Source organism: Sphingomonas epibiotica, from assembly GCF_039615155.1.
Taxonomy (GTDB): domain Bacteria; phylum Pseudomonadota; class Alphaproteobacteria; order Sphingomonadales; family Sphingomonadaceae; genus Sphingomonas.
In genome coordinates this window covers 111,457-167,073 of record NZ_JBDGHY010000003.1, presented here as the reverse complement: position 1 = coordinate 167,073, position 55,617 = coordinate 111,457, and the positions used below count along the sequence as shown (strand labels likewise).

Genomic DNA, 55,617 nt, shown 5'->3' with positions numbered 1-55,617 from the left:
GTTTATGCGACGCGGATGGAGCGGATGAACGCGCTGGTGATCGCGGTGTCGCAATCGGGCCGCAGCCCCGATCTGTTGCGCACCGTCGAAAGCTACAAGGCGGCCGGCGCGCGCGTGGTTGCGCTGGTCAATGTCGAGGATTCGCCGCTGGCGGGTCTGGCCGACACCGTGCTGCCGCTGTCGGCAGGGCCGGAAACCTCGGTCGCGGCGACCAAGTCGTTCATCGCCTCGCTGACCGGCCTTGCCGCGATCGCCGCGCATTGGAGCGAGGATGCGGCGTTGCTGGCGGCGCTCGACACGCTGCCGCAGCAGCTGGAGAAGGCGTTCGCGCTCGACTGGACGGCGGTGGCTGACACGCTGGTGCAGGCGCGCAACCTGTTCGTGATCGGGCGCGGCTACAGCTTCGGCGTGGCGCAGGAAGCGGCGCTCAAGATGAAGGAAACCTCGGCGCTGCATGCCGAGGCGTTCAGCAGCGCCGAGGTCCGCCACGGGCCGATGGCGATCATCAACGACGGCTTTCCGCTGCTGGGGTTCGCGACGTCGGACGATGCCGGCGACGACGTTCGCGCAGCGGCAGCCGAGTTCGCGTCGCGCGGCGCGGCGGTGCATCTGGCCGATGCGTCCGACGACGACAGCCACCCGCCGACGATCCGCAGCCATGCCGCGATCGAACCGATCCTGATGATCCAGAGCTTCTACCGCATGGTCAACACGGTGTCGCTGCGCCGGGGGCTGAACCCCGATCAGCCGCCGCATCTGCGCAAGGTCACCGAAACGCGATGAGCAGCTTCGTCTTCCGCGGCGGGCGCGTGCTCGCCGATCAGTGCCAGCACGACAGCTGCGCGTTCGAGGTCGAGGGCGGCGTCATCACCGGCTTCCATGCCGAGGGCGATGCCGAGACGATCGACCTCGACGGCGGCTGGCTGGTCCCCGGCTTCGTCGATACGCAGGTCAATGGCGGCGGCGGGGTGTTGTTCAACGACCATCCGACCGTCGAGGGCATCCGCGCGATCGGCGCGGCGCACGCGACCTATGGCACCACCGCCTTTCTGCCGACGCTCATCAGCGATCGGCTGGACGTGGTCGCCGCCGGGCTCGACGCGGTCGATGCCGCGATCGAAGCGGGCGTGCCGGGCGTGGTCGGCATCCATGTCGAGGGGCCGTTCCTGAATCCGGCGCGCAAGGGCATTCACGACGCGAACCATTTCCGCGCGCTGGACGATGCGGCGATCGAGCTGCTGACCCGCCCGCGCAAGGGCGTGGTGATGGTGACGCTGGCCCCCGAACGCAACGATACCGACGCGATCGCGCGGCTGGTGGCGGCGGGCGTGATCGTCAGCATCGGCCATAGCGACGCGACCTATGAACAGGCGCGCGCGGCGATCGACGCGGGCGCGCGGGGCGTGACCCATCTGTACAACGCCATGTCGCCGCTCAAGCATCGCGATCCCGGCGTGGTCGGCGCGGTGCTGGAGGACCAGTCGGTCTATGCCGGGCTGATCGTCGACGGCGCGCACCTGCATCCGGCGGCGATCCGCGTGGCACTGGCGGCGCGGCCGCTCGACCGGTTCATGCTGGTGACCGACGCGATGCCGACCGTGGGCGCCGAGAGCAAGACCTTCGTGCTCAACGGCCAGCCGATCCATGTCGAGAACGGCGTGTGCGTCGATGCCAATGGTACGCTCGCCGGCTGTGATCTCGACATGGCGACGGCGGTGGCCAACACGGTCGAACTGGGGGTCGCGTTCGAGGATGCGGTGGCGATGGCATCGACCCATCCGGCCGCGTTCCTGCGCCTGTCGCACCGGATCGGCACGCTCGATATCGGCCATAGCGCCGATTTCGTCTGGCTGGGCCGCGACCTGACGGTGCGCGGCACGTGGATCGCGGGCAACCGCATCGTCTGACCCCGGTTCGCCGGGACGAACAACAGCATCCGCGCGGGTCGCCGGGGGGCGGACGTGCGCACGAAGGGGCCGATCATGACCGCCATCCTGCTCACCGCACCGTTGCAAGGCTGGGCTAGCGCGCTCGACGACGTGCCCGACGCGGTGTTCGCCGGGCGGATGCTGGGAGACGGGGTGGCGATCGACCCGACCGGCGGTACGCTGCACGCCCCCTGTGACGGCGAGGTGCTGACGCTGCATGCCGGCGGCCATGCCATCACCCTGCGCGGCGAGGGCGGGGTCGAGCTGTTGATGCATATCGGCATCGACACGGTGCAATTGGGCGGCAAGGATTTCTCCGCGCGGGTTGCGGTCGGCGACCGGGTCGAGCGCGGCCAGCCGCTGATCGATTTCGACCTCGACGCACTGGTGCAAGGCGCGCCGTCGCTGATGACGCCGCTGATCGTCACCAATGCCGATGCGTATCGCATCGTCCGGCGCGAGACCGACCGGGTGGTCGGTATCGGGCAGCTGCTGCTGACGGTCGAGCCGGTCGCCGCAAACACGCCAGCGACGACGATGGAGGAGGGCGAGCGCATCGTGCGGCAGGTGCAGGTGCCCATGGCGCACGGCTTGCACGCACGCCCGGCGGCGAAGATCGGCGAGGTTGCACGCGGCTTTCTTGCCACCAGCTGGCTGGCCAAGGACGGCAGCGAGGCCCGTGCCACCGGCGCGGTCGGTCTGCTCGGGCTGGGCGTGCGGTTCGGCGACACGATCGACGTGATCGCCAGCGGCCCCGACGCCGCCGAAGCGGTCGCCGCGCTGGCGACGCTGATCGAGGGCGGGATGGGCGAGCGCGCCGAACGCGCGGCGGCCGAACCGGTGGTCGCGCCGCCGCCGCAGCCCGCCGTCGCACTGCCCGAGGGGCAGCTGGCCGGCACGCTGGCGGCGCCGGGCTATACGATCGGCATCGCCCGCTGGCTGCGCGTTGCCGAGATCGAGGTGCCGGTCGACGGGCAGGGCGCCGCGATCGAGACCGCCCGGCTCGATTCGGCACTGTCGGCGGTGCGCGAGAAGCTGGCGGCGACGACCGGTGAAGGGGCGGCGATCCGTGCCGCGCATATCGCGTTCCTCGACGACCCCGATCTGCGCGACGCCGCGAATATCGCCATCGCCGATGGCCGCGATGCCGGCCATGCGTGGCGCGCGGCGACGCGGGCGCAGGCGGCGACGCTGCGGGGCCTTGGCGACGCGCGGCTGGCCGAGCGCGCCGACGATCTGCTCGACCTCGAACGGCAGGTGCTGGGCGAACTGACCGGCACGGTGGCGGAGGCGGTGACCTTCCCTGCCGGGACCATCCTGCTCGCCGACGATCTGCTGCCGTCGCAGGTGATGGCGATCGATCCGGCCAGTGTCATCGGCCTTGCCGTCGAGCGTGGCGGACCGACCTCGCACGTCGCGATCCTTGCGGCGACGATGGGCCTGCCGGCACTGGTCGCGATCGGCGCGCCGCTGAACGACGTGACGGATGGCGCGACGCTAATCCTCGACGCCGATGGCGGCGTGCTGCACGTCGATCCCGATGCGGCGACGCTCGCCGAAGCCCGCGCCCATGCCGATCGCCGCATTGCCGACCGCGATGCCGCACTCGCCCGTGCCGGCGAAGCCTGCGTCACGCTCGACGGCGTGCGGATCGAGGCGTTCGCCAATCTCGGCTCGATCGAGGATGCGAAGGCGGCGATGGCCAATGGCGCCGAGGGGTCGGGGCTGCTGCGCACCGAATTTCTGTTCCTCGACCGCGACAGCGCACCCGATGCCGCCGAACAGGCCGCGCTGTACGGTGCGATCGCGGCCGAACTCGACGGGCGGCCGCTGATCGTGCGGCTGCTCGATATCGGCGGCGACAAGCCCGCCCCCTATCTGCCGATCGCGCCCGAGGAAAATCCGGCGCTGGGGCTGCGCGGCATTCGCGTCGCGCTGGCCATGCCCGACATTCTCGAAACGCAGTTGCGCGGTATCCTGTCGGTACGGCCGGTCGGGCAATGCCGGATCATGATCCCGATGGTGGCGAGCGTCGCCGAGATTGCCGCCGTCCGCGCGGTCGTCGACCGGTTGCGCGCCGACCTCGGCATTACCGACCGCGTCGAGATCGGCATCATGGTCGAAACCCCCGCCGCCGCGGTCACGGCCGCGACGCTGGCGGCGCATGCCGATTTCCTGTCGATCGGCACCAACGACCTGACCCAATATGCGCTGGCGATGGATCGCGGCAATCCGGCGGTGGCACCCGGTATCGACGGGCTGCACCCGGCAGTGCTGCAACTGATCGCGCATACGACCGAGGGGGCCGGACGGCATCGTCGCTGGGTCGGGGTGTGCGGTGGCCTCGCGTCGGACCGGTTGGCGATCCCGCTGCTGGTCGGGCTGGGCATCACCGAATTGTCGGCGTCGCCGCGCTTCGTGCCCGAATTGAAGGCGCTGGTCCGGCGACTCGATACCCATCGCTGCCGGCTGCTGGCGGTGCGCGCACTTGCGGCGGCATCGCCCGCCGAGGTGCGCACCATGGTTCGCGACTTTCTTCAGGAGTTGGGTGCATGAAGTCGATCGTCGAAACGCTGCAGCCGATCGGCCGTGCGCTCATGCTGCCGATTGCGGTCCTGCCGGTGGCGGGGTTGTTGCTGCGGCTGGGCCAGCCCGACCTGCTCGACATCGGCCTGCTGGCGGCAGCGGGCGATGCGCTGTTCAACAATCTCGGCCTGCTCTTCGCGATCGGCGTCGCCTGCGGCATCGCCCGCGACGGCAATGGCGCGGCGTGTCTTGCGGGCGTCGTCTGCTATCTGGTCGTCAAGAATGGCGGGCCGGTGTTCCTGACCGTCCCGGGCGAGGTGACGCAAGGCTTTGCTCCGGACGTTGCGGCGACCCTGTCGGCGGCGTGGAAGGCGAAGGCGTTCGCGAAGCTCGACGTGCCGATCGGCATCGTCGCCGGGCTGATCGGCGGCCATGCCTATAACCGCTATGCGACGATCAAGGTGCCGGAATATCTTGCCTTCTTCGGCGGACGGCGCTTCGTGCCGATCGTCAGCGGCGTGGCCGGCATCGCCCTTGCGGTCGTGGTGGGCCTGAGCTTTGGCGGCATCACCACCGCACTCGACCTGCTCAGCCGCGGACTGGTGGCATCGGGCAGCTTCGGCCTGTTCGGCTTCGGCCTGCTCAACCGGCTGCTGCTGGTGACCGGGTTGCACCACATCCTAAACAACGTCGCCTGGTTCGTGCTCGGCGATTTCGGGGGGACTACCGGCGACCTGCGCCGCTTCTTCGCCGGTGATCCGACGGCGGGGGCGTTCATGGCGGGTTATTTCCCGGTCATGATGTTCGGCCTGCCCGCCGCATGCCTTGCCATGTACAGGTCGGCATTGCCCGACCGACGCAAGGCGGTGGGCGGCATGTTGCTCAGCCTCGCGCTCACCAGCTTCCTGACCGGCGTGACCGAGCCGATCGAATTCTCGTTCATGTTCCTCGCCCCCGTGCTTTACGCGATTCATGCGGTGCTGACCGGGCTGTCGATGGCGCTGATGGACTGGCTGGGGGTGAAGCTCGGCTTCGGCTTCTCGGCGGGGCTGTTCGACTATGTGCTGAACTATGGAAAGGCGACGAAGCCGCTGCTGCTGGTGCCGGTCGGTGCCCTGTATTTCGCGCTTTATTACGGGGTGTTCCGCTTCTTCATCTTGCGCTTTGACCTCAAGACGCCGGGCCGCGACGCCAGCGCGCCGTCACTGACCGGCGCCCCGGCGACGGGTGGCGGCGAGCGGGGACGGGCATTCCTCGCGGCGCTCGGCGGCAGCGGCAATCTCGCCAGCATCGGCGCCTGCACCACCCGGCTGCGGCTGGTCGTCGCCGATCAGGCGCTGGTCGACGAAGCGGCGCTGAAGGCGCTGGGCGCGATGGGCGTGCTGCGACCCTCGGCGCGCGCGGTACAGGTCGTGGTCGGCCCGATCGCCGATCAGGTCGCGGAGGAGATACGCGAGGCGGGGAGCGGCGGGCCGGTCGCTGCGCCGGTCGCGGTGCCCGAAACGCAGGAAACGATCGCGGCGCCGACCCTACCCGCTGCCGTGGTCGAGGCGCTGGGCGGAGCTGGAGCGATCCTGCGCGCCGAACCGCTGGCCGGCCGGATGCGGATCGAACTGCGGGAGCCGGCAACGATCGATCCGGCGATGCTGCCTGGAATTCGGACCATGGCGCAACCGAGTCCGACGGTCGTCCATGTGCTGATCTGATTCTGCTCCCGGACATGCCAAAAGCCCTTTCATCCCGTGATGACAGGGCTTTTCGGCTCAGGCGCTGCGCAGGTTGGCCGATCGCAACACCGTGCTGTGGCCATCATCGCCGGTGACGGCATAGGTGAAGCCCGGCAGGATCGCGAAAGCCCCGACCTGTCCGTTCCGGTCCATCGCGAGAAAGCCGACCTGCACCCCGTTGAGCGCCGACCCGCGCAGCTTCGCGATATGTTCGACCGCCTCGCGACACGCCGCCATCGGCGACAGGCCGGCGCGCAGCGACGATACGACGCGGGCGGTGCCGGCGATGCGGGTCACCTCCTCGCCAAGCCCCGTCGCGGTGGCGGCACCGACGCCCGCCTCGACGAACAGCCCGCTGCCGACCTGCGGTGAATCGCCGACCCGGCCGTGCAGCTTGAACGCCATACCCGACGTCGTGCAGGCTCCGGCGAGCGATCCGTCGGGCGCGCGCGCGATCATGCCGATCGTGTCATGGTCGAGCGGCCCGCCCAGCGGCGCCCGCGCATTCTCGCTATTGGCGACCGGCTGATATTTCGACGTCTTCAGCCATTTGCGCCATTCGGCCTCGGCCTCCGGCGTAAGCAGTTTCTCCGCCGAAAAGCCGTTTGCCAAGGCAAACTGCCGTGCCCCATCGCCGACGAGGAAGGTGTGCGGCGTGCGCTCCATCACCGCGCGCGCGACCGAGATCGGATGGGCGATATCCTCCATCGCCGCGACCGCGCCGACATGCCCCTTGTCGTCCATGATGACCGCATCCAGCGTCACCCGCCGGTCGCGATCGGGATAGCCGCCCTTGCCGACCGAATGGTTGGTCAGGTCGGCCTCGGGCACCTTCGCCCCCGCCTCCAGCGCGTCGATTAGGCTGCCGCCACTTCTGAAGCGGGCGACGGCGGCATCGTTGGCGGCGGCGCCGAAGTCCCAGGTCGAGGCGATGCGCAGCACGCCGGTCGATCTCGGCTGGGCCGGCAGGGTGGCCGATCCGGCAACGGCGGCAAGGCCGGTGATGGCGGTGCGGCGGGTGATGGTCGGCATGGGTACCCCGTTTCACTGGTGTAGCGCGGTTGTGCGCAGTCACCGGGGGCGGGGCAAGCCTATAGCGCGATCTCGCGCAGCACCGCGTCGAGCACCGGAAAGCCGGCAGGCGTCAGCGCCAGCCGGTCGCCGTCGCGTGTCACCAGCCCCTGCCGTGCGAGCAGCGCCACCGCATCGGTCCGCACCACCGCATCGATTGGCCGTTCGCCCAGCGCCGCAACGCGGGCGAGGTCGATGCCCTCGCGCATCCGCAAGCCCATGACCAGCGCCTCGGTCACGCGTTCGTCGGGGGTCAGCGCGTCCTCGCGCTCGATACCATGGCCGTTGCGCTCCACCGCCGCGATCCAGTTCTCCGGCTTCTTGCGCCGAACGGTCGCCAGTCCCTCACGCCGGCCATGCGCGCCAGGGCCAATGCCGGCATAGTCGCGATAGCGCCAATAGGTCAGGTTGTGGCGGCTCTCCGCCCCCGGCCGGGCATGGTTCGACACCTCGTACAGCGGCAGGCCGGCGGCGGTGGTCATCGCCTGCGTCACCTCGAACAGGTCGGCGGCGAGATCGGGGTCAGGCAGGGTCAGCGCGCCCTTCGCCGCCAGCGTCGCGAAGCGCGTGCCGGGTTCGATGGTCAGTTGATAGAGCGAGAGATGCTCGGTCCCGAACGACAATGCGCGGGCGAGTTCGGCTTCCCATGCGCTGAGCGACTGGCCGGGCCGGGCATAGATCAGGTCGAAGCTGACCCGCGCGAAATGGCGCTGGGCGACGCCGAGCGCGGCCAATGCCTCGTCCACGCCGTGCGCGCGTTCGAGAAAGGCGAGCGCGTCGTCATGCAACGCCTGTACGCCCAGCGAGACGCGATTAACCCCGGCGGCGGCGATGTCGGCGAAGCGTGCCGCCTCGACCGAGGACGGGTTCGCCTCCAGCGTGATTTCGATATCGTCGCTCGGCGGCCATGCGCGGCACGCGGCATCGATGATCGCTGCGACGGTCGCCGGCGGCATCAGCGACGGGGTGCCCCCGCCGAAGAAGATCGACGCCAGCCGCCGCCCCGGCAGTGCCGCCGCCTCATGCGCCAGATCGGCGAGCAGCGCCTGCAACCACGCCGCCTGATCGACTGCGTCGCGGACATGGCTGTTGAAGTCGCAATAGGGGCATTTGGATACGCAGAACGGCCAGTGGACGTAGAGCGCCAGGGGGGAAGGTTGGTCGGGCACCATCGCCGTCCCATATGGGCGCGATGCGATCGATACAAATATTGGCGCCGCTTTTGCTGCTGACCGCCTGTTCGCCCGGCGTCGAGGCCGGTCCCGAACGCATCGTCGAACCGCGCGCGTTCGAAGGGCCGGCGCCGCGCGGCCCGGCGTTGCTGCGACAGGCGATGGAAGCCGGCCATCGTGCCGCGCGCGGCGAGGCGGGACTGCCGCCGCTCGCCTGGGACCCGGCGCTGGCCCGCGATGCGAAGACCTATGCCGATACGCTGGCGACGACCGGCCGCTTCGAACATTCGGCGCAACCGCGCGGGGTGCCCGAACAGGGCGAGAATCTGTGGACCGGCACGCGCGGGGCCTACCGCTATGACGAGATGGTCGGTCACTGGGTCGCGGAGAAGCGCGACTATGTGCCGGGCCTCCTGCCCGCCGTGTCGCGGACCGGCAAGTTCGGCGACGTCGCCCATTATACCCAGATCATGTGGCGCACGACGCAACGCTTCGGCTGTGCCGAGGCGAGCAATGCGCGCGACGACTATGTCGTGTGTCGGTACGTGCCGACGGGGAATGTCGCGGGGCAGCGGGCGTTTTGAGAGTTGGTACGGGGTAGAGGGGGGCGGCAAAATCGCGTTGCGCTTGAACCTCCGCCGCGTACCCCTGCGCGACCTCTGCGAAAGTTCGCTCTACCATATCCCCGCGAAGGCGGGGATCTAGGGTCACATCCGCAAACGGCTGCTGCACTTGGCTCTGGACCCCCGCCTGCGCGGGGGTACGGCTCCGGCGGACGCGAGCCTGGGGCGAACGCGTCCGGTCGATGGCTAACCCTACCCCCGCGCGCCGGCGATCATCTTGGCGGCGATGTGGCGGACGGCATGGTCGTCCTTCTCGCCGCCCTGGCTCGGATCGCCGAGCTTGTCGAGGCTGGCTTCCAGCGAGTCGAGCAAACCGGGATGCTGTTCCTCGACATAGCGCATCGTCCAGAACAGGAGATGCTCGACCGCGATCTCGCGGTGGCGGGTTTCGGTGATCGCATCGGGCATCGGAATTCCTTTCGGGGCGTCCAATGCGCAGGGTCGGGTGGGCGTTCCGCTTGGTACGCCCGACCCGATGCCAGACCGTTCGTGCTGAGTAGCCATTGAGCCTGTCGAAATGGCGTATCGAAGCACCGTTCGGAAGAATGCTTCGATACGGGTCTTCGACAAGCTCAGCCCCTAATCAGCACGAACGGCTTTGCGTGTGATAAAGCGGTTCAGAACACCGCCTTCACCAGTTGCGCGAACGCATCGGCGCGGTGGCTGATCGCATGCTTGTGGTCGGGATCGATCTCGCCATAGCTCTGGTCCATCCCGTCCTGGACGAACATCGGGTCATAGCCGAAGCCATGGTCCCCACGCGGCGGCCATACCAGTTGCCCGTCGACGCGGCCCTCGAACCACTCCACATGCCCGTCGGGCCATGCCAGCGCCAGCGCGCACACGAAATGCGCCGCGCGGCTATGGTCGGGGCCGGTCGCCTGCATCCGTTCCTCGACCAGCCGCATCGCCGCGTCGAAATCCTTGGACGGCCCCGCCCAGCGCGCCGAGAAGATGCCCGGATCGCCATTCAGCGCCTCGACGCACAGCCCGCTATCATCGGCCAGTGCCGGCAGGCCCGACAGGTCGGCCGCCTGCAACGCCTTCAGTTCGGCATTGGCGACGAAGGTCGTGCCGGTCTCCTCCGGCTCGGGCAGGTCGAGTTCGCCTGCCGAGATTGGGGTGACGCCATAGGGCCCGAGCAGCGCCGCGATCTCTCGGATCTTCCCGGGATTGTGGCTGGCGATGACCAGCTTGCCGGGCGTGAGCTTGCGGATCGCTTGGCGGTCTTGTCCCTCGCCACTCATCGTCCGGTCGCCCGAAGCTGTTCGGCGAAGATGCGACCGCAGCCGATGCGGGCGAGGCGCAGCAGGCGCAGCAGCGCCTCTTCGTCATAGCAGGCACCCTCGGCGGTCGCCTGTACCTCGGCGATATTGTTGTCGCTGGTCAGCACGAAATTGGCGTCGGCATCGGCCGCCGAATCCTCAATATAGTCGAGGTCGAGCACCGGCGTGCCGTTGTGAATGCCGCAGCTGACCGCCGCGACCTGTCGGCTGATCGGATCGACCTCCAGCTTGCCCTCACGCATCAGCCCGTCGACCGCGAGGCGCAGCGCCACCCATGCGCCCGAAATCGACGCGGTGCGGGTACCGCCATCGGCCTGGATCACGTCGCAATCGAGCGTGATCTGCCGCTCGCCCAGCGCCTTCAGGTCGACCACGGCGCGCAGCGACCGGCCGATCAGCCGCTGGATTTCCTGCGTCCGGCCCGACTGCTTGCCCTTCGCCGCCTCACGGCTGCCGCGGGTATGGGTGGCGCGGGGGAGCATGCCGTACTCGGCCGTCACCCAGCCTTCGCCCTTGCCACGCAGCCATGGCGGCAGCCGTTCTTCGAGCGAGGCGGTCACCAGCACCTTGGTATCGCCGAAGCCGATCAGGCACGAACCCTCGGCATGGCGGGTGAAGTTCGTCTCGATCGTGATGGGGCGCATTTCGTCGGGGGTGCGGCCGGATGGGCGCATGAGAATCTCCTGAAATTTCGCGAAGTCCTAGCCGTCCGTTCATCGCCGCGCCAGTCGCCGCGCGGTACCTCGATGATGACGGGTCCGAAGCGACGGATCCGCGACAGGGAGCGACGTCATGAAGATCATCGCCTTGGGTTTGCTGCCGATACTCGGCGGCTGCGTGATGGCGGTCGGCAACACGACCACCGAAACCGCGCCGGTCGCGATCGAGCGCGAGACGATCAGCTATGAAACCTCACCCTGTTTCGGCACCTGTCCGGTGTATCGGGTAACGATCCAGCCCGATGGCACAGGCGTGTTCGAAGGGCGGCGCTTTACCAAGGTCGTCGGCACCCGCGATTTCAAGGCGACGCCGGCGCAGTATCGCGCCTTTGCCGCAAAACTACAGCCCTACCGGCCGCAGGGCGAGCGGCTGGTGCAGCCGGGCCAGCCGGGATGCGACAATGCGCCGACCGACATGCCGTCGGTCGATGTCCGCTGGAACGAATTGTCGGGCGCGGTGCAGCATCTGTCCTTCTATTATGGCTGCCGGATGCGCGATCAGCGGATGAACGAAGCGCTGCGCTCGGCCCCGAACGAGCTGCCGATCCGTCAGTTTATCGAAACGCCCTGAACTCCTCCCCGGTACGGGGAGGGGGACCAGAGAAGCTGGTGGAGGGGGAGCGCGGCATACGGAACGGCAGCGTTGCGTGGCGAACCCCCTCCACCACCGCTGCGCGGGCGGGGAGGATTTGGGTTCCGCAAACCGCTCCGTCACCCTACATTCCCACGCATGACCCCGCCGATCCATGAACTGACCGACCGCGCCCGCGACGTGTTCCGGATCGTGGTCGACAGCTATCTCGCCACCGGCGCGCCGGTCGGTTCGCGCACCATCGCGCAACTCTCGGGCCTCAACCTCTCGCCCGCTTCGATCCGCGGCGTGATGCAGGATCTGGAAGAGGCCGGTCTGCTCGCCGCGCCGCATGTCAGCGCGGGGCGGATGCCGACCGAGACCGGCCTCAGGCTGTTCGTCGACGGCATGATGCACGCGATGGAGCCATCGGCACAGGAGCGCGCGACGATCGAGGCACAGGCGGATACCGCCGGCCCGGTCGAGGAGGCGCTGGCCGGCACCGCCGCCGCGCTGTCGGGTCTGTCGGCCAGTGCGGGCGTCGTGCTGGTGCCCAAGCGCGAACCGGTGCTGAGGCAGGTGTCGTTCGTGCCGCTGTCGGGCACCCGCGCGCTGGCGGTGCTGGTCGGGGCGGACGGATCGGTCGAGAATCGCGTGCTCGATATCGCGGCGGGGACCAGCGTCGCCGCGCTGGTCGAGGCGGGCAATTACCTGACGGCGCGGCTGTCGGGTCTGACCCTGCCCGAAGCGCGCGCCCGCATCCTGCGCGAAATCGGGCGGGAGCGTGCCGAACTCGACGCGACCGCCCGCGCGCTGGTCGAGGCGGGGCTGGCGATGTGGAGCGAGGATGGCGGGCAGCGTCCGGTGCTGATCGTGCGCGGCCAGGCGCGGCTGATCGACCCCGCCGCCGCCCACGACCTCGACCGCGTACGGCAGCTCCTCGACGAACTGGAGGGCAAGGAAGAGATCGCCCGGCTGCTCGAATCGGCGCAGGACGGCGACGCCGCGCGCATCTTTATTGGCTCCGAAAACAAATTGTTCGCATTGACCGGATCGTCGGTCATCGCCAAGCCGGTGCGCGCGCTGGACGGGCGCGTGGTCGGCGTGGTCGGCGTGATCGGGCCGGTCCGGTTGAACTATGCGCGCGTCGTGCCCATGGTGGATTTCACTGCCGCGACACTCACGCGGCTGCTCGGCTGACAGGACAAGAAGAGACCCGAATGAACGACACTCCCGCCAACGACGATACGAACGACCTGCGCGAAGCCACCGCCGAGGCCGCGCCCGAAGTCGCCGAAGCGGATCGCCTTGCCGAACTCGAAGCGAAGCTGGCCGATTCGCAGGCCGAAACCCTCTATGCCCGCGCCGATCTGCAGAATGTGCGCCGCCGCGCCGAAAAGGAGGTGGCCGACGCCCGCGCCTATGCCGCGACCGCCTTCTCGCGCGACATCCTCTCGGTGGCCGACAATCTGTCGCGCGCGCTGTCGGCGATCCCCGAGGATCTGCGCGGCGACGACCGGCTGAAGGGCCTCATCACCGGCCTCGAAGCGACCGGGCGCGAGTTGGAAAGCGTGTTCGGCCGCCATGGCATCACCAAGATGGTATCGGTCGGTGAGACGCTGGACCCCAACAAGCATCAGGCGATGTTCGAAGTACCGTCGAACGACGCCGCGCCCGGCACCGTCGTGCAGGAGATCCAGACCGGCTATATGATCCGCGACCGGCTGTTGCGGCCGGCGCTGGTCGGCGTGGCCAAGGCGCCGGAGGGCGGCGCCTGAACGAGACGGTCCGGCCCGACCTGGCCACGCCGCCCCGGTTCGAACGGATCGTCCATCCCGAGGCGATCGTCGAGCCGGCGGTGCTGGCGGCTTCGCTCGCGGCACTCGCCACCGGTGATCAGGACGGTACGGCGTTGCGCCGCGCCGCGACCGCGGTGCTGCGCGAAGCGATGGCGCGCGGCCGGACCGAGATCGAACGCCGGCTGCGCGCCCGTCCCAGCCATGGACTGGAGACGGCAGCGGCCTATGCCTATCTGACCGACGCGATCCTCGTCGCGCTGACCGGCTTCATCGTCGACCACGTCCACCCGAACCCCAATCCGACCGCGGCCGAGCGGATGACGCTGATCGCGGTCGGCGGCTATGGCCGGGGGGAGATGGCGCCGCATTCGGACGTCGATATCGGCGTGCTGACCCCGTGGAAGCAGACCGCCTGGTCCGAACAGGTCATCGAATCGATCCTCTATGCGCTATGGGATCTTGGGCTGAAGGTCGGCCATTCGTCGCGCTCGCTCGACGAAATGGTGCGGCAGGCGAAGGGCGACGTCACCATCCGCACCGCGCTGGTCGAGGCGCGCTATGTCTGGGGCGATACCGCGCTCTATGGCGAGGCGGCGCAGCGCTTCAAGCACGAGGTGCAGGAAGGGACCGCGCGCACCTTCATCGCCGAAAAGCTCGCCGAGCGCGATGCGCGGCACAAGAAGCTGGGCGACACCCGCTATGTCGTCGAGCCGAACGTAAAGGAAGGGAAGGGGGGGCTGCGCGATCTGCATGCCCTCTTCTGGATCGGCAAATACGCTTATAACGTCCGCCGCGCCGCCGATCTGGTCCGCGTCGGGCTGCTCAGCGCGCCTGAACTGCGCAAGTTCAACCGCGCCGAGGATTTCCTGTGGGCGGTGCGTTGTCACCTCCACCTCATCACCGGCCGCGCCGAGGAACGGCTGACCTTCGACGTGCAGACCGAGATCGCGACGCGGATGCGCTATAGCGACCGGGTCGGTAAATCGCGCGTCGAACGCTTCATGCAATATTATTTCCTGCAGGCGAAGCGGGTCGGCGACCTGACCGGCATGTTCCTCAGCCATCTCGACGAAACCTATGCCGCGCGCGGCAGCCGCTTCGGCTTTCCGCGGCTGCGGCGTCGGCCGGGGCGCTTGAACGGCTTCGTGCTCGACCGCGGCCGGCTGGCGCTGCCCAAGGACGATTTCTTCGCCGAAGACCCGGTGCGGCTGATCGAGATATTCGCGCTCGCCGACCTGCACGGCCTTGAAATCCACCCGCTGGCGATGCGCGCGGCGTCGCGCGATGCGCGGATGGCGGCGCAGGTCCGCTCGCACCCGCGCGCCAACCAGCTGTTTCTCGACGTGCTGACCTCCCCGCGCGATCCCGAACTGGTGCTGCGGTGGATGAACGAATGCGGCGTGTTCGGCCGCTTCATTCCCGACTTCGGCCGCATCGTCGCGCAGATGCAGTTCGACATGTACCATCATTATACGGTCGACGAGCACACCATCCGCATGATCGGCCTGTTGTCGCAGGTCGAGCGCGGCATCTGTCGCGAGGAGCATCCGCTCGCCACTGCGCTGTTCGGCGGCATCGTCCAGCGCCGCGCGCTGTTCGTCGCGGTGCTGTGCCACGACATTGCCAAGGGGCGCGGCGGCGATCATTCGATCCTCGGTGCCGAAGTCGCCGAACGGCTCTGTCCGCGCCTCGGCCTCACCCCGGCGGAGACCGAGACGGTGGCGTGGCTGGTCCGCTACCACCTGTTGATGTCGGCGACCGCGTTCAAGCGCGACCTCAGCGATTTCAAGACGATCCTCGACTTCACCGGCATCGTGCAATCGCCGCAGCGGCTGCGCATGCTGCTGGTGCTGACCGTCGTCGATATCCGCGCGGTCGGTCCCGGCACATGGAACGGGTGGAAACGGCAGTTGCTGACCACGCTCTTCGAAACCGCCGAGGAAGTGCTGCGCCTCGGCCACAAGCAGCGCGGCCGCGACGAACGCATCGCCGAAAAGCAGGATCGGCTGCGGCAGACGCTTGGCTGGGACAAGGATACGCTGGCGGCCTATGTCCGGCACCTGCCGCCTGCCTACTGGATCGCCGAGCCTGACGACGTGATCGCCGCCAATGCGCGGATGGTCGATCAGTCGGGCGATGCGCGGCTGACGATCGAGACCAGCGTCGACGAGGATCGCGGCGCGACGTTGGTGACCGTCCATGCCGCCGACCATCCCGGGCTGTTCTATCGCATCGCCGGCGCGATCCATGCGGCGGGCGGCAACATCATCGATGCGCGCATCCACACCACGCGCACCGGCATGGCGCTCGACAATTTCCTCGTCCAGAATCCGCTGGGTGGTCCGTTCGACGAAGCCGGGCAGTTGCAACGGTTGAAGACGGCGATCGCCGATGCGCTGGCGAATCGCATGAAGCTGACCGACCGGCTCGCCGCCAAGCCGCTGTCGCGCGTCCGCGCGGAAGCCTTCCCGATCGAGCCGAACGTGCTGATCGACAATGCCGCATCGAACCGCTTCACCGTGATCGAGGTCAACGCCCGCGATCGGCCGGCGCTGCTCCATCATCTGGCGCAGGCGCTGTTCCAATCGAAGGTGACGCTGCACTCTGCCCATGTCGCCACCTATGGCGAGCGGGCGGTCGATACCTTCTACGTCACCGACCTGACCGGCGACCGCATCACCGGGCAATTGCGGCTAAAATCGCTCGAACGCCGGATGCTGGATGCGGCGGCGGGCAAGGATTTCGGGGTGTTCGCCTAATCCCTTGCGGTTCAGTATGGATTGAGGCAGGATCGCGCCATGGACCTGATCCTGCTGGCCGTTCTGGCCATCGCCGTTCTGCTGATCGCCCTTGTCGCGGCAGCATCCAACCGTCGCAAAGCCCGCCGAGCCGGGGTGGATGACGGGGGCGGAGACGGTTTCTTCGGATGGTTCGATGGCGGCGGTTCGTCCGGCGACTGCGGTAGCGACGGTGGCGGCTGTGACGGCGGGGGCGGCGGCGGCGACTGAGCCACCCCCGGCGGACCCTATTGTTTGTACGCGACGAAGCGGGTGGTGACCGCCTGCTTCACATTGGTCGCTTCGACATTCATCTTCTTGCCGTCCGGCGCGACGGTTACGATCATCCGGCTGTCCGCCTTGCCGCCGATCGATGCGTCGAGCTGAAGCGCGTTGGGGCTCAGCCGCTTGGCCGCGATCATCCGCCCGGCAAGGTCGCCCTCGACCTTTACCGGCGGGCCACCGAGCGTCGCGGTATAGTGCGACCCCGTGCCATCGGCGAAGGAGAAGCGATCGCCCTCCATCCGCATCGTCACCGTCATCGTGTTGTCGGACCCCTTGTCGTACGAGGTCGTGACCCAGCTTCCGTCCAGGGGATGCGCTCCGGGAGCGCCATCGGCGCTGCGCCGCGCGGTGCTGCGATAGACGGCGAGTTCGCCATTGGGAGTGGCATGATCGGTATCGACCGACGTGAAGGTCTTGCCATCGGCAGAGATGCTGATCCGGTCGGTTTCGACCAGGCGCCCGCCCTTGCGATAGTGGAATTCGATGGTGCGCGGGTCGATCCGTTTCACTGCCGCCTCATCGAAATAGTTCTGGCCGGCTACCTTGTGGAAGCCGCCATCGGCGGGGATGCCCCATGGCGTACCGCAACTTGCACAGCGGAAATTCCTGTCGTTCAGCGTCACCACCCATGGCTTCTTGGGAAGCTCGGTGCTGCCGAGATCGACGCGCCAGCGCCCGTCGAAGACGCTTTGCGCCGATGCGGTTGCGGGAAGAATGATCGCCGCCAACGCGACGCTCATGCCAATATGCCTCATGCAATCCTCCAAGATTGCGGCCATGACCAGTACCGGCGAGTCGCGTTGCCGCCCCCCACGCATCGCTGGGCAAGTATAGGTGCAGCAAGAATTCTCCCCAATACCATAAAGTATATAGGATCGTCGTCCGCTCCGATCGCAGCCGAACGTCAATTCGGTGGAGTCGGCAAGAAAAAGCCGCCATGTCCACATGGCGGGACATGACGGCTTTCTGGACCGGTACGGTCTGGTCAGGTTATTTCGGTGCCAGCACCATCAGCATCTGCCGGCCTTCCATGCGCGGATAGGCTTCGACCTTGGCGATTTCCTGGGTCGCTTCGGCGACGCGCTGCAACACCGCCATGCCGAGCTGACCATGGCTCAGTTCGCGACCGCGGAAGCGCATCGTGACCTTCACCTTGTCGCCCTCGGTGATGAATTCCTCGACCTTCTTCATCTTCGTATCATAATCATGATCGTCGATGTTCGGACGCATTTTGATCTCCTTGATCTCCTGCGTCTTCTGGGTCTTGCGGGCGAGGTTGGCCTTCTTCTGCGCCTCGTACTTGAACTTGCCCACGTCGAGGAACTTCGCGACGGGCGGATCGGCGTTCGGCGACACCTCGACCAGATCGAGCCCGACCTCGGCCGCCTGCGCGATCGCTTCGCGCGTGTACATCACACCCAGATTCTCGCCCTCATGGTCGATCACGCGGACCTTCGGCGACTGGATGAACTCGTTGAATCGGGGGCCGTTCATCGGCGGCGGCGCATTGGGGCGACGCATCATGGGCGGACGGATAGGTGCTGCTCCTTCAGTGTTCGAAAGTCCTATATAGTCAATTCTGCGCGATTACGAAAGGTTCCGCGCAAGATCGGGCGCGAGCGCTTCGTTCGACAGCATCGCGACCAGTTCGTCGAGGGCGATGACCTGCTGCCCCTGGCTGCCCAGCCGGCGTAGCGCGACGGTGCGTTCCTCCGACTCACGCTTGCCGACGACGACCAGCGCCGGGACCTTCGCCAGCGAATGCTCACGCACCTTGTAGTTGATCTTCTCGTTGCGCAGATCGGTTTCGACGCGGATGCCGGCCGCCTTCAACGCCGCCGCGACCTCGTTCGCATAATCGTCGGCGTCGGACACGATCGTCGCGACCACCGCCTGTACCGGCGACAGCCACATTGGCATGCGGCCCGCATGATGTTCGATCAGGATGCCGAGGAAGCGTTCGAACGTGCCGAGGATCGCGCGGTGGAGCATCACCGGGCGGTGGCGGTTGCCGTCCTCGCCGACATAGGTCGCGTCGAGTCGTTCGGGCAGCACCCGGTCCGACTGGATCGTGCCGACCTGCCACGTCCGCCCGATCGCGTCGGTCAGGTGGAATTCGAGCTTGGGCGCATAGAACGCACCTTCGCCCGGCAGTTCCTCGAACTTTGCCTTGATGTCGTCGGACAGGTTCGAAGATAGTACCGCCTCGCGCAGTTCCGCCTCGGCCTTGTCCCACATCTCGTCGCTGCCGAAGCGCTTGTCGGGGCGCAGCGCCAGCTTCACGGCATAATCGGTAAAGCCCAGATCCTGATAGACCGAGTCGAGCAGCTCGCAGAAGTCGCGAACCTCCTGCACCAACTGATCCTCGCGGCAGAAGATATGTGCGTCATCCTGCGTGAACTGGCGGACGCGCATGATGCCGTGCAGCGCGCCATGCGGTTCGTTGCGGTGGCAGCAACCGAACTCGGCCATGCGGATCGGCAGGTCGCGATACGACTTGATCCCCTGGCGGAAGATCAGGACGTGCGCGGGGCAGTTCATCGGCTTCAACGCCATCATGTCGGCATCGGCGCTGACGATCGCGCCCTCGTCCTCGGTATTGGGGATTTCGTCGGGCACCACGAACATATTCTCGCGATACTTGCCCCAGTGGCCCGACTGTTCCCATTGCCGCGCGTCCATCAGCTGCGGCGTCTTCACTTCCTGATAGTCGTGCGCGTCCAAGCGGCGGCGCATATACGCCTCCAGCTGCCGCCACATCATATAGCCCTTGGGATGCCAGAAGACCGAACCCTGCGCCTCCGACTGGAGGTGGAACAGGTCCATTTCCGCGCCCAGCTTGCGATGGTCGCGCTTGGCGGCTTCCTCCAGCCGGGTGAGGTGGGCGTCGAGCTGCTTCTTCGACAGCCAACCGGTGCCATAGATGCGGCTGAGCATCGCGTTCTTCTGGTCGCCGCGCCAATAGGCACCCGACACGCGGGTCAGTTTGAACGCGGCAGGGTCGAGCTTGCCGGTCGATTCGAGGTGCGGCCCGCGGCACATGTCGAGCCACGCGCCCTGGCGATAGATGGTCAGTTCCTCGCCTTCGGGCAGTTCGGCGGCCCATTCGGCCTTGAACGTCTCGCCCTGCTCGGTCCAGCGATCGATCAGCTGCTGGCGGGTCACGACTTCGCGCTCGAACTTCTCGCCGCGGGCGATGATCTTGCGCATCTCCGCCTCGATCAGCGGCAGGTCCTCGTCGGTGAACATGCCGCGGCCGGGCGCGGGCGCGAAGTCGTAATAGAAGCCGTCCTCGGTCGCCGGGCCGAAGGTGATCTGCGTACCCGGATACAGCGTCTGCACCGCTTCGGCCATGACGTGGGCGAAGTCGTGGCGATGCAGTTCGAGCGCGTCCGCCTCGTCCTTGACCGTCACCAGTGCCAGCGACGCGTCGCCGTCGAACGGGCGGTTCAGGTCGCGCACCTGCCCGTCGACCCGCGCGGCGATCGCCGCCTTGCGCAGACCCGGCGAAATCGCGGCGGCGATGTCGGCAGGGGTAGTGCCCGGCGTCACCTCACGGACGGCACCGTCGGGGAGGGTGATGCGGAACAATGCGGACATGCGAAGCGACCTGCGATGCGAGGGGGATAAACGCCTGCCGACTAGCCGCTGGGCGCGGGGAGGGCAAGGATGCGTCGCCTCGTCACTCCACCGCCGCACCGGCATCGGTATAGGTGATGCGAATCCGAACCCAACTGCCGACCAACGGCCGACCACCGACCCGCGGCGGCAAAATGCGAAACTGCCACGCCGCCTGTCGCACCGCGCGCGCCAGGCCCGACCCGCTCGCCGATTGCCCGATCTCGCGGCAATCGGTCACCTGGTTGTTCGGGATCGTGCGGCACGCGACCTCGCCCCAGCCGGGCGGGGCGTTGCGCGGCAGATAGGTCGACAGCTCGGCATGGGTCGGGCGGCGATACCAGTCGGCGGCGTAGAGCCGCTCACCGCCACCGCTGCCGCCGCCGGCATCGGCCTCTGCATCGCCATCGCCACTGTCGCCGGTCGAGCTGCCGGTACCGACCCCTTCGGTCCCGCGCGTGCCGGGCGTGATCGCGGCGCGTGCGAATTCGCGACCGGTCATGGGAATGACCTTCGACCAGACGTCGGACGGTCGCTCGGCAGGGACCGGCGGGGGTGGAACCTCGGGCGGCGGGGTTACGGTGGCGATCGGCTTGACGGTCGCGGCACTTCCCGCAGCGGCCTTGCGCTGGACCTGCTTGGCCGGGGCGGCGGCGGGGGCTACCTGGTCGGCGGGCAGCATGTCGACGACCAACGGCGATTTTTCGCCCGGCGGCGGCGACATCAGCGTCGGGGCGATGCGCAGCAGCAGCCACAGGATCAGCGCATGAATCGCCACGACCAGCGCCAGCGTCGTCAGCCGACGCGACAGCGGCGGCGGGCTTTGCGCGGAGAACCGTTGCTGAAGTGCCTGCGTCGCCACGCCGATCCCCCTAGCGCAGCCCAAGCATCAGGGCGACGGGAAAGAAGGCCCTTGCCGTTCCGTCAGCGACGAAGTGCGTATCGCGGACGCGGATATCGGTCGGCACGCGGGACCGATCGTAAGCCGATACGCAGCAAGCTCCGCCTATGACCTTGCGGCGACCGTCGCCTTCTTTGGACCAAGAGCTGCACGCACGGCATGTGCTCCGTAGAGTTCCACTGTTCTGGAACTACCGACCGCCAGCGCCAGGGTGATGATTAGACCGCCAATGACCAGCAGCATCGCCCCTAAGGAATTTGCGTCGCCAAAAGCGATGTTCTGCATACCGACCAGCTTCGGCGAAAGAACCTGAAACAATATCGTCGCGACGATACTGTGGATCAGGTAGATTCCGAACGAGTATTTCGCGATACGTCGTAACGCAGACATGTGCAGCGGCGTCTTGATGCCGGACGAGTCGATGACGACCACCGAAAATACCAGGATGTAGACCAATAACAACCGTTCGATGCCATGGACGGCCGCGCCCCGGCAGAACAGCATGAAGGCCGCCAACAGGAAGGTCGCGATCGCAACGCCCCTCGGTATCTGAACGTCCCGGTTGCGTGACAACAGTACGCCGAAAAGAAAGGACGGGACGCAGCGGAGGATCCCGAGCGACTCTTCCTGGATGGCGGTGATGCTCGAATCCAGCTCCGTGGCGATATGGGAACATATCGCAAGCGCGGCGGCGAGTATCACCAGCAGCGCGAGATTGAGAGAGGGCAGCCGCCGCAAGATCCTGAGGGCCGGAAGAGCGAGACAGCACCCGAAAATCGCGCTTACCGCCCAACTCGGATAGTTGTACGTCGCGAATTCGCCGAAGCCCCAGCTGTGGGTCAGCGTCAGATGCGGGGCGAAGGACAATAGATCGTATCGATCCGGGTTCTTCGGGTGAACCAGGTCGAGGACGATTGCGACCGCCAGTATGAAATAGAAGGCGAGGGTCGCGATATGCAGCGGGTATAGTCTCGCCAAGCGATCGACGATGAACTGACGATACAGCTGCGGACCATAGGTTTTGCGATCGACCACGTTGCCGACAAAGAATCCGCCGAATACGAAGAAATATCGGTGAAACACGCGAAGTAACGCGAGACGTCATAGGGCAGATCGCCCTTGGTAAAATAATAGGGGAGATAGTGATACAGGGCAATGCCGAGGCACATCACGCCACGTAGCCCGTCGAGGCCGTGCAATCGTGTCGTTGGTGTTGCGGCTTGCACGGACATATCCCCTTTTCGCCCGAACTGTGAAGATCAGAACGCAGCCCGTTCCGTAGTGGCGATTTGTTCACGCCGCGTTAGTGGCCACGTCCAGAACCGGAGTCCCAAGCCTAAGCGTTCGTCCGCCACGCGTATCGATAACCGCTACAGACACGAATCGACTGCCTAACGCCTCGTACCCAGCGACATCGGAGTGCCGTCACCGCGCCCTTTGGCATTGATGCGAATGGTTGGCCCCGCACATCGGAAGGAGATTCAGCAGGATCGCCGTTGCTGCATCGAATCGCCAAGCATGTCTTGCAAGTGGCGAGTCTTTTCCGACATATTTCGGTCCGCGCCATCGGCGGCGATATCCGTTCCGAAATAATATTGACACCAGATATTCTGATCGGTGTCCCGTCGATCGGCACGGAAAATATCGAATACTGCATTCAGTAATTCAGTACCGGCGACCATGTCTTACCCCCAGACAAACTGACCCCTTTCAGCCCCGTCCGCCATGGTAACGGTTTCACTATATGAATCCTATAGTGATTTTAGGTGACTGTCCCACCACGGTTCGTCAGCGGGTCGATCGGTGCGGGGAAGGGGCGGGGCAGCGCCCATCCGAGCACATGCGCGTGCGATCGTTCGCCGGTTACGGCCGATGCCCGTCCTTGCCGAATATGGTCACCGGTTCTGCCAGGCCGATCGTCTGCCGGGATGCGTAGTCGGGCGTGTTGGGCAAGGGCGCGCATCGCAAACGTTGTGCCCGGCGTCCGCGTTTGCCGGTCGACCGGCGCACGGGCACCTCTCCGACAAGACGGTGCAGCGTCGGGTCACAACGTCCGCGGCCATTTGTGTCGATAGGGTGGAGTGACGCCAGCCGCAGTTCGCGGCATTATCGTCAAGTCTTTAAGAAGACTGGAGCGGGCGAAGGGATTCGAACCCTCGACCCCAACCTTGGCAAGGTTGTGCTCTACCCCTGAGCTACGCCCGCTCTGGCGTTCCGAACCGGCGGACCGGCTGGGGTGAGGCGGGCTATTAGATGGGGGTTTCGGATCGCGCAACCCCCTAAATCACTCTTTTCTGAATCATCCTGCGTGCCCACATAGGGAGGACGCTTTCAGGATAAGGAATCGCCGCTTGGCCACGCTAGGATTGACCGCCCCGGAAAAGGAAGCTGTGGAGGCGTTCCGTCGCGATGTCGTCGAACCGTCGATGACCCAACTGGTCGTCATCGATTTCTGGGCGGAATGGTGCGGGCCGTGCAAGGCGTTGACCCCGATCCTCGAAAAGGTGACGGCGGCCTATGCCGACAAGGGCGTCGTGCTGGCAAAGATCGACACCGACAAGAACCAGTTCATCGCGTCGCAATTCCAAATCCGGTCGATCCCGACCGTCTATGCGATGTTCCAGGGGCAGCTGGTCGCCGACCTGACCTCGGCCCGCACCGAGAGCCAGTTGAAGCAGATGCTCGATCAACTGCTGCGGCAATTGCCGGTACAGCCCGGCGAGACGGCTGGTCCCGATATCGAGCCGCTGATCGCGATGGGCGAGGAGGCACTGGCCGAAGGTGACGCAGCGCGTGCGCTGTCGATCTTCGATCAGATCGCCGATATCGCACCCGACGATGCACAGGTCGCCGCCGGCCGCGTCCGTGCGCTGATGGCGCTGGGTGAGCATGACGCGGCGCAGGCGGCGCTGGATGCGCTGCCCGAGGACGCGGCAAAGCTGCCCGGCATCGAACAGGCGCGGGCAGCGCTGGCGCTGGCGCGCGATGCACAGCCGGTCGACGATCTGGCGGGGCTTAAGGCCGAGGTCGAGGCGAACCCCGACGATCATGACGCGCGCTTCCGGCTGGCCGGTGGGCAGATGGCGGCGGGCGACCGCGACGGCGCGGCGGAATCGCTGCTGAAGATCGTTGCCGCCGACCGGTCGTGGAACGACGATGCCGCGCGCCAGCAGCTGTTGAAGCTGTTCGAGGCGGTCGGCCTCGAGGACCCGTGGGTGTCGCAGCAGCGCCGCAAGCTGTCGGCGATCCTGTTCGGATGAGCGCGCGCGTCTCCGTCTTCCCGCTGGCGGGGGCGCTGCTGTTTCCGAACATGCATTTGCCGCTGCACATCTTCGAGCCGCGCTATCGCTCGATGGTGTCCGACGCCCTGGCGCGCGACCGGCGCATCGGCATGATCCAGCCGCGCCCGGTCGGCAGCGATACCGAAAAGCCGCCGTTGTTCGATATCGGCTGTGTCGGGCAGATCGTCGATGTCGAGGCGCAGGCCGACGGCTGTTACGATATCGTGTTGCGCGGGGTGTCGCGGTTCCGCGTGCTGCGCGAACTGGATGTGACCACCCCGTTCCGGCAGGTCGAAGCGGAGCTGCTGCCGGTCGTCGGCGACACCACGCTGGCGCTGGCCGAGCGCGCGTCGCTGGAGATGGAGGCGCGTCGCTTCGCCGACCGGCTGGGCTATGCGGTCGATTGGGAATCGGTCGGGCGACTCGACGACGAAAGCCTGGTGAACGGTATCGCGCAGATCGCCCCGTTCGACGTCGCCGCCAAACAGGCGCTGCTCGAAGTCGACGCATTGTCCGACCGCGCGGAACTGATCGTACAGCTCATGCAATTCTTCGGCAGGCATGGCGATGACGAAGAGGCGACGCTGCAATGACCGCACAAACCGCGCGCGAAGGGGTGACGATCGATCCCTGGCTGTTGTCGATCCTCGTCTGCCCGGTGACCCGGACGCGCCTCGACTATGATGCGGCCGCGCAGGAACTGGTCTCGACCGCCGCCGGCCTCGCCTTTCCGATACGCCGGGGCGTGCCGGTCCTGCTGGTCGAAGCGGCGCGGGCGTTGTGAGCCGGGATCTGAGCGGCAAGTGGAGCGGTATATTCAACTATCCGCACACCAACCCGCCGACCGCGTTCGAGGCCGATATCGCGGATCTGGGCGGATCGATCGTCGGTACGATCCACGAACCCGACCTGTATTCGCAGCCGCCCGGCGCACTGATCGCCGCCGCGATCGACGGGCATGTCGAGGGCGCGCGGATCAGCTTCAGCAAATTCTACGACGATAGCGTCGGTTACGCCGATATGGTCGTCTATGCCGGGGTGTTGAGTGAGGATGGTTGCGAGATCAGCGGGCGTTGGGACATTCCCGGCGTCTGGTCGGGCAGCTTCCTGATGATCCGCCCGGCGAACGAACCGGCCGCGGCCGATGTCGGTGCGGTCGTCGAGCGGAACGGGCCGATACGGGGATAGCATGGCGCTGATCCATCGGTTGCTGGGAAAAGTGGCGCGGCTGGTGTGGCGCGTCACCCGACCGCGGACGATCGGCGTGCGGGCTGTGCTGCTGGATGCGGGCGACCGGATCGCGCTGGTCCGCCACAGCTATATCGACGGCTGGTATCTGCCCGGCGGCGGCGTGAAGAAGGGCGAGGCGATCGTCGATGCGCTCCACCGCGAACTGGCCGAGGAGGTGGCGATCGAAGGCGCGACGGTCGAACGGGTGCTGGGCGTCTATCACAGCCGGCGCGAGGGCAAGGACGATCATGTCGTCGTCTATGTCGCGCGGGCTGCGGTCGACACGCTGCGTGGTGCCGATCGGCTGGAATTGGCGGAAGCCGGGTGGTTCGACCCCGACGCGCTGCCGACGGGGACGACGCCCGCGACGCTCCGCCGGATTGGAGAGTGGCGGGCCGGTATGACCGGCGGGGGACCATGGTAGCAGCCACGCATCGTGCGAACGCTATTCCAACCCCATCGTCGCCCCGGACGTGATCCGAGGCGACGTTTTTACTGGCAGTAGAAGAACAAACGGAACCCCGGGTCTGGCCCGGGCGCCATGGGCGGGTCGGGCGCGATTATACCTGCGCCGACCGCCTCGCCTTAGTGATTGTCGCGCGGCAGGCCGCGGGTCTGGGCGATCTTCTGATAGGCCTCGGCGCCTTCGAGGATCGCGCCGGTTGCCATCTGGCCCACGACCGAACGCTGGATTTCTTGCCACGGGGTCTGCGACGCCGGATATTGGTAGCCACCTGCCGCTTCGAGTTCCTGCCGACGCTGCGCCAACTCTTCGTCCGACAGCAGTACGTCGGCGCGGCCCTTGCCCAGATCGATGCGGACCCGGTCGCCGGTGCGCAGCAGCGCGAGGCCACCGCCTGCTGCCGCTTCTGGCGAAGCGTTGAGGATCGAGGGCGAGCCCGACGTTCCCGACTGCCGCCCGTCACCGATGCACGGCAGCGCGCTGACGCCTTCGGTGATCAGGTATGCGGGCGGACGCATGTTCACGACTTCGGCCGCACCCGGATAGCCGATCGGGCCGGCGCCGCGCATGAACATCAGCGTTTCGGGCGTGATGCCAAGCGACGGATCGTCGATGCGGTGGTGATAATCCTCCGGCCCGTCGAACACGACCGCCGGCCCTTCGAACGCTTCCGGGTCGTTCGGGTTGGACAGGTAACGTTCGCGGAATTCGGGGCCAATCACGCTGGTCTTCATGACCGCCGCGTCGAACAGATTGCCCTTGAGCACGATGAAGCCGGCTTCTTCCTTCAGCGGCTGGCCGAACGGGCGGATAACCTTTTCATCCTCGATCACCGCGTCGCGGCAATTATCGCCGATCGACTTGCCGTTCACGGTCAGCGCGTCCTCGGCGATCAGCCCTGCACCCATCAGTTCGCGGACGACCGCCGGCACGCCGCCGGCGCGGTAATAATCCTCGCCGAGATATTCGCCGGCGGGTTGGAGGTTCACCAGCAACGGGACCTTATGGCCCTGTTCCTGCCAATCCTCGATCGGCAGGTCGACGCCGATATGACGGGCGAGTGCAGCGAGGTGAATCGGGGCGTTGGTCGAACCGCCGATCGCCGAATTGACCTTGATCGCGTTGTGGAACGCTTGCTTGGTCAGGATGTCCGAAGGCTTGAGGTCTTCGCGGACCATGTCGACGATGCGGAGACCCGTGCGATAGGCAATTTCTTGCCGGTCGCGATACGGGGCCGGGATCGCCGCCGAACCCGGCAACTGCATGCCCAGCGCTTCGGCGAGCGAGTTCATCGTCGTCGCCGTGCCCATCGTGTTGCAATAGCCGGTCGAGGGGGCGGAGGACGAGACGAGGCGGATGAATTCCTTGTTGTCGATCTCGCCGGCGGCCAGCATCTGCCGCGCCTTCCACACGATCGTGCCCGAACCGGTGCGCTCGCCCTTGTGCCAGCCGTTGAGCATCGGCCCGACCGACAGCGCGATGGCGGGGATGTTGACGGTCGCGGCGGCCATCAGGCACGCCGGCGTCGTCTTGTCGCACCCGATCGTCAGCACCACGCCGTCGAGCGGATAGCCGTACAGCACCTCGACCAGACCCAGATAGGCGAGGTTGCGGTCGAGGCCCGCGGTCGGGCGCTTGCCGGTTTCCTGGATCGGATGGACCGGGAATTCGAGGACGATGCCGCCCGCCTCACGAATACCTTCGCGCAGCCGTTCGGCGAGCACGAGGTGGTGACGGTTGCAGGGCGACAGGTCGCTGCCGGTCTGGGCGATGCCGATGATCGGCTTGCCCGACTGCAATTCCTCCTGGCTCAGCCCGAAGTTCAGATAGCGCTCGATATAGAGCGCCGTCATGTCGATATTCTCGGGGTTGTCGAACCAGGCGCGGCTACGCAGGGGGGGCATGTCGGTCATGGAAATTCCGGTTCAGCGAGTGGACGGGCATAGGCAATCAGGGTGCAGGCGGCAGCGTCGGCCGACACGGGCGCGGGCGGTCGAATCGGACGTGTAGCCCGTCATCGACCCGCATCCTCCCCCGTATCAAGCGCCGTTGACGCCATGCGTTGGCCCATATAGTCAGACAAAATCGAATTGAGCAAGCGATGCGACGGACCAAACCGTCCCGCAGCCGTAAAATGGGAGAAGACGAGGATGCCCGCCCCAATATCCGCGCGCACCGGCGCGGTGCCACAAGGCGCATCGGGCGCCAGTTACGCGCCGGCGCTGACGCTGCTGGCCAGCCTGTTCTTCATGTGGGGCTTCATCACCGTCATTAACAACACGCTGCTGCCGCATCTGCGCAGCGTGTTCGACCTCAACTATACCCAGACCACGCTGATCGAGAGTGTTTGGTTCATCGCCTATTTCTTCGCGTCGATCCCCTCGGCCAAGCTGATCGAGCGAATCGGGTATCAGAAGTCGCTGGTGATCGGTCTGCTGGTGATGGCGGCGGGGGCGCTGGGCATGGTGCTCGCCGCCAGCCTGCCCTCCTATGGCGTGACGCTGGTCATGCTGTTCGTGATCGCCAGCGGCATCACGCTGCTGCAGGTCGCGGCCAACCCTTACGTCGCGGTGATCGGTCCGTCGAATACGGCGTCGGCCCGGCTCAATCTGGTGCAGGCGATGAACTCGGCCGGCACGATGCTCGCCCCGCTGTTCGGGGCCTATCTGATTCTCGGCCGGTCGAAGGGCGGCACGTCGGAGGCCGGCACGGTGCTGACCCAGGCCGAACGGCTGGCCGATGCGCAGTCGGTGATCCTGCCCTATGTCCTCGTCGCGGTCGTGCTGATCGTGCTGGCGGTCATCATCGCGCGCTTTCCGCTGCCGGCGATGGGATCGGCGACCAGCCGCGTCGCAAAGGAAGAGCGCAAGAAGCATTCGCTGTGGAACCACCGCAACCTGGTGTTCGGCGTGCCCGCGATCTTCATCTACCTGATCGCCGAGATCGGCGTCGCCAACCTGTTCGTGAACTTTGTCAGCCAGCCCGATATCGCCAACGTCACCAACGAACTGGCCGGGCGCTACCTCACCTTCCTGTGGGGCGGCATGATGGTCGGCCGCTTCGTCGGCAGCTTCGTGATGCAGAAGGTCGACGCGGCCAAGGTGCTCGCCTTCTTCTCGATCGGCGCTTTCGTCGTGATGCTCGGCGCAACGTTCCTCAGCGGACCTGCGGCGATGTGGTCGCTGATCCTCGTCGGGCTGTTCCATTCGATCATGTTCCCGACGATCTTTACCCTCGGCATCAAGGGGCTGGGGCCGCTGACCGAGGAAGGATCGGGGCTGCTGATCATGGCGATCGCCGGCGGTGCGCTGGTGGTGGTGCAGGGTTGGCTGGCCGACCGCTATGGCCTGCAATGGTCGTTCCTGCTGACCGCCGCATGCGAACTCTACATCCTGTTCTACGCCGTATGGGGATCGAAGGTGACCAACCCGATCGACGACGTCCCCGCCGATACCGACGTCTTTGCATAAGGAATCTTCGATGACTCTCCGTCTGTTGCAGCGCGTCGTCCCGTCGCGCGCCGTGATCGCCGCGACCGATACGGCGGCGCACATCGTCCCCGGCGTCGACAGCGTCCGTGCGCTGGCACTGCGCGCGATCGACGCCGGCCACAGCATCGCCGACGAGGTTGCGGCACTGGGGCAGGGCGAGGCGGTCGATGTCGCCGCGCTGCTCGATGCCGGCGCGATCGGATCGCCGATCGATCACGAGGATCCGGCGCATGTGATCATGACCGGCACCGGCCTGACGCATCTCGGTTCGGCGGAAGGCCGCGACAAGATGCACCGCGCTGCCGCCGAAGCCGCGACCCAGACCGATTCAATGCGCATGTTCCTTGAGGGCGTCGAGGGCGGCAAGCCCGCCGAGGGTCAGGTCGGCCAGCAGCCCGAATGGTTCTACAAGGGTGATGGCGGACAGATGGTGGCGCCGGGCGGCGACTTCACCATGCCCCATTTCGCGCAGGACGGCGGCGAAGAGCCCGAACTTGCCGGCATCTATATCATCGGTTCGGACGGCACGCCGCACCGCATCGGCCTCGCGCTTGCCAACGAATTTTCGGACCATGTCACCGAACGCCACAATTATCTGTGGCTGGCGCACAGCAAGCTGCGCCAGGCATCGGTCGGCCCCGAATTGCTGGTCGGCACCCCGCCCGAGCATATCGAGGGGACGAGCCGCATCGTCCGGGGTGGCGAGACGATCTGGGAAAAGCCGTTCCTGTCGGGCGAGGCGAACATGTCGCACAGCCTGTCGAACCTTGAACACCACCACTTCAAGTACGCGCTGTTCCGCCGGCCTGGCGACATTCATGTCCATTTCTTCGGCACGGCGACCCTGTCCTTCTCGGACGGGGTGCGGACGCAGGAAGGCGATGTGTTCGAGATCGCGGCTGCGCCGTTCACCCTGCCGCTGCGCAACCGGCTGACGCGGGCGGGGGAAGAGGCAGTGACGGTGAAGCTGCTTTGACGACGGCGGACTAAGCCTCCCCTTAGACTGTAACGACAACAGTTAGAACCGTTCGTGATGAGTAGGGGCTGAGCGAAGTCGAAGACCCGTATCGAAGGACCAGCCATAGACGGTCCTTCGATACGCCATTTCGACAAGCTCAATGGCTACTCAGGACGAACGGGTCAGGCTCCATGTCATCGGGTTCCAAAGGGCGGCCGTTACCGCCCCCGTTCGCTTCGAGCGGAGGTTCGAGCTTGTCGAGAACCGTAGTCGAGAAGGGATTGCCCCGAACGACCCGTTCTCGACGGACGCTTCTCGACTTCGCTCGAAGCTGCTCGAACCGAACGGGTACCCTTTGGGGTGCCGACCCGGCTACCCCAGCAACGGCTCGATCCGGTCGAGCAGCGGCAACTGGCTCTTCAGCATCAGCGTGCGCGCCTCCGCGACCGGCATCCAGCGTGCCGCATCGACCTCCGGAAAGGTCGCACGGCGTCCGCTGCGCGGTGGCCATTCGATCTCGAACAGGATGCTGGTGATCGCGCCCGTATCGACATCCTGTTCGGCGGCGAAAGCGGAGACCGACTTTCCGCCTGCCTGTCGCACCATGCCGAGCGGTTCAAGCGGGCCGGTGACGGTCACCCCCAGTTCCTCCGCCACTTCGCGGCGCGCGGCGTCCTCGACCGCTTCATCGGGTTCGACATGGCCTTTCGGAATCTGCCACGCGCCGACATGGCGCCGTGCCCAGAAGGGGCCGCCGGGATGGACGAGCAGCACGGCCGGCGCGGGCGTTCGACGATAGAGCAGGATGCCAGCGCTATGCTGTGGCATGGATTTGTCCCCGATTTTCGGGCGATCGTATCCGTCGCCCCTGATTGATGGACAGACGCCGCTTACCCATGTTGCGTTCCATCGATGCCGCAACTCGACCTCTTCGCCGCCGAACCGGTACTCCCCGGGCTGACCCATGGGTCGGCGCTGGTGGCGGATGACGAACTGCCCGCACTGGCGGCGGCGATCGACGCCGCGCCGCTTCAGCCGTTCCGGTTCCAGCAATGGACCGGGCTGCGGCTGACCGCGTCCTATGGCTGGCATTATGATTTCGAACAGGGTCGGGTGGGGCGGGCCGAGCCGATGCCCGACTGGCTGCTGGCGGTGCGCGAACGTGCCGCGGCGTTTGCCGGGCTGCGGGCGGATGCGCTCGTGCAGGCGCTGCTGACCCGCTACGATCCCGGCGCAGGCATCGGCTGGCACCGCGACCGACCGGTGTTCGAACATGTCGTCGGCGTGTCGATCGGCGCGCCCGCGACGCTGCGTTTCCGGCGACGACGGCCCGAGGGGTTCGATCGCTTCGCGTTGCCGCTGGCGCCGGGATCCGCCTATCACCTTACCGGTGAGGCGCGCTGGGACTGGGAACATGGCATCGCGCCGATGGCCGAAACCCGCTGGTCGATCACCTTTCGCAGCCTGACCGATCGGTTCGTACGGAGTTTGCGCGATGCGTGAGTTGAGCCTGCACGTCGTTGGCGCCGACCATCCCAATCGCGGCGGCGGCAATCGCCGGTTCGAGATTCTGCTATGTGTGCCAGGCGAGGTGGTGACGCTGGTCCCCGAACCGCGCAACCCGGTCGATCGCAATGCGGTGATGGTGGTGAGCGCGCGGGGGGTGCAGATCGGCTATCTGACCGCCGACCGCGCGGCATGGATTGCGGCCATGTTGCGCAGCGGACGCGCGGTGGCGGCGATCTTTCAGCAGGCGACGCCGCCGGGTGCGGCGATCCGGGTGGCGTTCGACGGCGCGGTGCCCGTGCTGCCCCGGCCGGTCGTGCCGCAGAGCGATCCCGAACCCGATTTCTGGCCCGACGAACTTCCGCCCGACGATTGAGCTTCGGGCGCTACCGCCCGATCCAGTGTTTGCGCACGAACCATGCGACGATGCCTGCGCTCATGGCGATGCACAGCCCGACGACCCCGGCGAACGCCCAGGGTTCGTCGGCAAAGGGAATGCCCTTCACATTCATGCCGAGCAGGCCGGTGACGAAGGTCAGCGGCAGGAACACCATCGCCACGATCGCGATCTGGAGCGAGCGCTGGTCGAGCTGTTCGGCGCGCAGGTCGGTGAGCGTTTCGTGGATCAGCGCGGCGCGTTCGCGGATCGAATCGACCTCCTCCGCCATGCGCGCGGCACGGTCGGCGGCGGCGGCGAGGTGCAGGCGATCGTCCTGTTGCAGCCAGTCGCCGGGCAGCTGCCCCAGCTTTTCGAGCGCGGAGCGCTGCGGCACGAGGAAGCGGCGATAGCCGATCGCGCGGACGCGGGTGTGGGTGACGGCGCGGCGCTGTTCGAAGATGCGGGCGGGGTCGAGCGCCTCCTCGCATTCGTCGAGCGTGTCGCCGAGATCGGCGATCAGCGGGTCGAGTTCTTCGGTGATGGCGCTGGCAAAGGCGACGATCAGGTCGCCGGGATCGGCCACCGCGCCACCCTCGACCCGGTCGACGACGGTGTGGAACGCGGTCAGCTTGCGCCGGGTCACCGAATGGACCCGCCCGGCGCTGGCATAGAGCCGGACCGAGGCGAGCGGATCGGCGCTAGTCAGCACATCGTCGGACAGGCCGCGCAGGTTCACGAACGCCCCCTTGCCGATCGCGTCGCAGCGCGGGCGCGTCTCGACCGCGGTCAGCGGGTCGATGACATAGTCGGGCAGATGGGCATGGTCGCTGAGCCACGCGGCGACCGCGCCGCCATCGCCGTGCAAATGGATCCACACGAAGCCGCCGGTCGCATCGACCGCCGCCGACGGATCGACCGGCGTCGCGCTGCCCCCCTCGATATGCCATGCGCGGCACTTCATGCGAGGTCGATCGTCAGGCCCGGGAGCGGTTCGGCGGGCACCGGGCCGGCGATCCGCACCGCATCGGCGCGCGCCCGGTCGAGGATCGCGGGCGGCACGTCGGGCCGGTGGTGGATGCGGTCGGCCTGTCCCAGCCAGCGCGCCTCACGCAGGGTCAGGTCGTCGGGATCGGTCGAGCGCAGCCGGATCGTCTCGACCCGGCCCGCGACCGGGGCGGCACCCGCCAGCCACGCCGCGACCGCATCGTCGGCATGTGGCACCATCGGATCGAGCGGACCGCCGGCGGCGATCGCCGCTCCGATCGCGCGGCGGCGGTCGCCGCCATTGGGGAAGCGGATACGCAACTTCGCGCGGGCCGCGCCCAGCCCCTCGGCCAGTCGCCCGACCCCCGCGGGCAGCATCGCCTCGAGCCGCTGGCGGATCGCCGCCGCGAGACCCGCCGACACGCCGCCGGTCGAGATCGCGATCAGGATCGGCGAACGGTCGACGATCGCGGGCAGGGTGAAGTCGCAATCGGCGGGGCGGTCGACCGCGTTGACGAGGATGCCGCGCGCCTTAAGGGCATCGATCGCGGCGCGCGCTTCAGCATCGTCCTCGACCGCGACCACGGCGATGCGCGCGTCATCGGCATCGGCGACGACGGTCAGCCCGCTGCGTTCGAGCAGGCGGCGCTTGGCATCAGCCGCTTCGCCCTCGCCGATCAGGATCACGCTGCGCCCGGCGGTGCGCAGCAGGATCGGCAGCCCGTTCACAGCCAGGGCGGCAGGCGGTCTGCCTCAGCCAGCGCCTCGATCGGCGGGCGTTCGCGCACCACCGCGAATTGATCGCCCGACACCAGCACCTCGGGCACCAGCGCGCGCGAGTTGTAGGTCGACGCCATGGTCGCGCCGTACGCACCGGCGGTCATGAACGCGACCAGATCGTCGGCGGCGACCACGTCCATATCGCGGCCCAGCGCGAAGGTGTCGCCGGTCTCGCACACCGGGCCGACGATGTTGGCCACCGCCCGCTCGCCGGTCGGGGTGACCGCGCGGATGTCGTGATAGGCGTCGTACAGGCTGGGACGCAGCAGGTCGTTCATCGCCGCGTCGACAACGACGAACGGCGCAGTCGCGCCCTGCTTCACGCGGATCACGCGCGACACCAGCACCCCGGCGTTGGCGACGATCAGCCGCCCGGGTTCGAACATCAGCCGCGCGTCCCAGCCCGCCGTCGCCCGCGCGACCATCGCGCCATAATCGGCGGGGGAGGGCGGCAGCGGCTTCGCCGGATCATAGGGGACGCCCAGGCCCCCGCCCAGATCGGCATGGGTGATGGCATGCCCGGCGGCGCGCAACTCGCCAATCAGCGCACCGACGCGGCCGAATGCGGCTTCGAGCGGCACGAGGTCGGTCAACTGGCTGCCGATATGCACCGCGACGCCGCGTACCTGAATGCCCGGCAGCGACGCCGCATGGGCATAGGCGGCGGGAGCGGCGTGGTAGTCGATGCCGAACTTGTTCTCCTTGCCTCCGGTCGAGATCTTCGCATGGGTGCCGGCGACCACGTCGGGGTTCACCCGGATCGCGATGCGCGCGACCTTGCCCAGCGAGCAGGCGACGGCGGAAAGCATGTCGAGTTCGGGTTCGGATTCGATGTTGAACTGGCCGATGCCGGCGTTCAGCCCCTGCGCCATTTCGTCCGCCGTCTTGCCGACACCGGAGAACACGATCTTGTCAGGATCGATCCCGGCGTCGAGCGCACGGTACAGCTCGCCGCCCGACACCACATCGGCACCCATGCCGGCGCGGGCGAGCGTCGCCAGCACCGCCTTGTTCGGATTGGCCTTTACCGCGAACGCGACCAGCGGCTCGCCCGTGCCCAGCCCCGCCACCGCATCGCGGAACACGCGGACATGGCGTTCCAGCGTCGCGGTCGAATAGACATAGACCGGCGTCCCGACCGCATCGGCGATGGCGGGCAGGCTGACATCCTCGGCATGGAGCGTGCCGTCGCGCAAGGTGAAGCAATCCATGCGCCCGCCTTTAGAACGGCGCGCGCGCAATGAGAATGGTCGAAACTATCGATACCCGTTGAGTCTGATCCGGCACCGCTTCCACGCAAGTGGATCAACCACTAACGCGCGACGAAGCCGATCATCTGTTCGACCATCAGCCGCAACTGCGTATCGGCCTTGTCGATCGCGCCGTCCTCGACGGTGTTGATCGCGACCCCGATCGGCGTCGGCCAGCCGCGCAGCGCATGCGCCACGGTGCGCAGCGTGCCGAGCGTCGCCACCGCCGCCTGCCACCCCGCCGCCGTCGCGACCAGCCCGACCGGCATGCCGTCGAAATAGACGCGGTCGTCGCGGCGCAGCATCTCGACATGGTCGAGCGCATTCTTGACCAGCCCCGACAGCGTCCCGTGATAGCCGGGCGACCCGATGATGATCCCGTCGGCATCGCGCAGCGCGCGCAGGAACGACTGAATCCGCGCGTTGCTGCCCGCCGTTTCGGGTTCGTAGTTCGGAAAGTCGATCGCCGGCCCGGTCAGCAACGTCGTGCGTGCGCCCAGCATCTTGGCATGGCCCAGCGCGCGTTCCAGCGCGGCGGCGGTCCCCGAAGTAGGGCGCAGCGTGCCCCCCAGCGCGACGATATGCGGTTGCTTCATGCGCGCACCGCTAGCGGATCGGGCGCGGCGATGCCACCGTTGAGAAGGGGGTAGCTGGCAAACGCCGCCACCGCCCACATCCGTCATCCTGGGCCAGACCCGGGATCCCGCTACTTCGTTTGCAGTGAGTCACCGGAGCATGGTGGACATGGGTCCAACCCGTTCGTCCTGAGTAGCCATTGAGCTTGTCGAAATGGCGTATCGAAGGACCGCCCGAGGCCAAGTGCTTCGATACGGGTCTTCGACTTCGCTCAGCCCCTACTCAGCACGAACGGTTCTACCTATTGTCATCCGACGCCAGAAACCGGAACTGGAATGAATGCCGATCGGCCGCCCCGATCTATCGCGGCCGCACCGTCTCCCATGCTTCGGCGATATCGGCCAGCGACGCGGCGGCGTTCAGGAAGGGCTGCGAATCCTGTCCGATGCTGGCATTGACGATCTGTTCGCGCAGACCCGTATAAAGCCGCGACAGCGTCTGCGACAGGTCGCCACCCTTATCGAAATCGAGACCGGCTTCGAGCGCGAACAGGATCGCGGTCGCACGGGTCACGCGGTCGCCCTTCATCGCATATTGGCGGTTGTCGGTCGCCCATGCGGCGGAGCGGAGCGCACGGATCGCTTCCTCGTACAGCAGCGACACCAGCGCATGCGGGTCCGCGCCGCCGGTGCGCGCCGCCAAGTCGACCGAGCGATAGGTCTGGGCGGGATCGCCGGCCAGGGCGGTGGCATAGCGGGTCATTACTCGCTCCGCGTCCACATCTTGATCTGGTTTTCCATGAAGGTCTGCTGGGCCTTGTACGCGGCGACGCGGGCTTCGGATGCCGCGAATTGCTGCGTCATCCGGGTGGAGGTCTGGTCGGTCTGTTCGGCGACCTTGGCCTGTTCCTTGGCCAGCACGCCCTGTGCGTCGGCATAGCGCTTGTCGCTGGCGCCGAGGCCCAGCGTCGTGCTCTTGGCGGAGGCGGCGATGCGGTTCAGCGTGGCGGGCAGGCTGGTGCCGACCGTTTTGTCCGATCCGGTACCTTCGGCGAACATCGCCTCGACCGCCTGCGGATTGTTCGCCAGCGCGGCGGCCAGCGCGTCCTTGTCGACGCGCAGCGTGCCGTCATTATTGGTGGCGATACCGATCGATGCCAGCGTCTTGGGGCTGCCGTCGGTCTTGCCTGTCAGATCGGTGATGGTCAGCTTCTGCAACGACCGCTTGAGCGACAGCGCCGCCGGATCGGCGCGCAGGTCGCCGGTGATCGCATCGGTCGCCTTGTTCACCGATGCCAGCATCTCGTTATAGGCGGCGATGACGTTGTTTACCGCGTCCTTTAACGCGTCGGTCGGCGTCGACGAACTGAGCGTCACCGGGCCATCGGTCGTGACCGCCTTCAGCTCCATCTTGACCCCGTCGGCGCCGGTGATGGTGTTCGACGCACTGACCATCGGCACGCCGTCGACGCTGAACACGGCATTGCCGGCGCGGGTCACGACCTCGGCACCGTCGGTGGTGCTGCTGTCGAAATCGACGTTCAGCCGCTCCAGCCCCGGCGATGCGCTGCCGTTGTCGGGGGTCGCGGTCAGGGTGAATGCCTGGTTCGCGCCGTCGGTGCTGCGCAGGACGAGGCGCTGGCCATTGGCGTCGGTCACGACGCTGGCGGTGACCCCGGCCTTGGCGGCGGTGATCTTGTCGGCGACCCCCTGCAGCGACGCCGCGTCGCTCGACGTGATTGTGATCGGCGGGATGGTCGTCCCGTTCGACGTGAACGTGCCGTCCGAGCCGACGCTGCCCAGCTTGAGCTGGAGGGTACCGGTGCCGACCGATGCGGTGGTGCTGAACGATTCCTTGGTCACCGCGACCTGCGACGATGCCAGCCGCGCGACCGAGACGCTGGCGTTCAGGCTGGTGACGGTCTTGCCGCTCGCCACCGATACCTTGACCGCCGATCCGCTGCTGCTGAGCTGGGTCGACAGGCCGCCGGTCTCGGCCAGCGTCTGCAGCGCGCTGGCAAAACCGGAAATGCCCGATTTCAGTTCGGATACTGCCGAAATCTGCGCGGTCAGCGTCTCGGACTTTTTGGTCAGCTGCGCATTCTTGTTGGCGAACTGCGCTTCGACCAGGCTCTTGACCAGCGCGGTCGTATCGACGCCCGATCCGGCGCCCAGCGCGTTGGCGAGGTTGGGGGTCGTCGCCTTGGTCGTGGTGGTCGTCGGGGTCGACGCGGTCGCACTGCTGGTCGTGATCGCCATCGTCTACTCCCCGCGCGAACTCTCACCCCATCAAGCGGCAGAAGCGCGGGAATCTTTAGCCATCTTTAAGCGGAAATCTTTCCGTTCTCATCGAACCGCGCCTCGGGTGGCACGGTGACCGGCGGCTGGATGCCGCCCGCCTGCCGGTTGACGCCGAACACGAACGCCAGCACCGTCGCAATGGCGAGGTACAGGTCGTCGCGAATCTCCTGTCCCTGCTTGCTGGTGTAATAGACGGCACGGGCGAGCTGCGGATATTCGAGCATCGGGATTTTCGCTTCGGCGGCCAGTTCGCGGATGGCTAGCGCGGTCGCACCGCGCCCCTTCGCCACCACCACCGGCACTTGGTCGCGGCCGTGATCGTAGCGCAGCGCGACCGCGAAGTGGGTCGGGTTGGTCAGCACGACATGCGCCTCGCCGACCGCGGCCTTGAACCCGCCCTTCAGGATTTCGTGGCGGCGCTGGCGGATCTGTGCCTTCACATGCGGATCGCCGTCGCTTTCCTTATGCTCGTCGCGCACTTCCTGCTTGGTCATCTGAAGGCGCTGCATCCGTTGGAAGATCGCCAGCGGCACGTCGAGCCCCGCGATCAGCACCAGCCCGCCCGCCATCACGAACAACAGCGTCAGGAACGTACCGCCCAGGTCCGAAATCGCCTGTTCGACGTTCGACGACACGAGGCCCATCGAGCTGACCGCCGCCGATTTGAGCATCACATAGCCGATCGCGCCGAGCAGGATGACCTTCAGCAGCGACTTGCCCAGTTCGATCCACCCTTGCGGCCCGAAGATGCGCTTCAGCCCCGACGCCGGGTTGATCCGCGACCCCTTGGGCGCCAGCGCGCCACCGTTGAACTTGATGCCGGTCAGCCCCGCCTGCGTCACGATGCTGGCGACGACCGCGAAGATCAGCACGCTGCCGACCGGCATCGCCAGTTTCCACCCCGCCTCGACCAGCGGGCGCCATGGCTGGAAATCCTCGACATCGGCACGGCCGAAGCGGAAGCTGGCGGTCATCACCGCCTTGCACGCCGCGACCAGCGTCGGCCCGAACATCGCCAGCCAGCCGCACCCGGCCAGCACGACCAGCGCGGTGCCCAGTTCCTTGGATTTAAGGATGTCCCCGTCTTCGCGCGCCTTGTCGAGGCGCTTCTGTGTCGGGCTTTCGGTTTTATCCTCGCTCATCCAGCGCCTCCCAGCACCAGCCTCTGCGCGGCGTCGAGCGCCTCCTGCACGATGACCAGCATATAGTCGGTCATCGCCGGCAATGCGACGAACATCGCGATGACCCCGACGAACAGGCTGGCCGGCAACCCGACCGCGAACAGGTTCAGCGCCGGGGCGGAGCGCGACAACATGCCCATGACGAGGTTCAGGCAAAGCAGCAGGAACCCGACCGGCAGCGCCAGCAACAGCCCCGACAGAAAGGCGTAACCTCCGAAGATCGCGATATTCTCCAGCTTGGCGGGCGACAGCCACGCCGCACCCGGCGGCAGCAGCTCATAGGATCGCACGATCAGGTCGATCAGGATCAGATGCCCGTCGAGCGACAGGAACAGCAGCGTCAGCAACACCGACAGAAAGGTACCGAGCGCCGGGCTTTGCGCACCATTCTGCGGATCGACCATCGCCGCGAAACCGATGCCCATCGACATGCCGATGACTTCGGCGGCGATCAGGGGTGCTGCGAACGCGATCTGCAGGACGAAGCCGATGGCGAGGCCGACCAGCCCCTCCGCCGCAATGCTCAGGAAGGTAGTCAGTGAGAAGACTTCGGTCGGAATGGCGAAGGCCTGCGCATGCAGCACCAGCACCGCGATCGCCCCCGACAGCAGCACCCGCACCTGCACCGGCATCGCCACCGCCCCGAACACCGGCGCGACGATGAACGCCGCCCCGACGCGGACCATGGTGAAGAGCAGCGCCCAGAGCTGCGGCTCGACCGCGAGGCCGAAGCCTAGCATGCCGGTGTCTTCCTTTGCCGTGGAAGCGTTCTACCGCGCATCGCCTAGCGGACCAGATCCGGAATCCGCTCGAAGATGCTGGTCGTGAAATCGCTCAGCAGCCCCAGGATCATGCCCCCGAACACCGCCAGGCTGATGCCGACCACCGCCAGCTTCGGCACGAACGACAGAGTCTGTTCGTTGATCGACGTCGCCGCCTGGATCATGCCGAGGATCAGACCCGACACCAGCGCCGGGATCAAAATCGGCGCCGCGACCAGTGCCAGCACCCACATCGCCTCGCGGGCGACGGTCATGAAATAGCCCGCGTCCATCTGCGCTAACTCACGAAAGACGCGGCAAGACTGCCCATGGTCAGCGCCCAGCCATCGACCAGCACGAACAGCAGCAGCTTGAATGGCAACGATATGATCGTCGGCGACAACATCATCATCCCCAGCGACATCAGCACCGTCGCCACCACCAGATCGATGACGACGAACGGCAGGAAGATCAGGAACGCGATCTGGAACGCGGTCTTGAGTTCCGACGTGACGAACGCCGGCAGCAGGATTGAGAACGGCGTGTCGGCGGGCGAGGCGATCGGGCCGCTCTTCGCCATCTGCGCGAACATCGTCACGTCCTTGGTCCGGGTCTGCTTCAGCATGAAGCCGTGCAGCGGCAGGCTGGCATTCTGGATCATCTGGGTCGAACTGATCTGCCCGGCGGCATAGGGCTTGATCGCGGTCTCGTTGATCCGGCCGATCACCGGCGACATCACGAACAGCGACAGGAACAGCGACAGACCGATCAGCACCTGGTTGGGTGGCGTCTGTTGCAGGCCCAACGCCTGGCGCAGCACCGCCAGCACGATGATGATCCGGGTAAAGCTGGTCATCATCAGCAGGATGCCGGGCAGGACCGACAACAGCCCCATGATGATGAGGATCTGCAGCGACAGCGCCATCGGCGCGTCGTTGCCACCGCCCAGCTGCCCGAGCGCCCGGTCGAGCGCGTCGGCGGCACCGGGCGTAGGGGCGGGCGCGGCGGGGACGGCTTGCGCCATCGCCGGCACCGCGAGGAACAGCATGAGTGCGACGCCGATCGCGGCGAGCACCAGTTCGAACCGCCAATTCGCCCGCGCGCGCGAAGGGCGCGCAACCTGTACGACGCGTGCCGGGGCGGGTGCCGTGGTCATCGCCCGCCGCCGTGCGGCCGCTGCCGCCGGGCGATAGCGCATCCGGGCCAGCAACGGGTCGAACGTCGTGTTCAATCCCTTCACTTGTCGCCCCGGTCGAGCAGCGTCACGCCGTTGCGGCTGACCGACACCAGCAATTGTCGCCCCTGAAACTCCAGCACCGCGATCTTGGTGCCGGTCGACACCATCATCGTCTCGCGTACCTTGACCAGCCGTTCACCGTGGTTGCCGGGCATCCGCGCCTCGAGGCGACGCCACAGATACAGGCAGCCGATCATCAGCCCGCACACCAGCGGCAGGAGGATGACGAGCTTCAGGATGTACGACCACATCATCAGCGGCTGACCCGCTTGTCGGGGCTGACCAGTTCGGTCATGCGCACCCCGAAGCGGTCGCCGACGGTCACCACCTCGCCGCGCCCGATCAGCGTGCCGTTGACGAACACGTCGAGCAGTTCGTTGGCGCCGCGGTCCAGTTCGATCACACTCGATTCGCTCAGCGCCAGCAGTTCGCGCAAGCTCAGCTGCGTCGACCCGATCTCGACGGTCAGGCGGACGTCGACATCCTGCAACAGCTTGAAATTGGCGGCGAGCGACGCTTCGGCGGGGAAGCCGCCGGTCATCTCGTTCATTGGAATTCCTCTTCGAAACCGGGGTCGATGGAGTTCAGCTTGATCGCGGCCTGCCCGTTGGCGGTGCCGACCGTGCCCGTGCCCAGCCGCCGGTTGGACACCCATACCGGTACCTGCGGCCCGAAATTGATCGGGATGATGTCGCCTTCCTTGAGTTCGAGCAAGGTGGCGAGCGACACGACCGGTTCGGCCAGCACCGACCGTACCGGCAGCTTCACGCCCATCACCGCACGGGTCAGCCCCGACCGCCATTTCGAATCGGGCTCGCTGCGGCCATGGACCTTGGTCGACAATTGCGGCGCATGCGGTTTGAGCGCCGCGACCGGATAGAGGATGTCGATATAGGTCGGCAGCATTGCGTCGCCGACCTCGAGCGCGAAGCGGGTGGCGATCACCGCATCCTCGCCATCGATCGCGCCCATCATCGCCGGATTGGCCTCGGGCGTGCCGGGTTCGAAGGCGATGCCGGCCAGCGGCCCCCAGGCCTCGCCCAGCGGCGCGGCGATGGCGGTCGCCAGCCGGCGCAGCATCGCTTCGGCAGCGGGCGAGAATTCGACCGGCATCGGATTGGGCGCCTCGCCGAACCCGCCGAAGAAGATGTCGAGCGTTTCGAGCAGGAACGTGCCGTCGATGACCACGATCGCCGGGCTTCCCCCGGTCGACAGCGTCAGCGGCACCCATCCGGTCAGCCCGTGCGCACGGCGCGCGGCGCAATAGCCCGCGAACCGGTCGACCTCGACCGGCTCGGCCCAGCTCTTGACCCCGCGCCGGAGCAACGGCTCGAACACCTGCCGCAGCGACCGTGCCATGCGCGCCGACAGATGTTCGAGCGCACGCAGGTCGCCGAACGGATTGAGGTTCGTCGCCCCCAGGCTCGGCGCATGCGACGCAGCCGCCGTGCGGCGACTCCGTGCGCTGCCTTCGGGCGCGGTGGACGAGCTGTTAACCATGGACGTTTACTGAACCACAAACGTGGTAAAATAAACGTTACCGATGCCGCCAAAGCCTTCCTTTTGCTCCAGAGTGTCGTTGATCGCCTTCTTGATGCGCAACGACAGCTGTTTCTTGCCCTCCGGCGTGAACACCTGATCCTCGGTCGTCTCGCCCAGCGCGAGCAGGATCGCCGAGCGAATCGCGATCTCGTGGGTCTTAAGATTCTCGATCACCTTGTTGTCGTACGAGGTCGAGATCGCGACGCCTACCTGAATGAAGTGCGTGCTGTCGGACAGGTTGGAGGTGAACTCCTTCTCCATCGCATAATAGGTCGATGCCCAGCGATCGCCGCCCTCCATCTCGGGCGTCGGCCGGCTGTTCTCGTCGCCATGCTCGGCCGAACCGCCTTCGCCACCGCCTTCGCCACCGCCATGGCCGCCACCTTCGCCGCCGCCTTCACCGCCGGCGCCGGCCTTCACCTCTTCGGACTTCGGGACCAGCTTGGGCAGGTCCTTCTTCTCCTCGGGCGGTTCCTTCTCGCCATGGCCGCCGCCGCCGCCGATCAGGCCCGACGAACTGGCATACAGCCCGGCGCCGACGCCCCCGCCCAGCAGGGCGACGACACCGACGACCATGACCAATATCTTGACCAGCTTGCCTTTCTTCTTCGCCGGCTTTTCCTCCGGCGTCTCCTTGTCGCTCATGTCGTGGTTCCTCAGGCGATACGATTATCGGTTCGGGTGGATGGCGCCTGCGCGTCGGCAAAAGCAGAGCGGGGCGCGCGCGGTTGCGGCGATCCCTGATCCTGTGCCTGGCGCTGCGATGGCTGTTGCTGCGTGCCGACATCGACCTGCATCCCGCCAAGCTTCAGCCCGCGCGCCTCGGCCAACTGCACCAGTCGCGGCTGCGCGTCGGCGAGCAGGCGGCCGGCATCGGCGTTGTCGCTGCTAAAATGAACATGGATGCGGCCGTCCTCCGACGTGCGGATCGCAACCTCGACATCGCCCAGCGCGTCGGGCGACAGGCGGATGCGGGTCTCGCCCTGCGTCGGCGATGCGTCGCGCAGGGTTTCGATGCGGTCGATCATCCCCTCCATCCATTGCGGCTGGCGGGTGTCGAGCTGCGGCTGCTGGACGGTGGCCGGCGCCGCGACGGGGCGCAGCGTCGCGGCGTCGATCGACGGGGCGGCCGGCGTTGGCAGCGGCGGCGCGTCGTCGTCGCGGCGCGGGCGCGGGGCGGGGGCGTCGGCCAGCACGACCTCGGCCACCGCTTCCGGGGCGGTCGCGGACGCGACGCGGGTGACCGGCGGGGACTTGATCGGCTGCACGGTCGGTGCGGCGACCGACACGACCGGCGCGCTCGCCTCTCCGGCGATCGTTTGGCGATTGGCGGTCAGCGGCTCGGCGGTCGGTTGGGTGAGGGGCGCACGCTCGGTCGGCAGCGTGAAGGCGACCGCGGGTTGATCGATCACTACCGGATCGACCAGACGGGTCGCAGCGTCGACGATCGGCGCCCGGACGGGTTCGGCGATCGGCGCGCGTTCGGCCGGACGGGCGATGGATTCCGCCACCGGCACGCTCGCATCGGCGACTGGTGCTGGCGATGCTTCGGCGACAGGCGCCTCAATCGGGACAGCGCGTGGAGCGGCGCGGCGCGGCGCGGTCTGTACGACCGGCGGGATAGCGACCGGCGCGACCGTGTCCGGCGGGGCGGGCTGGGGCTGCATGGTCGGTGGAAGCGCCTGCGCCACGATGGGCGGCACCGACGGAGCGGCGTGCGCCACCGGTTGGTTGGGAGCGATCGACACATCGCTACCGACCGGGTCGGTCGCCACCGGCATAAACACCGTTTGTAGCTCGGCCGCGGCATCCGCCGGCATCGCTACGGAAGCGGCCGGCGTCTCGACCTGCCATGCGGCCCGGACCGGATCGACGACCGGCTTACTGGGCTGCGCGCGCCGGTCGACCGGTGCGAACCGCGCGGCGGGGGCCGGCGTCGACGCGGCGGGCGCGATCGACGGCTGGTCGGAGCGACGGATGTTGCCGATCGGACCCGGCGCAACCGGGCGGCGAGGCGTCGTGTCGGGCGTTCCGGTCGGCACGGCGATGGTGTCGGGGCGGAACGCCGCTTCGCTGTCCGCACGTTGGCGGGTCGCTTGGGTTCGAACGGGCCGGGTAGCGCTCGGCATCGTCGTGACCGGATCGGTGACGGGCACCTCCGGCGCGTCGCCGGCGGTGGCACGCGGCGCATCGATCGCAGCCTGCCCCGCCGGGGCAGCGCGCTCGGTTGCGATCCTGCCGCCATCTTGCGGCGTCGGCCGTGCATCAACGGGAGCGGCGGCGGGGATCGTCTGCGGTGGCGTCGTCGTCTGCGCGACCGTCGGTTCGGCGTCCGGCACCTTCGGGCCGATCACCTTCATTTTAGGCGCAGCATCCGCCGGCACCGGCGCGAGCGCGTCGGCCGGTATCGCGACCATTGGTGGCAGGTCGATCGGCGGCGCGTCGTTCGGCACGATCAGGATCGGCGCGTCGCCATCCTCCGCCGCTTCGGGTTCGTCGCTCTCTGGCGTCGGCAGCGCCGGTTCGTCGGCGGGCCGGCGTGCCCGCACCGGCAGCGGCGGCGCGAAGCGGGCCGGCATCGGCTGGATCGGCAATTCTGGCTTGGGTTCGGGTGGCCGCACAGCGACCGGTGCATCCTCGGGCAGCAGCTTCAGTGCGCCTACGACCCCGGCGGCGACCACGACCGGCACGGCATCGCGCACGGCTGGCGGCGGAGCCGGGTCGGCGGGCACCATCGCGATCGCCTCGCTCGCCGAGACCGGTAGCAACGGCGCGACCACCGGCTCGGGCGCGACCGGCATGGCCGGTACCGCCACATCGGCAGTCGCAACCGGCGGCATCTGCGCCACCGGCAACGCCTTGCCGCCTTCGGCAGCCGCCTGCCGCCCGTCGCCGGCATCCGGCACGATGCCTGCGAACAGCGCGGCGAACGCGTCCGCCGCCACGCCGGCCATCGGCGTCACCTGCATCGCGAGCGGGGAAGCGGTACTGGATAGGGCGGAGAGAAGCTGCATAGGTCGATCCGTCAAGCGTTCGACCGGTCGATCAGCAAGGATCGTGCCGATTGGGTCGGCGCACCGGCGGTGCATTTTCGAGGGCACGCAGTTCGCGCAAGGCACGCGCGGCATGGGCGCGTTCGAGCAGCTTTTCGACCGCGCTCTGATCGCGCTTTGCCGCCATCGTCGCCGACCGCGCATGTTCCAGCCCGGCATCGGCCTGTACCACCCGCTGCTCGACGACCTGCGCCGTGGCATGCAGCCGCTCGCGATAATGCGCGGCGGCGCCGAGGCCGGCGGCGGTCGCGCTGGGGGTCGGCACCGGCGATACCGCCTCGGCCAGCGTGCGGATGCGGTCGCGCAGCGCGATCTCGTCGGCAACGCGGGCGGCGGCGCGGGCTTCTTCGGCTTGGGTCAGGTTCAACTGCATCGTCCGCACGCGCAGCACCCGCGACAGCCGCTTGGCCTTGTCAGTCACCGAAAATGCCCACCAGTTCGGCGACCGCATCGTCGAGCGAGACGATCTCGTCCGAATCCTGCTTCACATATTCCATCACCGCTGGATGGGCGGCGAGCGCGCCGTCGATCGCGGCATCGGTGCCGGGGCGGTATGCGCCCATCAGCACAAGGTCGCGATTTTCCTCATAGGTCGCCAGATGGCGGCGCAGCACGCGCGCGGCGGCCAGATGCGGCCGGTCGGCGATGTCGGTCATCACGCGGCTGACCGACGGCCCCAGGTCGATCGCGGGATACACGCCGCGCTCAGCCAGTTGCCGACTGAGCACGATATGCCCGTCGAGGATCGACCGCGCCGAATCGACCACCGGGTCGCTATTGTCGTCGCCATCGGCCAGCACGGTATAGATGGCGGTGATCGACCCGCCGGTGCGAACGCACGTGCCCGCCCGCTCGATCAACCCCGGCAGCATCGCGATCGCGCTCGGCGGATATCCCCGCGCCGACGCCGGCTCGCCCAGCGCAAGGCCGATCTCGCGGCCGGCATGGGCGACGCGGGTCAGCGAATCGATGATGAGCAGGACCTTCTTGCCCTGTTCGCGAAACGCCTCGGCGATCGCGGTCGCCCGCAATGCGCCCCGGATACGCAGCACCGGCGAATGATTGGCGGGCACCGCGACCACGACCGACCGCGCCCGCGCATCGCCTTTCAGCTTGGTTTCGAGGAAGTCGGACACTTCGCGGCTGCGCTCACCGATCAGGCCGACGACGATGACATCGGCCTTGGCGGCGCGGACCATCATGCCGAGCAGCACCGACTTGCCGACGCCCGACCCCGCCATGATGCCGACGCGCTGCCCCTGACCGATCGTCAGCAGCCCGTTGATCGCGCGGACGCCGACATCCATCGGTTCGAGCACGCGGCCACGATCCAGCGGCGACTGGATACGCCCGGCCAGCGGCCAGCGGCCGGCGCCCCGGATCGGACCCTTGCCGTCGATCGGCTTGCCCGCGCCGTCGACGACTCGGCCCAGCATCGCCTCGCCGACCTCCGCCTCGCCCGGCTTGTCGCCCGGCCGCACCAATGCGCCGGGAAGGAGCGGCGCGGGGCCGCCCAGATTCATCATCAGCGTCTTGCCGTTGCGAAAGCCGATCGCCTCCGCCTCGATATGACCGCCATCGCCGGTGCCGACCTGGCACACGGTCCCGACCGGCAGCGACAGCCCGACCGCTTCCATCAACAGTCCGTCATAGGACGACAGCCGTCCCGCGACCCGCGCGCGCGGGCGGAACCCGGTCGGAGCCAGCGCCCCCAGATAATCGTCGGCGAAACGGTTCAGCATGATGCGGGCACCGGTACGGTTTCGATGGCGGCGCAGAGCTGCTCCAGCCACAGCGACGGCCCGTCCTCGACCACCGTCGACGCGGTTTCGAGGATGAAGCCGCCGCGCTCGACCGCCGGGTCGGCGACCGGGAACACCGCCTTGGGCAGCTTGCCCTCGACCAGCGGGATATCAGCCTCGTGCATCCGCAGGATCGACGATTCGGCGCTGTCGGCCAGCAATTCGGCAGCGGCATCGATGCGCTCGGCAAGGTGATTGGCCGACACGCCGACTTCGCCGACGATCTGCCGGACCAGCGTCAGCACCGTCTGGCGCAGCCGCGTCGCCATCGCCTCGCGATCGATATGCGTCGCGGTGCCCAGCGCCTCGGCCAGTCGGGCCAGCAGCGCATGGTCGCGCGCCTGGTCGGACTGGCTGGCGGCGGCAGCGGCGGCCAGACCCTCGGCATAGCCGGCGGCATGCGCTTCGGCGACCGGGTCCAGCGTGGTGGCCGCGACGTCACCCGCGCTGGCGCAGAACGGGTCCCAGCCCTCGGTCGGGTTGCTGTCGGGATCGGCCGGGCGGAAATGCTTGGGGCCGCCGGGCACCGGCGCTTCGGCCGCGACCGCCGCGCCGAAGTCGGCGGGGCGAACCGGCACCACGCCCGTTTCGACGAACGGATCGGGCGCACCGAAGGCGCGGGCGAGGATGTCGGCGGCGGCGACATGGCGGCTGGCGAAGCCGGCGACGAAGCCGCTCGGGGTGCCGCGCGGCGGGGCGCTCTCAAACATAGTCGTCGTCGCCGCCGCCCATCATGATCGTGCCGTCCTTGGCCAACTGGCGGGCGACGGTGATGACGCCCTTCTGCGCGTCGAGCACTTCCGCCAGCTTCATCGGCCCGCGTGCCTCGATCTCGTCGCGGATGCCGTCGGCGGCGCGCGCCGACATGCAGCCGAGGAACCGGTTGCGTCCGGTCTCGTCGACGCCCTTCAGCGCCCGCACCAGCAGGTCGCTGTCGACGTTGCGGATCAGCACGCCCAGATTCTTGTCGTCCATCTCCAGCAGGTTGTCGAAGACGAACAGCTGATCCTCGATCTGGCGCGCGATGTCGCGGTCGATCTTGGCCAGTTTCGGCATGACCCGGTTCTCGGTCGCCTTGCGTCCCGACGATAGGATCTTGGCGGCGTCCTTCGCCCCGCCCAGCTGCACGCCGCTGCCGCTGCTGCGCCCGGTCGAGCGACGTGACAGCATCGACTTCAGCGTATCGATCGCCTCGGGCGTGATCGGGCCGAGCTTGGCGATGCGGTGCAGGATCTGCGGCTGTACCGTCTCGGGCAGTCCCTCCAGCACCTGCGCGGCGACGGCGGGGTCGAGATTGGCGAGCAGCACGGCGGCGATTTGCGGATGTTCGTCCTTGATCAGGCTGACGATCTCGCTGGCGTCCATCCAGTCGAGCAGTTCGATCTGGCATGCGGTCTCGATCGGCGTGATCTTGGCCAGCACGCTCTCAGCCTTGTCGGCACCCAGCGCGCGGTTCATCACCGTCTCGATATGCGGGCGCGGATCGAAGCCGACCGTGGTGCGCTCGCGCGCCTTCTCGACGAAATCGTCGAGCACGACCGTCACCTCGTCCTCGCTGACATCGGCGACGGTGAACATCGCCTTGCCCAGTTGCTGCACCTCTTCTGGGTCCAGCTTCTGGAGGATCGCGGCGGCTTCCTCCTCGCCGACCAGCATCATCAGGACGGCGGCGCGTTCGACGCCGCTATGGATACGGGTGGGGGCGTTCACTGCTTGGCATCCGACTGGATCATGTCGCGCACGGCCAGCGCGGCGCGTGCCGGATTGTCGCGGGTGAAGCCGCGGACCAGCCCGACGCGGTCGTCATAGCTGCGCGCGCTCTCCAGCATCTCCATGCTGACCGGTTCGGGCTCGGCGGGTTCGGCCGGACCGGCGAGTGCGGCCTGCGCGGCGGCTTCCTGTGCGGCGATGCGGGCGGTTTCGGCGGCGGCCTCGGCCTTGCGCTTTTCGTTCATGGCCTTGACCATCGGGCGGACGCCCATGAACAGCACCAGCAGCGCGATGACCAGCGCGGTGCCGTTGCGTGCCGCCATCGGCACCCAATCGGCATCGTACCACGGCCGCGCCACGTCGCCGGCGACCGCATCGGGCGAGAATTTCCGGCTGATGACCGTTACCGTGTCCTGCCGCTGCTGATTGAAGCCGACCGCCGCCTTCACCAGGTCGTTGATCTGCTGGATTTCGGCCGGGGTGCGCGGCTTGCCGCCTTCGGGTTCGCGCAGCAGGACCGCCACCGACAGCCGCCGGATCGATCCGGGGGCAGCACGGGTGACCGACACTTCTTTGCCCAGGTCATAGGCGCGATTGAAATTCTCGCTGGTCTTGACCGGCGGCGTGGCACCCGGCGCGGTACCCGGCTGCACGGTGGCCCCGGCCGGACCCGGCGTCGCGGTCGCCAGCGTCGATGCGGCGGGCGCGGTGTTGCTCAGGGCGCCGGGAATGCCGCCGGGCGTCGCTTCGCCGGGGGTATTGCCCTGCCAATTGCCCTGCTCGGCACGGACCACGCCCTGCTTGTCATAGCTTTCGCGCGTCGCCTGGCTCTCGTCCAGATCGACATCGGCCTGGATTTCGGCCGAGAAATTGCCGGCACCCAGCAGCGGGGTCAGCAGCGTGTTGAGCTGCGCGCGATACTTGTCCTCGATCCGGCGCTGATAATCGATCCGCTCGTCCGACAGCGTGCTGGCATCGCTGCCGTCGCTCGGCTTGCTCAGCAGCGCGCCCATCTGGTCGATGATCGTCACCTGATCGGGCTTCATCCCCGGCACCGAACTAGCGACGAGGTTGACGATCGAGCGGACCTGCGCCTGCGTGAGACTCCGGCCGGGTTCGAGGCGGACGATGACCGACGCCGACGGCTGGGCATTGTCGCGCACGAACACCGACGATTCGGGCATGGCGAGGTGGACGCGGGCGTCCGCAACCGACTCGATCTCGCCGATCGACTTGGCCAGCTCGGTCTCGCGCGCCTGGCGCAGCCGCTCGCCTTCGACGGCGCGGCTGACGCCCATCGGCAGCTGGTCGAGGATCGCGTAACCGCCCGGCGCCGCCTTGGGCAGGTCCTGTCCGGCGAGCAGGATGCGGGCGCGATGATAATCGTCCTCGGCGACGGTGATCCCGCCCGAATCGTCGACACTGCTGTCGATCTTCGCCGCGGTCAGCGCGTCGACCACCGCCTGCTTGTCGCTGTCGGGCAACTGCGGGAACAGCACGCGCTGCGGCGGGGTGGCCAGCGCCATCCACGCCAGCGCCGCCGACAGCACCAGTCCGACGATGAAGATCATCGGCAGGCTGCGCTTGACGGCGGGGTTCTTCATGATCCCGCCGATCTGGGTCAGCGGGTTGGCGAATTTGGCGGCGGCGGGGGCTGCGGGGGCGGGAACGCCGCCTGCGCCGGTGGTGGCGAGTGCGTTTTCCATATCAGACCGGCATGCTCATAATGTCCTTGTAGGCGGACAAGAGTTTGTTCCTGACCTGCATCGTCGCCTCGAAGCCGACCGATGCCTGCTGGCGCGCCATCATCACCTTGGCGATGTCCACGGTCTCGCCGCGTTCGTACATCGCCGACAGGTCGCTCGCCTTGTTCTGTTGCGCGTTGACGCCCTTCAGCGCCTCGCCCAGCGTATCGGCGAAGCTCGCCGGCTTGGCCGGTTCCGCACTGGGAGCGGGGGCCGCCGCGACCTGCGCATTCGCCTTCGACAGCGCCTGATTGCGTTCGAGGATCTGCGCACGCAGCTGCATCACCCGGTCGACGCCCATCGCGCCGCCGACACCCCCGACGCTCATGCCGACGCCGCCACGGCTTGCGCGGGCGTCAGCATTTCGCCGGCCTCACGCGCCTTGGCGAGGCGGTAGCGGAGCGTCCGCTCCGAAATGCCCAGCCGCCGCGCGGTCTCGATCCGATTGCCGCCGCATTCCTCCAGCGTCCGGCGGATCGCGGCGAATTCGTGGATTTGCACGATGTTGGTCAGCGTCGCCGCGACCGGTTCGGCCACGCGCGGGGCGGCGGCCGGGCCGGCGCGATCGAACACGATGTCCTGCGCCTCGATCCGGTCGCCCATGCCGAGCAGCAGCGCGCGCTGGATCACATTTTCCAGTTCGCGGGCATTGCCCGGCCAGTCGTGCCGGACCAGCATTGCCAGCGCCTCGTCCGAAATCCATGGCAGCGTCGCCCGGCCGGCGGCATGGCGCACGACCATCGCGGCGGCCAGCGCCGCGACGTCGCCCGGGCGATCGGCCAGCGCGCGGGTCGACAGCGGAAACACGCTCAACCGGTAATAGAGATCGGCGCGGAAGCGGCCGGCGGCGACCTCTTCCTGCAGATCGCGATTGGCGCAGGCGACGACGCGGACATTGACCGCCTCGGCCTGGGTCGCGCCGATCGGCACGACTTCGCGTTCCTGCAACACGCGCAGCAGCTTGGCCTGCAACGGCAGGGGCATTTCTGCAATCTCGTCGAGCAACAGCGTGCCGCCATGGGCCGCGCGGAAAAAGCCTTCGCCCGCAGCACCCGCGCCGGTGAACGCGCCCTTCACATGGCCGAACAGCATCGCCTCCAGCATGGTTTCGGGCAGCGCGGCGCAGTTGATCGCCACGAACGGGCCGGCGGCGCGGCTGCTTTCGGCATGGATGGTGCGGGCCAGTACTTCCTTGCCGGTGCCGGTCGGGCCGTTGACCAGCACGGTGATGTCGGCGGCGGCAACGCGCCGGGCCAGCGCCTGCAGCGCGAGGCTTTCCGGATCGGCGGCGACCGCCACATGCCGGCCGCACAGCAGCGCCGCGGCAAAGGCATGGGCCAGTTCGGTATCGGCATGCGTGTAGCACAGGCGGGCGGGGCGACCATCGGCGAACGGGGTTGCGGCGACGGGTCCGTCGGCCAGCACCAGCGTGCGCGACGCGATTGGCGGCACTTCGCCTTCCATGATCAGGAACACATCGGCCGGGCCCGGCTTCTGCCCGGCATTGGCCAGCACGAACCCCTGCGCGCGCAGCGAAGACACGAGCGTGAACTTCGAGGCGAGCACGGCAGCAGATGGATAGATCGAGCGCATCGGTTGATGATTCCCCTGTACGGCACCTCTTTGCCGGCAGGCTGGTTAACTTCCGGTAAAATGACGTCCGATTCGGCTCTGTATGCCGCGTGCGCTCCCCTGCGCGCGCGAGGCGCCGATTTTTCCGCTTAAGCCCCGCCGATCGGTGCCGTTTCTCCGGGCAGCAGCTTCGTTCCCGATTGCTTCATCAGGGGGGACCACGGGGCGCTGGAAGTCAGACTGGAGGACACACCCATGACCGTTATCGGATCCAACATCGCGTCGCTCCGCGCCGCCAACGCCTCGACCAACGCCAACGACTCGCTGCGCGCCTCGATGGAACGCCTGTCGACCGGCAAGCGCATCAACTCGGCAAAGGACGACGCTGCCGGCCTCGCCATCGCCAGCCGCATGACAAGCCAGATCAAGACCATGGCCGTCGCGGCGCGCAATGCGAACGATGGTATTTCGATGGCGCAGACCGCCGAAGGTGCGCTCGGAGAAGTCACCAACATGCTGCAGCGCATGAAGGAACTCGCCGGCCAGGCTGCCAACGGTTCGCTGGGCGCCTCGGAACGCAAGTCGCTCCAGTCTGAAGTCGGCCAGCTGACCGCGCAGATCAACGACATCTCGACCAAGACCAACTTTAACGGCATCAACCTGCTCGACGGCTCGGTGAAGAACGTTTCGCTGCAGACCGGTGCACAGGCTGGTCAGACGACCTCGGTATCGCTTGCAAACACGTCGGCGACTGCGCTCGGGCTGAATGGCTACCGTGTTGAAGGTCAGGCAACCACCGGACGCATCAGCGCTGCGACCGTCGACGCTGGCGACATCCAGATCAACGGAAAGAATGCGTTCAGCGCCAACCTGACGGCCGGTACCGCCGAAACGACTGCGGCGGCAATCAACGCCAACACCGGACAGACCGGCGTGTCGGCATCGGCGTACAACACCCTGACCGGCGGTCCCGTCGCATCGGGCGGCGTCACCAGCGCGACCGGTTTCTCGGTGAACGGCACCAACGTTACCGGCGCGAATGCCGAGGAACTGGTGATGAAGATCAACCGCGACGTCGGCGGTGTTACCGCGCAGCTGAACAACGAAGGCAAGATCGTCCTGTCGAACGACACCGGCAAGACCATCACCATCGCTGGCGCAGATGCTGGCAAGGCGGGCTTCACCGCTGATACCTATGGCGGCTTCGTTGCGTTGCAAAGCTCCAACGGCCAAGCAATCGACATCAAGCGGGGCACTTCGGGCGCTGCTGCTGATTTTACGGCGCTCGGACTGAATGAAACTTCGGCACTCGACAAAGTGAAGGGTTCGACGGTCGGTCAGACCCAGGGGGCACTCACCGTATCCGACGACGTCAAGATCAATGGGGTCGCAATCGGTGCCTCGAACGATGCATCTGCGGCTTCGAAAGCCGCGGCGATCAACGCAACGACCGAAAAAAGCGGGGTGACCGCAACTGCCACGACCAAGGCGACCGTTTCGCTCGACTCGTCGAAGATCGCTGCAGCGAACGAACTCATCATCAACGGCGCTACCGTTGCTCTCAGCAACGTCGACGGCAATGCCGGTATGTCGATGTCGGACGTCGTCATGAACATCAACGCTGCCGGCATCAGCGGGCTCGTTGCATCGAGCGATGATGATGGTAACCTGATCCTGACCTCGTCGACGGGTAACGACATCACGCTGAAGGACAGCACCACTGGCACGTCGGCTGGCATGGTCACCAGCATGAAGGGTGATGACGGTGGCGCCTCGGGCGGTGCAATTGGTACCGGCCTGACCTTGCGCGGTCGTATTGAACTCAAGTCGGACACCGGAGCGGAAATTCGTGTTGAAGGTTCGACGACATCGCTTGCCAAGGTCGGTCTGGCCGCCCAAGGTGGCTCGGACGCCATGGTCGGCGGCGCGCTGAACGTTACGACCCAGGCGAATGCCTCGATGGCGATGACTGCGATCGACAAGGCGCTCGACAAGGTTTCGTCGATCCGTGGCGACCTTGGTGCGGTGCAGAACCGTCTGCAGGTCACCGTCAACAACCTGACCACCACCTCGTCGAACCTGCAGGAAGCCCGCAGCCGCATCGAAGACACCGACTTCTCGTCGGAATCGACCGCGCTCGCCAAGGCGCAGATCCTCGGCCAGGCCTCGACCGCAATGCTGGCGCAGGCCAACCAGTCGCAGCAGGGCGTGCTCAAGCTGCTCGGCTAATCCCGGCTCCGCTGCCGCCGTTCCCCCTTGCATGAAGGCGGCGGCAGCGGTCCTCCCGGTAACGGGACCGGCCCCCGGCGACGGAAACGTTGCCGGGGGTTTTCGGCGTCCGGCGCACGGCGACCGACTCTATATATAGCGCCCCCTAAATCCTCCCCGCCCCGCGGGGAGGGGGACCGCCGCGAAGCGGTGGTGGAGGGGGCGGGCCGCAGGCGGGACGCTCCCCTTCCGCCACTGCCGCCCCTATCCCCGCCCGGCCTGCGCTGGAATGACGTCCGGTTCGATTGGGATGAAACGGTTTCCAGGGCCGCTGGTCCATTGGAAACCGTGGCGGCCATCGATTCCCGCGTGCGCGAGACCGCTGCGTCAGATCTCCTCGATCACCACCCGGTCGAACAGCACATCCCCCGCACGCACCCGGTCGCCGGTCTGCACTCCGTCCGTCAGCACGAACGGCGCAGGCGTCAACATCACGATCGTCGATCCATGTTCGAACCAGCCCATCTCTTCCCCCTGCGCGACCGGCGTCGCCAGCGTCGCGACCGGGTCGGCGCGTTCGCGCAGCAGCCTGACGGTATCGAGGA

The 55,617-nt window shown here is 67.2% G+C and carries 56 protein-coding genes and 1 tRNA gene (2 of these 57 cut by a window edge); 20 read left to right on the top strand and 37 right to left on the bottom strand.

Going from position 1 to position 55,617, the window contains the following annotated elements:
- From AAIO73_RS07220 to nagE, 4 genes are all read left to right on the top strand, one after another.
- On the top strand, positions 1–783 hold the 3' portion of the coding sequence (locus AAIO73_RS07220; RefSeq protein WP_526023777.1) for an SIS domain-containing protein. 276 nt of this gene lie to the left of the window's left edge; the window shows 783 of its 1,059 coding nt (coding positions 277–1,059); the start codon falls outside the window, past its left edge; it ends in the stop codon at positions 781–783.
- Complete coding sequence (gene nagA / locus AAIO73_RS07215; RefSeq protein ID WP_345877058.1) at positions 780–1,907, top strand: N-acetylglucosamine-6-phosphate deacetylase; 1,128 nt, start codon at positions 780–782, stop codon at positions 1,905–1,907. Before AAIO73_RS07220 ends, nagA begins: the two co-directional genes overlap by 4 nt.
- Before the next feature lie 75 nt (positions 1,908–1,982).
- Complete coding sequence (gene ptsP, locus AAIO73_RS07210) at positions 1,983–4,484, top strand: phosphoenolpyruvate--protein phosphotransferase (protein WP_345877057.1); 2,502 nt, start codon at positions 1,983–1,985, stop codon at positions 4,482–4,484.
- The gene (nagE, locus tag AAIO73_RS07205; RefSeq protein ID WP_345877056.1) at positions 4,481–6,160 is read left to right on the top strand and encodes an N-acetylglucosamine-specific PTS transporter subunit IIBC; all 1,680 of its coding nucleotides are present in this window, start codon (positions 4,481–4,483) and stop codon (positions 6,158–6,160) included. Before ptsP ends, nagE begins: the two co-directional genes overlap by 4 nt.
- A gap of 57 nt (positions 6,161–6,217) precedes the next feature.
- On the opposite strand, the gene AAIO73_RS07200 is transcribed toward nagE, so the two are convergent.
- Positions 6,218–7,213: a glycosylasparaginase gene (locus tag AAIO73_RS07200; protein WP_345877055.1), complete on the bottom strand. Its 996-nt coding sequence runs from the start codon at positions 7,211–7,213 to the stop codon at positions 6,218–6,220.
- Positions 7,214–7,272: 59 nt separating this feature from the next.
- Positions 7,273–8,424, bottom strand: a complete 1,152-nt coding sequence (hemW, locus tag AAIO73_RS07195) for a radical SAM family heme chaperone HemW (protein ID WP_345877054.1) — start codon at positions 8,422–8,424, stop codon at positions 7,273–7,275.
- A gap of 20 nt (positions 8,425–8,444) precedes the next feature.
- On the opposite strand from hemW, the gene AAIO73_RS07190 reads away from it, so the two are divergent.
- On the top strand, positions 8,445–9,008 hold the full coding sequence (locus AAIO73_RS07190) for a CAP domain-containing protein (RefSeq protein ID WP_345877053.1): 564 nt from the start codon (positions 8,445–8,447) through the stop codon (positions 9,006–9,008).
- A 231-nt stretch (positions 9,009–9,239) separates the two neighbouring features.
- On the opposite strand, the gene AAIO73_RS07185 is transcribed toward AAIO73_RS07190, so the two are convergent.
- From AAIO73_RS07185 to rph, 3 genes are all read right to left on the bottom strand, one after another.
- Complete coding sequence (locus tag AAIO73_RS07185) at positions 9,240–9,455, bottom strand: hypothetical protein (protein WP_242119826.1); 216 nt, start codon at positions 9,453–9,455, stop codon at positions 9,240–9,242.
- Between the two features lie 209 nt (positions 9,456–9,664).
- A complete protein-coding gene (gene rdgB / locus AAIO73_RS07180) occupies positions 9,665–10,294 on the bottom strand; it encodes an RdgB/HAM1 family non-canonical purine NTP pyrophosphatase (protein ID WP_345877052.1) in 630 nt (209 codons plus the stop codon).
- Positions 10,291–11,007 (bottom strand): ribonuclease PH, encoded by a 717-nt coding sequence (gene rph / locus AAIO73_RS07175; protein ID WP_055791268.1) that lies wholly within the window; start codon positions 11,005–11,007, stop codon positions 10,291–10,293. Before rph ends, rdgB begins: the two co-directional genes overlap by 4 nt.
- A gap of 118 nt (positions 11,008–11,125) precedes the next feature.
- On the opposite strand from rph, the gene AAIO73_RS07170 reads away from it, so the two are divergent.
- From AAIO73_RS07170 to AAIO73_RS07150, 5 genes are all read left to right on the top strand, one after another.
- The gene (locus tag AAIO73_RS07170) at positions 11,126–11,623 is read left to right on the top strand and encodes a DUF6438 domain-containing protein (protein WP_345877051.1); all 498 of its coding nucleotides are present in this window, start codon (positions 11,126–11,128) and stop codon (positions 11,621–11,623) included.
- 159 nt (positions 11,624–11,782) lie between these two features.
- Positions 11,783–12,823: a heat-inducible transcriptional repressor HrcA gene (gene hrcA, locus AAIO73_RS07165; protein ID WP_345877050.1), complete on the top strand. Its 1,041-nt coding sequence runs from the start codon at positions 11,783–11,785 to the stop codon at positions 12,821–12,823.
- 20 nt (positions 12,824–12,843) lie between these two features.
- A complete protein-coding gene (locus tag AAIO73_RS07160; RefSeq protein ID WP_242119816.1) occupies positions 12,844–13,401 on the top strand; it encodes a nucleotide exchange factor GrpE in 558 nt (185 codons plus the stop codon).
- Positions 13,402–13,481: 80 nt separating this feature from the next.
- The gene (locus tag AAIO73_RS07155; RefSeq protein WP_526023776.1) at positions 13,482–16,181 is read left to right on the top strand and encodes a [protein-PII] uridylyltransferase; all 2,700 of its coding nucleotides are present in this window, start codon (positions 13,482–13,484) and stop codon (positions 16,179–16,181) included.
- A 39-nt stretch (positions 16,182–16,220) separates the two neighbouring features.
- The gene (locus AAIO73_RS07150) at positions 16,221–16,430 is read left to right on the top strand and encodes a hypothetical protein (protein ID WP_242119813.1); all 210 of its coding nucleotides are present in this window, start codon (positions 16,221–16,223) and stop codon (positions 16,428–16,430) included.
- A gap of 17 nt (positions 16,431–16,447) precedes the next feature.
- Here AAIO73_RS07150 and AAIO73_RS07145 read toward each other — a convergent pair whose 3' ends face one another.
- From AAIO73_RS07145 to AAIO73_RS07115, 7 genes are all read right to left on the bottom strand, one after another.
- Entirely contained in the window at positions 16,448–17,239 is a 792-nt protein-coding gene (locus tag AAIO73_RS07145) for a hypothetical protein (RefSeq protein ID WP_345877049.1), read from the bottom strand.
- A gap of 235 nt (positions 17,240–17,474) precedes the next feature.
- Positions 17,475–18,008, bottom strand: a complete 534-nt coding sequence (gene infC / locus AAIO73_RS07140; protein WP_242119809.1) for a translation initiation factor IF-3 — start codon at positions 18,006–18,008, stop codon at positions 17,475–17,477.
- A 63-nt stretch (positions 18,009–18,071) separates the two neighbouring features.
- Positions 18,072–20,084 (bottom strand): threonine--tRNA ligase, encoded by a 2,013-nt coding sequence (gene thrS / locus AAIO73_RS07135; RefSeq protein WP_345877048.1) that lies wholly within the window; start codon positions 20,082–20,084, stop codon positions 18,072–18,074.
- Positions 20,085–20,166: 82 nt separating this feature from the next.
- On the bottom strand, positions 20,167–20,964 hold the full coding sequence (locus AAIO73_RS07130; protein WP_345877047.1) for a hypothetical protein: 798 nt from the start codon (positions 20,962–20,964) through the stop codon (positions 20,167–20,169).
- Positions 20,965–21,108: 144 nt separating this feature from the next.
- Positions 21,109–22,086 carry an acyltransferase family protein gene (locus AAIO73_RS07125; protein ID WP_345877046.1) on the bottom strand — a complete coding sequence of 326 codons (978 nt, stop codon included), beginning with the start codon at positions 22,084–22,086 and terminating at the stop codon, positions 21,109–21,111.
- 398 nt (positions 22,087–22,484) lie between these two features.
- Positions 22,485–22,685: a hypothetical protein gene (locus AAIO73_RS07120; protein ID WP_345877045.1), complete on the bottom strand. Its 201-nt coding sequence runs from the start codon at positions 22,683–22,685 to the stop codon at positions 22,485–22,487.
- Positions 22,686–23,133: 448 nt separating this feature from the next.
- Positions 23,134–23,208 (bottom strand) — tRNA-Gly (locus tag AAIO73_RS07115).
- 146 nt (positions 23,209–23,354) lie between these two features.
- Between AAIO73_RS07115 and AAIO73_RS07110 the strand changes: the two genes are divergently transcribed.
- Genes AAIO73_RS07110 through AAIO73_RS07090 form a run of 5 tightly spaced genes read left to right on the top strand, consistent with a single transcriptional unit; the run spans position 23,355 to position 25,938 of the window.
- Positions 23,355–24,263 (top strand): tetratricopeptide repeat protein, encoded by a 909-nt coding sequence (locus tag AAIO73_RS07110; RefSeq protein ID WP_526023775.1) that lies wholly within the window; start codon positions 23,355–23,357, stop codon positions 24,261–24,263.
- Positions 24,260–24,877 (top strand): LON peptidase substrate-binding domain-containing protein, encoded by a 618-nt coding sequence (locus AAIO73_RS07105; RefSeq protein ID WP_345877044.1) that lies wholly within the window; start codon positions 24,260–24,262, stop codon positions 24,875–24,877. Before AAIO73_RS07110 ends, AAIO73_RS07105 begins: the two co-directional genes overlap by 4 nt.
- On the top strand, positions 24,874–25,068 hold the full coding sequence (locus AAIO73_RS07100) for a Trm112 family protein (RefSeq protein WP_242120723.1): 195 nt from the start codon (positions 24,874–24,876) through the stop codon (positions 25,066–25,068). Before AAIO73_RS07105 ends, AAIO73_RS07100 begins: the two co-directional genes overlap by 4 nt.
- Positions 25,065–25,472, top strand: coding sequence for a hypothetical protein (locus tag AAIO73_RS07095; RefSeq protein ID WP_345877043.1), 408 nt, complete (start codon positions 25,065–25,067; stop codon positions 25,470–25,472). The genes AAIO73_RS07100 and AAIO73_RS07095 overlap by 4 nt, the downstream gene beginning before the upstream one ends.
- A gap of 1 nt (position 25,473) precedes the next feature.
- Complete coding sequence (locus AAIO73_RS07090) at positions 25,474–25,938, top strand: NUDIX domain-containing protein (RefSeq protein ID WP_345877042.1); 465 nt, start codon at positions 25,474–25,476, stop codon at positions 25,936–25,938.
- A gap of 161 nt (positions 25,939–26,099) precedes the next feature.
- On the opposite strand, the gene AAIO73_RS07085 is transcribed toward AAIO73_RS07090, so the two are convergent.
- Entirely contained in the window at positions 26,100–27,890 is a 1,791-nt protein-coding gene (locus AAIO73_RS07085) for an IlvD/Edd family dehydratase (protein WP_345877041.1), read from the bottom strand.
- A gap of 237 nt (positions 27,891–28,127) precedes the next feature.
- On the opposite strand from AAIO73_RS07085, the gene AAIO73_RS07080 reads away from it, so the two are divergent.
- Positions 28,128–29,447, top strand: coding sequence for a sugar MFS transporter (locus tag AAIO73_RS07080; RefSeq protein ID WP_345877040.1), 1,320 nt, complete (start codon positions 28,128–28,130; stop codon positions 29,445–29,447).
- Positions 29,448–29,457: 10 nt separating this feature from the next.
- On the top strand, positions 29,458–30,444 hold the full coding sequence (araD1, locus tag AAIO73_RS07075; RefSeq protein ID WP_345877039.1) for an AraD1 family protein: 987 nt from the start codon (positions 29,458–29,460) through the stop codon (positions 30,442–30,444).
- Between the two features lie 354 nt (positions 30,445–30,798).
- Here araD1 and AAIO73_RS07070 read toward each other — a convergent pair whose 3' ends face one another.
- Complete coding sequence (locus tag AAIO73_RS07070; RefSeq protein ID WP_345877038.1) at positions 30,799–31,254, bottom strand: NUDIX hydrolase; 456 nt, start codon at positions 31,252–31,254, stop codon at positions 30,799–30,801.
- Between the two features lie 84 nt (positions 31,255–31,338).
- On the opposite strand from AAIO73_RS07070, the gene AAIO73_RS07065 reads away from it, so the two are divergent.
- Positions 31,339–31,929, top strand: coding sequence for an alpha-ketoglutarate-dependent dioxygenase AlkB (locus AAIO73_RS07065; RefSeq protein ID WP_345877037.1), 591 nt, complete (start codon positions 31,339–31,341; stop codon positions 31,927–31,929).
- A complete protein-coding gene (locus AAIO73_RS07060; protein ID WP_345877036.1) occupies positions 31,922–32,308 on the top strand; it encodes an HIRAN domain-containing protein in 387 nt (128 codons plus the stop codon). The genes AAIO73_RS07065 and AAIO73_RS07060 overlap by 8 nt, the downstream gene beginning before the upstream one ends.
- A gap of 10 nt (positions 32,309–32,318) precedes the next feature.
- Here AAIO73_RS07060 and AAIO73_RS07055 read toward each other — a convergent pair whose 3' ends face one another.
- From AAIO73_RS07055 to AAIO73_RS06950, 22 genes are all read right to left on the bottom strand, one after another.
- Positions 32,319–33,272, bottom strand: a complete 954-nt coding sequence (locus AAIO73_RS07055; protein WP_345877035.1) for a zinc transporter ZntB — start codon at positions 33,270–33,272, stop codon at positions 32,319–32,321.
- Positions 33,269–34,030, bottom strand: coding sequence for a precorrin-2 dehydrogenase/sirohydrochlorin ferrochelatase family protein (locus AAIO73_RS07050; RefSeq protein ID WP_526023784.1), 762 nt, complete (start codon positions 34,028–34,030; stop codon positions 33,269–33,271). The genes AAIO73_RS07055 and AAIO73_RS07050 overlap by 4 nt, the downstream gene beginning before the upstream one ends.
- Positions 34,021–35,286, bottom strand: coding sequence for a diaminopimelate decarboxylase (lysA, locus tag AAIO73_RS07045; RefSeq protein WP_345877033.1), 1,266 nt, complete (start codon positions 35,284–35,286; stop codon positions 34,021–34,023). Before lysA ends, AAIO73_RS07050 begins: the two co-directional genes overlap by 10 nt.
- Before the next feature lie 101 nt (positions 35,287–35,387).
- Complete coding sequence (locus tag AAIO73_RS07040) at positions 35,388–35,921, bottom strand: NADPH-dependent FMN reductase (protein WP_345877032.1); 534 nt, start codon at positions 35,919–35,921, stop codon at positions 35,388–35,390.
- Positions 35,922–36,261: 340 nt separating this feature from the next.
- Positions 36,262–36,663 carry a flagellar export chaperone FliS gene (locus tag AAIO73_RS07035; RefSeq protein WP_345877031.1) on the bottom strand — a complete coding sequence of 134 codons (402 nt, stop codon included), beginning with the start codon at positions 36,661–36,663 and terminating at the stop codon, positions 36,262–36,264.
- Positions 36,663–38,159, bottom strand: coding sequence for a flagellar filament capping protein FliD (gene fliD, locus AAIO73_RS07030; protein ID WP_345877030.1), 1,497 nt, complete (start codon positions 38,157–38,159; stop codon positions 36,663–36,665). Before fliD ends, AAIO73_RS07035 begins: the two co-directional genes overlap by 1 nt.
- Before the next feature lie 65 nt (positions 38,160–38,224).
- A complete protein-coding gene (locus AAIO73_RS07025; protein ID WP_345877029.1) occupies positions 38,225–39,343 on the bottom strand; it encodes an EscU/YscU/HrcU family type III secretion system export apparatus switch protein in 1,119 nt (372 codons plus the stop codon).
- On the bottom strand, positions 39,340–40,122 hold the full coding sequence (fliR, locus tag AAIO73_RS07020) for a flagellar biosynthetic protein FliR (RefSeq protein ID WP_345877028.1): 783 nt from the start codon (positions 40,120–40,122) through the stop codon (positions 39,340–39,342). The genes AAIO73_RS07025 and fliR overlap by 4 nt, the downstream gene beginning before the upstream one ends.
- A 44-nt stretch (positions 40,123–40,166) precedes the next feature.
- Positions 40,167–40,436, bottom strand: coding sequence for a flagellar biosynthesis protein FliQ (gene fliQ / locus AAIO73_RS07015; RefSeq protein ID WP_056453084.1), 270 nt, complete (start codon positions 40,434–40,436; stop codon positions 40,167–40,169).
- Between the two features lie 5 nt (positions 40,437–40,441).
- Positions 40,442–41,299 carry a flagellar type III secretion system pore protein FliP gene (gene fliP, locus AAIO73_RS07010; RefSeq protein WP_526023783.1) on the bottom strand — a complete coding sequence of 286 codons (858 nt, stop codon included), beginning with the start codon at positions 41,297–41,299 and terminating at the stop codon, positions 40,442–40,444.
- 80 nt (positions 41,300–41,379) lie between these two features.
- Positions 41,380–41,634: a FliO/MopB family protein gene (locus tag AAIO73_RS07005; protein WP_345877026.1), complete on the bottom strand. Its 255-nt coding sequence runs from the start codon at positions 41,632–41,634 to the stop codon at positions 41,380–41,382.
- Entirely contained in the window at positions 41,634–41,930 is a 297-nt protein-coding gene (gene fliN, locus AAIO73_RS07000; RefSeq protein ID WP_056453091.1) for a flagellar motor switch protein FliN, read from the bottom strand. The genes AAIO73_RS07005 and fliN overlap by 1 nt, the downstream gene beginning before the upstream one ends.
- Positions 41,927–42,880: a flagellar motor switch protein FliM gene (locus tag AAIO73_RS06995; protein ID WP_345877025.1), complete on the bottom strand. Its 954-nt coding sequence runs from the start codon at positions 42,878–42,880 to the stop codon at positions 41,927–41,929. The genes fliN and AAIO73_RS06995 overlap by 4 nt, the downstream gene beginning before the upstream one ends.
- Before the next feature lie 6 nt (positions 42,881–42,886).
- Positions 42,887–43,567 carry a flagellar basal body-associated FliL family protein gene (locus AAIO73_RS06990; RefSeq protein ID WP_345877024.1) on the bottom strand — a complete coding sequence of 227 codons (681 nt, stop codon included), beginning with the start codon at positions 43,565–43,567 and terminating at the stop codon, positions 42,887–42,889.
- A gap of 11 nt (positions 43,568–43,578) precedes the next feature.
- Positions 43,579–45,936, bottom strand: coding sequence for a flagellar hook-length control protein FliK (locus AAIO73_RS06985; protein WP_345877023.1), 2,358 nt, complete (start codon positions 45,934–45,936; stop codon positions 43,579–43,581).
- Between the two features lie 31 nt (positions 45,937–45,967).
- Positions 45,968–46,396, bottom strand: coding sequence for a flagellar export protein FliJ (locus AAIO73_RS06980; RefSeq protein WP_345877022.1), 429 nt, complete (start codon positions 46,394–46,396; stop codon positions 45,968–45,970).
- Complete coding sequence (locus tag AAIO73_RS06975) at positions 46,389–47,717, bottom strand: FliI/YscN family ATPase (RefSeq protein ID WP_345877021.1); 1,329 nt, start codon at positions 47,715–47,717, stop codon at positions 46,389–46,391. The genes AAIO73_RS06980 and AAIO73_RS06975 overlap by 8 nt, the downstream gene beginning before the upstream one ends.
- Positions 47,711–48,487, bottom strand: coding sequence for a FliH/SctL family protein (locus AAIO73_RS06970; protein WP_345877020.1), 777 nt, complete (start codon positions 48,485–48,487; stop codon positions 47,711–47,713). The genes AAIO73_RS06975 and AAIO73_RS06970 overlap by 7 nt, the downstream gene beginning before the upstream one ends.
- Complete coding sequence (gene fliG / locus AAIO73_RS06965) at positions 48,480–49,487, bottom strand: flagellar motor switch protein FliG (protein WP_345877019.1); 1,008 nt, start codon at positions 49,485–49,487, stop codon at positions 48,480–48,482. Before fliG ends, AAIO73_RS06970 begins: the two co-directional genes overlap by 8 nt.
- Entirely contained in the window at positions 49,484–51,193 is a 1,710-nt protein-coding gene (gene fliF / locus AAIO73_RS06960) for a flagellar basal-body MS-ring/collar protein FliF (protein ID WP_345877018.1), read from the bottom strand. The genes fliG and fliF overlap by 4 nt, the downstream gene beginning before the upstream one ends.
- A gap of 1 nt (position 51,194) precedes the next feature.
- Entirely contained in the window at positions 51,195–51,560 is a 366-nt protein-coding gene (fliE, locus tag AAIO73_RS06955) for a flagellar hook-basal body complex protein FliE (protein WP_345877017.1), read from the bottom strand.
- On the bottom strand, positions 51,557–52,825 hold the full coding sequence (locus AAIO73_RS06950) for a sigma 54-interacting transcriptional regulator (RefSeq protein ID WP_345877016.1): 1,269 nt from the start codon (positions 52,823–52,825) through the stop codon (positions 51,557–51,559). The genes fliE and AAIO73_RS06950 overlap by 4 nt, the downstream gene beginning before the upstream one ends.
- 234 nt (positions 52,826–53,059) lie before the next feature.
- On the opposite strand from AAIO73_RS06950, the gene AAIO73_RS20280 reads away from it, so the two are divergent.
- The gene (locus tag AAIO73_RS20280; protein WP_526023774.1) at positions 53,060–55,033 is read left to right on the top strand and encodes a flagellin; all 1,974 of its coding nucleotides are present in this window, start codon (positions 53,060–53,062) and stop codon (positions 55,031–55,033) included.
- A gap of 366 nt (positions 55,034–55,399) precedes the next feature.
- Here the strand turns inward: AAIO73_RS20280 and asd are convergent, their stop codons facing one another.
- On the bottom strand, positions 55,400–55,617 hold the final stretch of the coding sequence (gene asd / locus AAIO73_RS06935; RefSeq protein ID WP_345877347.1) for an archaetidylserine decarboxylase. 703 nt of this gene lie beyond the right edge of the window; only the last 218 of its 921 coding nucleotides appear in the window; its start codon lies off the right edge, out of view — the gene reads right to left on this strand; it ends in the stop codon at positions 55,400–55,402.

Coding starts and splice junctions, on each gene's coding strand:
- AAIO73_RS07170 (WP_345877051.1), top strand. CDS start 11,126: ATGAAGATCATCGCCTTGGGTTTGCTGCCGATACTCGGCGGCTGCGTG.
- AAIO73_RS07185 (WP_242119826.1), bottom strand. CDS start 9,455: ATGCCCGATGCGATCACCGAAACCCGCCACCGCGAGATCGCGGTCGAG.
- fliF (WP_345877018.1), bottom strand. CDS start 51,193: ATGGAAAACGCACTCGCCACCACCGGCGCAGGCGGCGTTCCCGCCCCC.
- AAIO73_RS07150 (WP_242119813.1), top strand. CDS start 16,221: ATGGACCTGATCCTGCTGGCCGTTCTGGCCATCGCCGTTCTGCTGATC.
- AAIO73_RS07160 (WP_242119816.1), top strand. CDS start 12,844: ATGAACGACACTCCCGCCAACGACGATACGAACGACCTGCGCGAAGCC.
- rph (WP_055791268.1), bottom strand. CDS start 11,007: ATGCGCCCATCCGGCCGCACCCCCGACGAAATGCGCCCCATCACGATC.
- AAIO73_RS07025 (WP_345877029.1), bottom strand. CDS start 39,343: ATGAGCGAGGATAAAACCGAAAGCCCGACACAGAAGCGCCTCGACAAG.
- AAIO73_RS06995 (WP_345877025.1), bottom strand. CDS start 42,880: ATGGTTAACAGCTCGTCCACCGCGCCCGAAGGCAGCGCACGGAGTCGC.
- AAIO73_RS06990 (WP_345877024.1), bottom strand. CDS start 43,567: ATGAGCGACAAGGAGACGCCGGAGGAAAAGCCGGCGAAGAAGAAAGGC.
- thrS (WP_345877048.1), bottom strand. CDS start 20,084: ATGTCCGCATTGTTCCGCATCACCCTCCCCGACGGTGCCGTCCGTGAG.
- araD1 (WP_345877039.1), top strand. CDS start 29,458: ATGACTCTCCGTCTGTTGCAGCGCGTCGTCCCGTCGCGCGCCGTGATC.
- AAIO73_RS07055 (WP_345877035.1), bottom strand. CDS start 33,272: ATGAAGTGCCGCGCATGGCATATCGAGGGGGGCAGCGCGACGCCGGTC.
- AAIO73_RS07080 (WP_345877040.1), top strand. CDS start 28,128: ATGCCCGCCCCAATATCCGCGCGCACCGGCGCGGTGCCACAAGGCGCA.
- AAIO73_RS07090 (WP_345877042.1), top strand. CDS start 25,474: ATGGCGCTGATCCATCGGTTGCTGGGAAAAGTGGCGCGGCTGGTGTGG.
- fliD (WP_345877030.1), bottom strand. CDS start 38,159: ATGGCGATCACGACCAGCAGTGCGACCGCGTCGACCCCGACGACCACC.
- rdgB (WP_345877052.1), bottom strand. CDS start 10,294: ATGAGTGGCGAGGGACAAGACCGCCAAGCGATCCGCAAGCTCACGCCC.
- AAIO73_RS07060 (WP_345877036.1), top strand. CDS start 31,922: ATGCGTGAGTTGAGCCTGCACGTCGTTGGCGCCGACCATCCCAATCGC.
- AAIO73_RS07065 (WP_345877037.1), top strand. CDS start 31,339: ATGCCGCAACTCGACCTCTTCGCCGCCGAACCGGTACTCCCCGGGCTG.
- AAIO73_RS07200 (WP_345877055.1), bottom strand. CDS start 7,213: ATGCCGACCATCACCCGCCGCACCGCCATCACCGGCCTTGCCGCCGTT.
- fliN (WP_056453091.1), bottom strand. CDS start 41,930: ATGAACGAGATGACCGGCGGCTTCCCCGCCGAAGCGTCGCTCGCCGCC.
- AAIO73_RS20280 (WP_526023774.1), top strand. CDS start 53,060: ATGACCGTTATCGGATCCAACATCGCGTCGCTCCGCGCCGCCAACGCC.
- nagE (WP_345877056.1), top strand. CDS start 4,481: ATGAAGTCGATCGTCGAAACGCTGCAGCCGATCGGCCGTGCGCTCATG.
- lysA (WP_345877033.1), bottom strand. CDS start 35,286: ATGGATTGCTTCACCTTGCGCGACGGCACGCTCCATGCCGAGGATGTC.
- ptsP (WP_345877057.1), top strand. CDS start 1,983: ATGACCGCCATCCTGCTCACCGCACCGTTGCAAGGCTGGGCTAGCGCG.
- AAIO73_RS06950 (WP_345877016.1), bottom strand. CDS start 52,825: ATGCGCTCGATCTATCCATCTGCTGCCGTGCTCGCCTCGAAGTTCACG.
- AAIO73_RS07005 (WP_345877026.1), bottom strand. CDS start 41,634: ATGATGTGGTCGTACATCCTGAAGCTCGTCATCCTCCTGCCGCTGGTG.
- fliR (WP_345877028.1), bottom strand. CDS start 40,122: ATGCTAGGCTTCGGCCTCGCGGTCGAGCCGCAGCTCTGGGCGCTGCTC.
- AAIO73_RS06970 (WP_345877020.1), bottom strand. CDS start 48,487: ATGTTTGAGAGCGCCCCGCCGCGCGGCACCCCGAGCGGCTTCGTCGCC.
- hrcA (WP_345877050.1), top strand. CDS start 11,783: ATGACCCCGCCGATCCATGAACTGACCGACCGCGCCCGCGACGTGTTC.
- fliE (WP_345877017.1), bottom strand. CDS start 51,560: ATGAGCGTCGGGGGTGTCGGCGGCGCGATGGGCGTCGACCGGGTGATG.
- nagA (WP_345877058.1), top strand. CDS start 780: ATGAGCAGCTTCGTCTTCCGCGGCGGGCGCGTGCTCGCCGATCAGTGC.
- AAIO73_RS06975 (WP_345877021.1), bottom strand. CDS start 47,717: ATGCTGAACCGTTTCGCCGACGATTATCTGGGGGCGCTGGCTCCGACC.
- fliP (WP_526023783.1), bottom strand. CDS start 41,299: ATGACCACGGCACCCGCCCCGGCACGCGTCGTACAGGTTGCGCGCCCT.
- AAIO73_RS07070 (WP_345877038.1), bottom strand. CDS start 31,254: ATGCCACAGCATAGCGCTGGCATCCTGCTCTATCGTCGAACGCCCGCG.
- AAIO73_RS07190 (WP_345877053.1), top strand. CDS start 8,445: ATGCGATCGATACAAATATTGGCGCCGCTTTTGCTGCTGACCGCCTGT.
- hemW (WP_345877054.1), bottom strand. CDS start 8,424: ATGGTGCCCGACCAACCTTCCCCCCTGGCGCTCTACGTCCACTGGCCG.
- infC (WP_242119809.1), bottom strand. CDS start 18,008: ATGATGCGTCGCCCCAATGCGCCGCCGCCGATGAACGGCCCCCGATTC.
- AAIO73_RS07035 (WP_345877031.1), bottom strand. CDS start 36,663: ATGACCCGCTATGCCACCGCCCTGGCCGGCGATCCCGCCCAGACCTAT.
- AAIO73_RS07040 (WP_345877032.1), bottom strand. CDS start 35,921: ATGAAGCAACCGCATATCGTCGCGCTGGGGGGCACGCTGCGCCCTACT.
- AAIO73_RS07105 (WP_345877044.1), top strand. CDS start 24,260: ATGAGCGCGCGCGTCTCCGTCTTCCCGCTGGCGGGGGCGCTGCTGTTT.
- AAIO73_RS07145 (WP_345877049.1), bottom strand. CDS start 17,239: ATGAGGCATATTGGCATGAGCGTCGCGTTGGCGGCGATCATTCTTCCC.
- fliQ (WP_056453084.1), bottom strand. CDS start 40,436: ATGGACGCGGGCTATTTCATGACCGTCGCCCGCGAGGCGATGTGGGTG.
- AAIO73_RS07085 (WP_345877041.1), bottom strand. CDS start 27,890: ATGACCGACATGCCCCCCCTGCGTAGCCGCGCCTGGTTCGACAACCCC.
- AAIO73_RS07120 (WP_345877045.1), bottom strand. CDS start 22,685: ATGGTCGCCGGTACTGAATTACTGAATGCAGTATTCGATATTTTCCGT.
- AAIO73_RS06985 (WP_345877023.1), bottom strand. CDS start 45,936: ATGCAGCTTCTCTCCGCCCTATCCAGTACCGCTTCCCCGCTCGCGATG.
- AAIO73_RS07100 (WP_242120723.1), top strand. CDS start 24,874: ATGACCGCACAAACCGCGCGCGAAGGGGTGACGATCGATCCCTGGCTG.